The following is a 57,671-nucleotide window of genomic DNA, read 5'->3' on the forward strand; positions in this document are numbered from 1 at the left end:
GCAGTCGGTCAGTGAGTGCCTACGAAAGGACCGACATGAGCGCCGGAGAGAAGGCCAAGGCCAAGACCGAGCAGGTCGTCGGTAAGGCCGTGAGGAAGGCGGCCCACGCGATGGGCAACGAGACCACCGCCGCCAAGGGCGCCGCGCTGGAGGCCCGGGGCAAGGCCCGGGACACCAAGGAGAAGGCGAAGGGCGGCTTCAAGCGCTGATCACCTCGTCGCACGGACGCATCCGTGGGCTGAGCCGGCGCGAGGCTCGGCCGTGGACCGCGTCGGACGGACGGCGCGCACCGGAAACCTCCGGCTGCGCGCCGTCGTCGTCTCCGCGCCCAGCCGCCCGTATGCCGGCCACCTGAGCTCCGATGTCAGGCGCTGCCCGCACACTCGACGGCAGCCGCGCCGGACCCGCGTCACGAGGACACGGTGCACCGATCAGGTGGCCGACAGGAGCGAAGACCCGCGCCGTCTCCAGGGAGACGGCGCGTCTGTGTGCCGGTGGGTCCGCTTCTCAGCGGGCCGGGCTTCTGCCCCACCCCAGGTCTTGATCCATGGGCTTCCCTCGATCCGGTCCTGCGCCGACGCCTTTCGCGTCCTACGGCGCTCAGGAGCACCACGCTCGCAGACCGGGCCCGTGCTCGCCGTCGCTTCGAGGGCCGTCGAATCGATGGCCACGGGGTACTACGTCGACCGCTGCCGAGGAGGCCGCCGTCGCGTCGTGGACTCCGGCTCGGCCGGGCGCTTCACTCGTCCGGCGCAGTATGTGAAAGCGGCGCCGGGGCAGACGCCCCGCTGCCGGGGTGTTTCCTTCCTGCTGCGCCCCGCGGTGGGATGTGCCGCAGTCGATCCCCGAGTCGACTGCGGCACGGACTACCTGAAGTCCATCTCTGTTGGCCACGGCGGTACTTGGCATTGCCGGCGAGGGCCGCGTGACGGCGCGTCCGGTTTGCGTGATCTCGATGGTCCGGAGGCCGCGTGCCGGAGCCGGGCCGGGACCCCCGTGCCCGGCCCGCCCCAGGACGCTCCCGCGCCGCCCCCGCGGTGATCACCAGGATGCCCGGGCAGGGGCCGGCTGTCGTTGGCCGACAGTCCACATCTCCTTGGCACTGCGTCTACTGCTCGGCGTCGGGTCCGCCGCCCTGCCCGGAGGACGCGTGGCGCACCTCGCTCGGCGGGACGCCGTAGGCCGTGCGGAAGGCCCGCGTGAACTCGGCGGCGCGCGGGAAGCCCCAGCGGGCGGCGATGACGTGGATGGGCTCCGTCCGCAGTGCCGGGTCCGTGAGGTCGCGCCGGGCGTTTCGCAACCGCTGCTCGCGGACGTAGCCGGCGACGGTGATGCCCTCGGCCTGGAAGAGGCGGTGCAGATAGCTGCGGGAGATGTGGTGCGCGGCGGCGATCGTGGCGGGTGTCAGTTCCGGGTCCGCCAGATGGCGGCGTACGAACGCCTTGACGCGCAGGGTAAGGGCGCGGCCGTGGGCCTCGGGCGGAAGCCGGACGTCGGACTCCAGCACGTGTGCGGCGACCGCCGTGACGAGATCGGCCGCGACCGTGCCCAGGCGGGGCGCGTCCGCCGGCTGGTAGGAGTCGGTGTCCGAGGCCAACTGGACGAGGAACTGGGCCAGTAGCGCGCCGAAGCCCTCACGGCCCGATATCCGGCGTCCGATGACCTTGTCGGTCTGGTGCGCGGGCAGCGCGATGAGCGATCGCGGGATCTCGACTCCGATGGTGGTGACCGGGTCGGGGCCGGTGAAGATCTCGTACGACCAGGAGGAGCAGTTGACGTGGAAGTCGTCGACGCCGTAGGCGACTTCGCGTCCCGCCCAGGTCGCCGCTCCCTCGCCGCGCTGGAGCAGGGAGAGGTGGAGGACTTCGGGGTCGGACCGGCGGATCAGTTTGGGTGTCCGGCGGAAGACCAGCGGATCGAACGTCGACGGCCACAGGGTCACGTCCCCCAGCTGGATCAGCCGCAGCCGGGCGCGGTAGTCCGCACTGCGGTCGCTGGCCAGCTCCATGGGTGCGTGGGTGCGTCCCAGCCGCTCCGTCCAGGCGTCGAACCGGTCCCCCACCGGGAGGTCGGCGGTCCGGAAGAGCGACTCGTGCAACACGGCCGTAGTCAACCACACGCTCCAGGGCGGGCGGTGGGCACCTGACGCGGGAGCCCGGGTTGCCGGATCCCACGGGTGGGTGCCGCACGACCGGGCCCTCACGCTAGGGTCAGCGGGCGAAAACAGGCCATGGCCGGACGCGAGGGTGACGCTCGGGTCACGCCGTTGTCCGTTGAACGACCGGTGAGGCGGGAACAACTCGCGCGGACGTGCAACTGACGGCGGCCGAAAGTCGTCCTCTGCGACGAGCCGTCGAGGCACACGAAGAACCGGGACAACAGGGGGGACGCATCATGAATATGACGTCGAGGACGAGCCGGCGCAGACCGGGCGCTGTCCGGGCGGCCGTACTGGGAGCCTGCCTGGCGGGGGCGTTGGTCCTCACCGGGTGCAACGGCGACGGCGGCGCGACGGGTTCGGGCGGCGGCACGAGTCCGACGAAGGCGGACGGCAGCGGCGGCAAGGGGAAGGGCACCGGCGCGGCGAGCAAGAAGCCGGGCGCCAAGGCGTCCTCGGGCTCGGGCAGCGCCGCGAAGTCCCCCGGAGCCGCCCCGGCAGCGTCCAAGTCCCCCGCGCCCACGGCGTCGAGTGCCGGTGGCGCCGACGACGACGGCTGCGACCACAAGATGCCGATCTCCCCCGACGAGATCGCGGTCTACCGCTACACCCCGGAAGGCGGATTCCTCAGCCTGATCGTCAAGCACGGCAACTGGGGCTGCGGATCGCCGGACTCCGACGGTGCGCCCTTCGAGACGGTGGGCAAGGAGACCTTCATCCCGATGGACCAGGCCGCGGACGTCACCGTGACCAACCCCATCGTGGAGAGCACCGAGAACCAGCCCATCGGCGTGCAGGAGTTCCTCGACTGGCTGGAGGCGCACCCGAACTCGGGCCTCGTCTTCAAGTACCACCTGGGTGCCGACGGCGCCATCGACCGCCTCGACGAGGTCTTCACCCCGTAGTCACGCCCCTGCGGCAGGGCGCCCGTACGACGCGGCCTCGTCGTCGCGCGGGCGCCCTGCCGCGACATCGCGGCGCCCGCCCCGATCACCTGTCGTGGAGGCGGGCCCGCAGGGACCGGGCCAGGTCATCGGCCAGGTCGTCGGGCACCTGCTCCTGTTCGGGGCGCCGCAGGAGGGCGAAGACACCCGGTCCGCGGTGCTCGGGCGGCAGCTCCGCCCCGCGCGGCACGATGTGGAAGTGCACGTGCGCGAAGCCCTCGGCCTCCGCGAACTGCACGACGTAGGTCTTCACGCAGCCGGTCACGTCACGGAGGGCACGCGACAGCCGGACCTGCCACGTCCCGAGGGCGGCGGCCTCGGCGTCGGTGAGCTGGTGGACAGCCGTGACGTGGCGCCGGGGCAGCAGTACCAGCCACCCGGGCAGCGCGGTGCCGAAGCAGTGGGCCACCCGCCAGTACGCGTCCCCCGCGATGCGCTCCCGCGGGGGCAGTTCCTCGAACCGGGCTTCCTTGCCGCACGCGTAGCACTCGCCGGTCGTCATGCACCGAGAGCGTAGAAGCTCATGCGGCCGGCAGCCGCGTCTTTCGGCCGTCCGGTCACGGGCGCGGCCAGGGGCGTCCGCCCAGCCGCTCGATGTCCGTGTTGAAGCGCCGCAGATAGGCGGCGAACGCGGCCACGTCCTCGTCGGCCCAGTCGGCCATGACCTGGTCGAGCGCGTGGACGATGCCCTCGCGTTCCTCGTCCAGCAGGCGCGCGCCCTCGTCGGTGAGGCGGAACTTGCGGGCCATGCCCCCCTCGGGGTCGGGGATGCGCTCGACGAGACCTTCCCGCATCGCGGCGGCCGTCTGCCGGTTGAGCGTGGAGGCGTCGAGCCCGAAGGCGTCGCTGAGTTCACCGATCGACATCGGTCCCTGCACCCGGATGCGGCTGAGCAGGATGTAGGCACTGCGCTCCAGCAGCGAGCCCTTGCGGCGTCCGCTTCTGTGATGCATGAGTCCGTGGCGGCTCAGCAGCATCTGCTCGTACTCGACTTCGTGCGTGGGCTTGACCACGTGCCTGTGCCTCCTGCGTCCGCCGGGCCGGTGACACGCCACCTCTCGCCGTGCGCGGCCCGGAGCCCATCCTCTCACGGGTGTGTGCGCCGTACATGTGACGTGCTGGATGCACACGACATGTACGATGCACATCCTTGTCCGACAGAGCACCTCAGGAGTCCCGATATGGGCGCCCCCCAGCCGCCGGCCCGAGCAGGAGGCGTGGTCGCCACGCTCGCGTTCGCCGGGATCGTGGCAGCGATCACCCAGACCCTCGTCACCCCGCTCATCGCGGAACTGCCGAAGATCCTGGACACCTCGGCATCGAACTCGGCCTGGGTGATCACCGTCACCCTGCTCGTGGCCGCCGTATGCGTGCCGGTCTCCGGCCGCCTGGGAGATCTGGTCGGCAAGCGCCGGATGCTCCTGGCGTGTTCCATACCGCTCATCGCCGGCTCGGTGGTGTGCGCGCTCGCCTCCTCCGTCGTCCCGATGATCGTCGGCCGGGGTCTGCAGGGCATGGGCATGGGCATGGTGCCCCTGGGCATCGCCCTGCTGCGTGACGTGGTGCCCGCCGAGAAGCTCAGCTCCTCGATCGCCCTGGTCAGCGCCTCGATGGGAATCGGCGGCGGTCTCGGTCTGCCGATCGCCGCGGCGGTGGCGCAGTACGCGAGCTGGCGGGTCCTCTTCTGGGCCTGCGCCGCCCTGGCCATGGTCATCGCCGTGCTGATCTGGTTCCTGATCCCCGACGTGCCCGCGGGCGCCAAGGGGCAGCGCTTCGACGCCCCCGGCGCCGCAGGTCTCGCGGTCGGCCTCGTCTGCCTGCTGCTCGCCGTGTCCAAGGGCGCCGACTGGGGCTGGGGTTCGGCGACCACGCTCGGCCTGTTCGTCGCCGCCGTCGTCGTGCTGGCCGCCTGGGGCGTGTGGGAGCTGCGCACCCGGGACCCGCTGGTCGACCTGCGCACCACCGCTCGGCCCCGGGTGCTGTTCACCAACGTCGCCTCGGTCTTCGTCGGCTTCGGGATGTACGCGAGCATGCTGGTGATTCCGCAGCTGCTGCAGTTCCCCGAGGCCACCGGCTACGGTCTGGGCCAGTCGATGCTCGCGGCGGGCCTGTGGATGGCGCCCGGCGGAGTCATGATGATGTTCGTCTCGCCGCTGGGCGGCAAGCTCACGGACGCCCGGGGTCCCAAGTTCACGCTGATCTGCGGAGTTCTGGTGATCGCGGCCGGGTACGGCCTGTCGCTGGCCCTGATGGGCTCCGCCTGGGGCCTGATGGTGGTGTGCATGGTCATCAACAGCGGCGTCGGCCTCGCCTACGGGTCGATGCCGGCCCTGATCATGAGCTCGGTCCCGCTCTCGGAGACCGCCGCCGCGAACGGCTTCAACACCCTCATGCGCTCACTGGGCACGTCCATCGGCGCGGCCGTGATCGGCGTCGTCCTCGCCCAGTCGACGACCACCATGGGCGGCTACAGCTTCACGTCGGAGAACGGGTTCCGTACCGGTCTGCTGATCGGCGGCGGCGTCGCGCTGGTCGCCGCGGTGATCGCCGCCCTCATCCCGGCCGTCCGCACTTCCGCGGACACCGGGAGCAAGACCGGCTCCTCGGCCGCTCCGCACCAGGCCACCGTCGAGGCCTGACGGCGGCCGGAAGAGGGACTCCGCCGGCCGGTGACGGCCGGCGGAGTCCCGCACGCGGCTGCCCGCTGACGGTGCGCCGCCGATCGGTGGCCGATCAGCCGACGGGGGCCGTGCGGATCGCGGCGATGTCGAACTGCAGGCGCACCTTCTCACTCACCATGGCGCCGCCCTCCGCGAGCCTCGTGTCGTACGTCAGCCCCCAGTCGGAGCGGTTGATGGTGGTGGTGCCGTCGAAGCCGACCCGCTCGTAGCCGAACGGGTCGACGACATTGCCGATGTAGGTGAGTTCGAGCACCACGGGCCGCGTCACGTTCTTGATGGTGAGGTCCCCGGTCATGCGGTAGACGTCGGGGCCCGCCAACTCCACGGACGTACTGGTGAATCCCATACGCGGATAGCTCCTCGCGTCCAGGAAGTCGCGGCCGACCAGGTGCGCGTCGCGCTGCTCCACCCCGGTCTCGACGGACGCGGTGAACAGCACGATCTCGGCGCTGGAGCGCGAGGGGTCGCGGCCGTCGAAGTACAGACGGCTCTGGTACTCGGCGAAGGAGCCCCGCACCGTGGTCACCATGGCGTGGCGGACCGAGAAGCCGATCCTGCTGTGCGCGGGGTCGATGACCCACTCCCCCGTCAGAGCGGCCAGGCGGGGGTCCGGACGGACGGCCGAGGCCACGTCCGGCGAGCCGAACGCGGGCTCGGACACGGTGGGTGAGGTCGTGCGGCGCGACGATGCGCCGCGGGTGAACAGATTCATAAGTCACCTAGTTACTTCACCCGCGGTAATTGCGCAAGCATTCGCCGACGGGTGGAGATTTTCCGGCGCCGCATCCAGCGGCACGCACACCCTTTCCCGGACCGGGATATTCACGCTTTCCACACATCGGTCGTGACATCGGAATCGAGATCGGGGGAACGGCCCGAATCGGCCCGGGCCATGGGGTCAGCACGGGCGCACCTACGTGGCGAGACTTTCGGCCATCCCTCTTTCCCGCAACGGCCTGATTCCGCAGCGACATCCGCCACCTGGCTGAAACGAACAGTCGGGTTTCGTCGCGCGGGAGACTTCACACCGCCTTCGACCACCGAAATGCGCGCCCTTTCCGTTTTCAGCGGGATCAGCCTCTCCCTGTAAAAGAAATGTGCGATCGGGGCATCCAGTGGCCACCCGCACTTTCCGACCCAAGCCGTACCGGATACGACGGGTCGTCACCGTGTGTCACGGAGCAGCGCGTGGGGAGCGAAGGCATTGACGGTCCTGGGGCTCCCGGCGGTCCTGCACTCGGACCGCACCCCGTCCGGTCGTCCGCCCGCGGTTGGGGTCGGACTCAGCGGAGTCCGTGGCGGTCCGCCCACGCGGCGATCGACGCGGCGATCTCCTCAGGTCGGTCCTCCGGGGCGTGGTGCCCGGCCCTGCCGCAGTGGACCGTCTCCAGTGAGGCCATGTGGCGGGCGCACCAGTCGGCCGTCTCCGCGCCGACCAGCAGGGTGGGCGTGCCCTCGAAGGTCATGAGCAGCTTGGGCACGTGCGTGCTGGCCGCGAGCCACGGCTGGTACCCCTCAAGACGGGCCACCAGTTCCGGCGGTTCACCTCCGAGCGGGAGCTGGCGGGCCCAGGCGAGGAGGGGCCGGCGGCTCCCCGGCGTCGGGAACGGCTCCAGGTACGCCTTGAGGTCCTCGTCGCTCACCGGGGTGAGCACGGCTCCGGAGTACGCGGCGCGCACCAGCAGGTCCTGTTCGAGCACCATGTCCTCGCCGGTGCCGGGAGTGCGGATCGACTCGATGCGCTTCCGCGCCTGGGGTGACACGTCGTCCCAGGACAGGGGCTTGATGACGCTCTCCAGGAAGGCGACACCCCGCACTCGCTCCGGGTGACGGGCCGCCCAGTCGAAGGCGAGTGCGCCGCCCCAGTCGTGGCCCACCAGCACGACGCCGTCCAGGCCCAGGGCGTCGAACCAGGCGTCGAGGTAGCGGGCATGGTCGGCGAACAGGTAGGGGATGTCGGGCTTGCCGGAGCGGCCCATGCCGATGAGGTCGGGGGCGAGCAGCCGTCCGGTCCCGAGGCGGGGAAAGACGTTCCGCCAGGTGTGCGAGGAGGCGGGGTTGCCGTGGAGGAGGACCACGGGCGTCCCGCTGCCCAGGTCCTCGTAGTACATGGTCGAGTCGAGTACGTCGATCGTCGGCATGCCGGTGCCCTCTCGTGTGTGCGGTTGGTGCTTCGCGATCTGTCGGTAGTGCGCGTGCGGCGGGTCGGCGCCGCTGTGGGTGCGGGCGCCAGGACGTGCGGGTCGGCGTGCCGCGCCGGCCGGTCGGCAGGACGTGCGGTTCGACCGGGCCGCCGCCCAGCCGTCGACGACGCTCTCCCACTCGCGCTCGGAAACCGGGAGCCGTCGTAACGTTTGAGCAACTAACGTTAGCGCCACGAACGAAAGTATATCGTTAGGGTGACTAACGCAACGGGTAGGCTGGATGGCATGGACAGCGCGGCCGAGAAGGCTCTCCCCATGGACGACGACGGCGGGAACGCGACGCCCGCACGGCTTCGCGGCATGCCCAGCCGGCTCCTCTCGCACGCGGCGCTGCACGCGGAGCGGCTGGTGAACCAGGGGCTGGCGGAGGCGGACGCGCGCAAGTGGCACTACGCCGTGCTCGTGGCCCTGCACGACTCCGGTCCCGCCAGTCAGTCGGTCCTCAGCCGTCGCACCCGCATCTACCGCAGCGACCTGGTCGCCGTGCTCAACGAACTCGCCGAGGGCGGCCACGTCGAGCGCGCTCCCGACCCGGCCGACCGCCGCCGCAACGTCATCACGATCACCGAGTCCGGCCGCCGCCGGCTGGACCGGCTCGACGCGCTGCTCACCGGCATCCAGGACCAGGTCCTCACGCCGCTGACATCGCCGGAGCGCGAACAGCTCGTCCGGCTGCTGACCCGCCTCGTGGACCACCACACGCAGGGGGCGCCGAGCGCCGCCGACCGACCGGCCGGGCCGGCCCAGGAGTAGCGCCGAGCCGCCTGAGAGCCGCCTCCACCCGCGACACCGGCCCGCCTTCGCGCTCCCCCGGGCACCGCACGATGTCCGCCGACGCCAACGGGCCCTGAGTGGAGGGGCGCTTACTCGCCGTCAGCGGGGTACACGGGCTGTGCAGGCAACCGCTGCACCGACCTCGTCACAGGAGGAAAGCCGTGCCAGGCATGATGAACAAGATCAAGGAGTTCGCGAAGAGCCCGCAGGGCCGGCGCACCATCGAGCAGGTCCGCCGCACCTCCGCCGACCCCCGGCGTCGTGCCCAGGCGCAGCGTCTCCTGGGCAAGCTGCGCGGGCGCCACTGACATCGGCCGGAGCGCACGTGCCGCCGGCCGCGACCGGCGGCGGCACGGGAGCAGGACGGGGCCGGGCACGTGCCTGAGCGTGTGCGCGGGACGTGCCGCCCCGCCGGTCGCGCCTCGCCCGTGGATACGGTCGCACAGGCGTCACCCGCTCAGCGTCCCCGCAGTCTCGGCGCCAGATAGCGCGCGGTGGCGCTGCGTTTGACTCCGGCCACCTTGGCAGGTGTTCCGGTGGCCACCACCCGGCCGCCCGCGTCCCCTCCGCCCGGACCGAGGTCGATGACCCAGTCCGCGGTGGCGATCGTGTCCAGGTCGTGCTCGACCAGGACGACCGTGTTGCCCGCGTCGACCAGACGGTGCAACTGCTCCAGGAGCAGCGCGACGTCCGCGGGATGCAGACCCGACGTCGGCTCGTCGAGCAGGTAGAGGGCGTGGCCCCGGCGGGCCCGCTGGAGTTCCGTCGCGAGCTTGATGCGCTGGGCCTCACCGCCGCTCAGCTCCGTCGCCGGCTGGCCGAGCCTCAGGTAGCCGAGCCCCACCTCCCGGAGCGTCTCCAGACTCCGGTGGGCCGCGGGGACGTCGGCGAGGAACCCGGCGGCCTCGTCGACGGGCATCGCCAGGACGTCCGCGACGGTCCTGCCCCGGTAGGTCACCTCCAGCGTCTCGGCGTTGTACCGGGAGCCCCCGCAGTCCGGGCACGGCGCGTACGTCCCCGGCAGGAAGAGCAGTTCGACCGCGACGAAGCCCTCGCCCCGGCAGGTCTCGCACCGCCCCTCCGCGACGTTGAAGGAGAAGCGCCCCGCCGTGTAGCCCCGCGCCCGCGCCTCGTCCGTCGCCGCGTACAGCCTGCGCACCGCGTCGAACATCCCGGTGTACGTCGCCAAATTGGAGCGCGGGGTGCGACCGATCGGCCGCTGGTCCACCCGTACCAGCCGGTCGAAGGACTCGACACCCGAGGCCTCCCGCACCTCGACCTCGACCTCCGTGTCCTCCGGGTCCTCGGGCGTCACGCCGAGATGACCTCGTACGACCTCCGCGAGCACCTGGGTGACCAGTGTCGACTTGCCCGAGCCCGACACCCCGGTGACGGCCGTCAGTACGCACAGGGGCACCTCGACGGACACATCACGCAGGTTGTGACGGGAGATGCCGGCCAGCCGCAGCCAGCCCCCCGGCGTACGCGGACGCCGGTCCGTCCGCTCGGCCCGGCCGAACAGGTGGCGGGCGGTCGCCGACTCCTCCACCGCTTCGAGGCCGGGCACCGGACCGCTGTACAGCACCCGGCCGCCGCCCTCGCCCGCGCCGGGGCCGATGTCGACCACCCAGTCCGCACGGCGTACGACGTCCATGTCGTGCTCCACGACGAACAGTGAGTTGCCCGCCGCCTTCAGGCGATCCAGCACGTCCAGCAGGGGTTCGGCGTCCGCCGGGTGCAGGCCCGCGGACGGCTCGTCGAGCACGTACACGACACCGAAGAGGCCCGACCGCAGCTGGGTGGCGATCCGCAGCCGCTGCGCCTCGCCGGGCGAGAGCGTCGTGGAGCGGCGCCCGAGACCGAGGTATCCCAGGCCGAGGTCGAGCAGGACTTCGAGGCGGGCGACCACGTCGGCGCAGATCCGCACCGCCACTTCGGTCCTCTCCCCCGAACTGGCGGTCTCCGTGGCGGCCTCGGCTTTCCGCAGCCGCGCGACGGGCCGCAGCAGCGCCACGACGGCGGTGAGCGGCAGCGCGTTGAGCTCGGCCAGGGTGTGGCCGGCGAAGGTGACCGCGAGCGCCTCCGGGCGCAGGCCGCTGCCGTCGCACTCGGGACACCGCACGCTGCGGACGAACCGCAGGGCCCGCTCCCGCGACCGCTCGCTGCGGGAGTCGGCGAGGACGTGCATGACGTGTTCGCGAGCGCTCCAGAACTTCCCCTGATAGCCGTAGTCGACGCGGCCGGGTTCCGGCTCGATCAGTACGGAGGGCTGTTCGTCGGTGTAGAGCAGCCAGTCCCGGTCCTTCTTCCTCAGCTTGCGCCACGGCTTGTCGATGTCGATGCCCAGTCCGCTCACGACGCTGCGCAGGTTGGCGCCCTGCCAGGCGCCGGGCCAGGCCGCGATCGCCCCCTCGCGGATGGTCAGCGACGGGTCCGGTACGAGCAGGTCCTCGGCGACGTCGTGCACGGAGCCGAGCCCGTGGCAGCGCGGGCAGGCGCCGGTGGCGGTGTTGGGCGAGAACGCCTCGGCGGGCAGCCTCGGGGCGCCCGGCGGATAGGTGCCGGCGCGCGAGTACAGCATGCGCAGCAGGTTGGACAGCGTGGTGAGGGTGCCGACGGTGGAGCGGGAGCCGGGTGTCCCACGGCGCTGCTGGAGCGCCACGGCAGGCGGCAGCCCGGTGATCTCCTGGACGTGCGGGACGCCGGCTTGCTGGAGCAGTCGGCGGGCGTAGGGCGCGACGGACTCGAAGTAGCGGCGCTGGGCCTCGGCGTAGAGGGTGCCGAACGCGAGGGACGACTTGCCCGAGCCGGATACGCCGGTGAAGGCGACCAGCGCGTCCCGGGGAACGCTGACGTCCACGTTCCGCAGGTTGTGCTCGGACGCGCCCCGTACGTGGACGAAGGAGTCGCTCGTGTCGCTCTTCACCCCTCCTGCCTACCGGATGCGGCCGGAAACCGCGCGAGGGACGGCGTGGCGCGAGGCGGGAGGGGCGGCGAATCCGCACGCCCGGTCCGTTTCGGGGTACCGGCCGACGCCCGGTGGTCCGACCGGTACGGGCGAGGTCAGACCGCGGCCCGGACCGGCCCCGGCTCCGCCCGCTCCTCGGCTCGGTCCTCGGCATCCTCGGCGGCGAGCGCTCCGGCGGCGCCGAGTTCGGCGGCGCGTTCGGCCGTGATGACGAGCCGGCCGAGCACCGCGGGCACGGCGATCGCGGGCAACAGGTGCTCGAACAGCGTCACCACGCGCACTTCGAGGTCCTCGCGCGCGGCGAGGATCTGCGAGTACACCTGCACTCCCGTCCACGCCGCCGAGAACAGCCAGGCACTCTCGGCCGGGTCGACGTGGGGCAGCAACTCGCCCTGCTCCTTGGCCTCCTGGAGCAGCCATCTCGACGCGTCGATCCACTGCGTCAGCGCCGCCGTGCCGAACTGCGCCCGCATGTCCTGCTCCAGCGAGAGCCGGGCCACGGCGCTCACCATCGGGTCACGGCGCATCTGGTAGGCCACCAGCAGGCCCGTGTCCACGAACTCCTGCAGCCGGGAGGCCTGCCGGCCGACCGTCACCGTGGCGAACTGCTGACCCAACACCCCTTCCGCCAACGCCTGTTTGGACGGGAAGTGGAAGTACAGGGCACCCTTCGTCACGCCTGCCCGCGCCAGCACCTCGCCGATCGTGGCGGCCTCGTAGCCGCGCTCGTCGAACACCGCCGCAGCGGCGTTGAGAATCGCCAGCTTCGTACGGACCGCACGCTCCTGACGCGCCACCAGACCTCCCGAAGTTCACGTGCACTCGACCACCCGGGGCGCCGCATCTGGCACGTCCCCGTATGACCACATGGGTGTTCCTTTGCCATCGCCCTCTAGAAACAAAACCAGGTAGTCCGTATTTTCACAAGCCACTACACCATTCAGCACCCGATGGACAGGAACAGAAGGCCCGCCTCCGGACCGCCGGCGGCACCCTCCGCACCCCGGCAGACACGTTGAGCAACCCGTTCCCCATCGTCAGGGAGTCCCGATGCCGCCCACTCTGCTCGTCACCGGACCTCGCGGTTTCATCGGGCGGCACATCACCGCAGCCGCCCGCAGAAAACCGGACGTCCGGCTTCAGCTCCTCACCCGGACCCCCGGCGGTCCGCCCGCCGACGACCGGACCGGCACCGTGACCGCCGATCTGGGCGATCCGCCTTCCCTGCGGGGAGTCTGCGAGGGCGTCGACACGGTCGTGCACTGCGCCTCCGGCATCGGCGCCGAGGAAGCCGCGCTGCACGCCGTCAACGACCTCGGCACCCGGGCCCTCGTCGAGGACGCCCGGCGCCACGGTGTGCGCCGCCTCGTCTACGTCAGCACCGCCGCCGTGTACGGCCACGGCCCCTTCCACCGGGCCGGCGTCGAGGACCTGGTGCCGGCTCCGGAGTCGGCCACCAGCCGCTCCCGCGCGGCCGCGGAGCGCCATGTCCTGGACGCCGGCGGCACCGTCCTGCGCCCCCACCTCGTCTACGGCAGCGGGGACCGCTGGGTCGTGCCGGGCCTGGCCGGGCTACTGCGCCATCTCGGAGCGGGCGTGGACACCCCTGCCCTGCACTCCGCCGTCAACGCCGCCGACCTGGCGCGCCTGGTGCTCGCCGCCGCCCTCACGGAAGGCGATGTCGCGGGCGCGCACCACGCCAACCACCCCGTGCCGCTGGCCGCGGCGGACCTCATCGGTTTGCTCCTCGACCGGCTCGGCACCCCCTCGCGCCCCGCGCTCACGCCGGAGCAGGCTCTCGCCCGGGTACGGGGGAACGCGCAGGCACATCACCACCTGACGATGCTGACCGGCCACCACTGGTTCATCGGCGACGAGCTGTGGCACCGGCTCGGCGTGGACCCGGGCGCGCCGCCCGTCCTCCAGCTTCCCGAGCACGTCCCGGCCGGGGTGGGGCAGCCCGCGGGCCGGTGACCCGTCGGCGCGCGGCTATCCGTGCCGGTCGCCGGTCACCGGGGGCGGGCGGCGGCGCAGCCCACGCAGGTGCGCGCCGCCGGGCGCACCTCGAGCCGCTCGGGCGGGATCGGCGCACCGCACGCGTCGCACCATCCGTAGGTGCCCCGCTCGCGCCGCTCCCGCGCGCTGTCCAGGTCGGTCAGGTGCTCGCGGGCCCGGGCCAGCAGGGCGGCGACGTGCGCGCGCTCGAAGGCCGTGCTCGACCCCTCGGGATCGTGCTCGTCGTCGACCGCCACCAGCGCGTTCGCCTGCACGATGCCCTCGAAGTCGCGCTCCAAGGCCGCGATCTGCTCATAGGTGTCCCGGCGCTCGGCGGCGAGCCGTTCGCGGACCGGGTCCGCGGGCCCGCCGGGGGACGCGGCGCCCTCGGGTGGGGTGCTCATTCCTACCTAAACGGTCGCGGACCCGTACCTATTCCGGTCCCGTGCGGGGTGTCCCGGCGGGGGCGGTCAGTCGTCCGGCAGGACCTTGCCGAGTGCCTCGTCCAACTGCCTGGCGAGCCGGCCGTCGCTCGGCGGGTCGGCCGTGAAGAGTCTGCCGAGCTCGGTGGTGAAGGTCTGCGTGAAGGCGCCGTAGAACGGGGTGCGGGGACGCTGCACGGCCCGCGTGAGCGCCGGCAGCAGGACGGCGCGGGCGTAGGCGGGTCTGCCGTGGTCGTCGCGTGGCATCCGGTCGGCGCTCTCGCCGGACGGCGAACCGGTGGCGTCGGGCGTCTCGGCGGCGGACGGCCCGGCCGAGCGGCACGCCACGGTGTCGTCCTCGTACGCCGACACCCGGGTGGCGGCGAAGCCCGCGTCGAGCAGGCAGCGTTCACTCTCCTCGCTGGTCAGGAACCTGATCAGGTCGGTGGCCGCGTCCCGCTGTCCGGAGGACCGGGTCACGGCGAGGTTCTGGCCGCCCAGCACCGCTCTGCCCGGCAGCGTGGTCACGCCGAGCTGCGACCCGCGCAGGGACTGGTGGAGGCTCTGGTAGGCGTAGGGCCAGTGCCGCAGGAACGCCGTACGGCCGTTCGCGAAGTCGGTGAGTGAGCCGGCCTCGTCGGAACGCAGGGCGTCCTTGAGGAGGTACGAGGCCTGCGTGCGGTTGCGCAGTTCAGCGAGGCCCCTCTCCAGGGCGGCCACCGAAGCGGTGTAGTGGCCGTCCTTGTCGGTGAGGGCGACACCGCCGGGAGCGGACGCGAACGCCTCGATGCCGTTGACCGTACGGCCCTCGTAGGCACCGAACTGCGCGGTCCAGCCCTTCTCGTAGTCGCGGGGCCGGTCCTTTCCGGTCTGCTCGCCGAGGGTCTCCATCAGTTCCTGCAGCTTGCCCCGGTCGAGCCCTTTGCTCAGGTCGGTGTTGCGGACCCCGGCCTTCTTCAGGTAGTCGCGGCGGTAGTAGAGCAGGCCGACATCGCTGTTGAACGGCACGGCGTACACCTCGCCGTCCCAACGGGCCGTGCTGGCTACGGACTTGATGACGTCGTGGTCGTCGACCAGTTCCGCGGGGAGCGGGCGGATCAGCCGCGCTTCGGCGAACTCCGGCACCCAGGTGACGTCGAGGTTGACCACGTCGTACTGCGCGCTGTCGGACTGGAGGGCGCCCAGGAGCTGGCTGCGCTGCTCGTCGGCGGAGCCCGGGAGTTCCACCAGCCGGGCGCGGCGACCGGTGTTCCGGCGGTCCTGCTCCGCGTTCCAGGCGTCGATGAGCCGCTGGCGGATGCCGCCCCGGCCGGTGACGTCCCGCCCGCTGGCCACGACGATGTCGCCCGCGGCGCCCGGGGTGACGGTGGCTCCCGGCTGCCCCGAGGTGCCGCCGCCGGTGCAGGCGGCGCACGCCGTGAGGAGGGCGGCGAGCCAGAGCCGTCCCCCGTACCTGCCCGGTCCTCTCATTCGTCCCCCGTCCCGGTCCGCGCCACCTCGTCGCGCAGGCCCGCGACGAGGTCGGTCCTGGTGTCGAGGCAGCGTCCGCCGCTCGCCTCGGAGATGCGGGCGTCGGGCTTGTCCCGGTCGCAGCCGCCGCCGTCGAGGGCCGCCATCACCACCGGAACACCCCGCTTCTCCGCCGACGCGAGGAGTCCGCCGAGGGCGTCGCCGCCGGTCAGGCGGTTGTTGTCCTCGTCGTCGGTGACGTAGACGATCAGTTGGGGGCGCTCGTCGTCCCTGCCCCGCCCGGCCATGTAGTCCAGGGCCGCGGTGAGCGCGCCGTCCGGGTCTGCCTCGGCGTCCCGGACCACTGCCTTTTGGTCGATGGTCCGCTCCGCGTCGGCGCGCCGGTGGCGGTCGAAGGGCAGCAGGACCTCGTAAGGGCTGCCGTCCCGTGAGGCGACCGCCCAGATGCCGTACTCGTCGCGGTCGCCGAGCCCGCCGAGCGACTGCTTGAGGATGCCCGGGGCGCCGCCCGCCCCCTCCCACAGGTCCCCCATCGAGCCGGAGCTGTCGAGGAGGAACAGGACGCGGCCCGGGCCGTTGGCGTTGCGGTACCGCTCCAGAGCGGTCGTCATCGCGTCGCCCGTGGCGGGGCCCGGGAGGTGGCCGGGGCGGCTCAGCGTGCCGGTGTCGGTCCGCGGTGCGGCGAGGAAGGCGTGGCCCCCGGACACGGCACGGAAGCCGTCCTGCGCGAACACGTCGAGTCCGCCCCGCTCCTCGCCCCCGCCGCTCACCAGCCAGTCGTGGAAGCGCCCGACGGCCTCGTCCCGCGCGTCCCGGTCGCGGTCGGCGCCGTCCCAGCGCACGCGGACGAAGGTGGGGACCAGGGGCGGTACGTCCGTGGGGTACTCGGCGAGCCTCGGCGTGCGGGTCGGGCCGTCGCAGCCGAGCCCGCTGACCATCAGGAACTCGGGGACGAGCGCGGCGGTGCGCTCGTCGATCTCACGGTGGTCCGGCAGGGTGCACAGCAGGTCTGAGCCGGTCAGCGAGGGCGGTCCCGGCTGGGCCACGATCCCCTCGGGCCGGCCGACGCTCGTACCGGAGCCGTAGAGGCCGACGCTGGCCAGCAGCGCGGAGTCCGTGTACTCGGGGTCGGTGCGCCGCACGTCGGCGTCGTCCTGGCGGCGCAGGAGCTTGTCCCGGAGCGTGGCGAAGGTGGAGCCGGTGCGGTGGCGCACCGACTCCTCGGCGAGGTTCTGCGGGACGGACAGCACCATCGGGGAGTACGCGAAGGGGTGGGCGTCCGGTTCCAGCGTCACGTACTTGCGGGGCGGCTCGACCGGCTGGGCCCGCGCCGCGCTCGCGGACGTCGCGGGGATCCAGACGTCGGGCTGGGGACCGATGTCGCGCTGCGGGTCGAGTTCGTCGCTGACCGGGCGCTGCCAGGGGTCGGACCGGTCGTGGAAGCCTGTGACGGCGTCGGCCGCACCCGCGCTGTAGACGGTGATTCCGACGCGCCGGCAGCCGCCGGACGTCGTGTTGGCCGGCGAGGTGAGGAAGGCGTCCTTCGCCTTGCGCACGGTGCTCTCGATGTCGGGGTCGGTGAGCAGGCGCAGTTCGAGGGGCGGACCGCAGGGCGAGGCGTCGGGGCCCGGGCCCCAGGCGGCGTAACCGCCGATGCCCGCGGCGCTCAGGACCGTCACCGCGACCACCGTCCGGCGGGGCCGGGAGCGCAGCCAGTGCAGCGGCCGGCCGACCGCTGCCACCGTCAGCACGGCCCGGACCAGGGAGACGAGCCGTGCCAGGGCGCGCCGCCGCCACCGCGGAGCCTCCCGGGCCTCCCCGTCCCGACGCCGGGTGGACGACCTCGGTGCGGGGCCGTCGTGCGAGCGGCGCCCGTGGGGCTTCCCGTCCGGCGGGGTGACGGCCGTCGGCACGGGTACGACGTCGGGCGGCACGGACGCCGGGGCGGGGCCCGCGAGGACGATGTCGGTGTCGCCCCACCGCTGTGGCTCCCACGGCTCGTTGCGCAGTGTCGTGTAGTGCGCGGACATGTGGGCGGTGAGCGCCTCCGCGAGTTCCTGGAACGTGACCTCGCCGCCGGGCTCGTCGGCACCGCCCTCCAGGAGCCGCACCAGTTCGGCCGTGAACGGGGTCGGGGTCGCGTCGTCGCCCGCGTCGATGCGGTTGTTGGCCTGCGTGCTCATCAGCACGGAGAAGCGCCGCCGGTCCGCGAGCGCCTCGCAGACCTGGGCGGCGTTGCCAGCGTTGCAGCAGTCGAGGACGACGACCACGTGCCGGGCCCGGCTGGTGGCCAGCACGGTCAGCACGCTGGAGAAGGGGTCGGCGCCCGGGAACACGGCCCGGCTGCCCGGCACGACGCGTGCGTTGCGCATCTGCAGCCAGAGCTCGTCGCCCGCGCTGGGCACGGCGCCGTGACCGGCGAAGTAGAAGAGGAGCAGCCCCTCGGCCTCGTCGGCGGCGGTGCGCAGCGCCTCGCTGAACGCGTCCAGGTACGGCGACCCGGACACGGTGATCTCGCCCTTGCGGAACACCTCGCCCCGCAGCAGCGCTCCTTCCAGCAGGGCGAGGTTGTGCTCGACGGCGGCGAGATCGCCGGGGACGCCGTGCGGGTCCTTCGGCCGCGTGGAGTCGTAGGCGGACACACCGACGAGCAGTGCCCGGTTCACCTCTCCGCGCGGGTCGAAGCGGTGCACCTGCCTACCTCTCGTCGAGGTCCACCGGGTCGACGTCGTAGTCGGGCGGATCGCCGCTCTCGACGGAACGGCGGTTCTCGTACCAGGCCTTGACGCCTCTCCTCACCTGCTTGAACACGATGTCGAACGTGGACTGGGCGGCCGCTCCCGCGAGCAGCAGCAGGATCTCGATCCCGGCGCCCATGGGTCTGCCGTGCTCGTCGGTCCCCTGGTCGTCCGTCCCGGCGCGCTCCTGGATCCTGAGATCGCCGTTCCGGGCCAGTTCCTCCAGCGGCTTCTCCCGCTCCAACCACTTCTTGAGCGCGCCGATGTCGCCCTGGCTCGCCGTTCCGTCCAGGCGGACCCGGATCGCACGGGTCGCCACACCCTCCCCGTCAGTCATAACTCATCATGATGGCACGGGTGTTGATGCCGGGCGAGGGTTCTACCCGGACGGTACCCGGCCGGTGGGGCCCGGTCGGCGGTGTCGCGGCCCCCGGGGTAAGCCGCGTGAAGTGCCCGTGTATCACTTGTGCATCCCCCTTCCCAAGCGGAACACGCGGCGTGCGAAGATGCCCTGCCCCGGTAGGCGTCCGGGGTAGAGGGGAAACTCAGTGAAGTCAAGGAAATTGAGCAGAACGCGGCGTCGCGCCACCATAGTGACGGCGGCGGCCGCTTCGGTCGTCGCCGGCGCGGCCATGCTGCCCAACTGGAGTGCCGGCGCGAGCAGCGCCGGAGCCGGTGAGCCCGCGGTGGACGCGGCCACCAAGGCCACCTTCCAGAGGCTGGCGGACGCGGTCTTCACCGACCGCACCGACGCTCTGGTGGACCACAAGCAGAACAAGGGGCGCTCCCCGCTGACGTCCCGCTTCTCCGGCGACGTGGAGCTGTCCTCCTCGCTGGAGAACAAGGAGGACTCCGCACGGTCCTCGCTGCGCGGCCGCAAGTCCCGCCTCGCCGACCTCGGTGAGCGGTACAGCTCGGCCAAGACCAGCGTCACCCTGGACAAGACGCGCGTGCGGGACCGGCACGCCACCGTCCAGGTCACCGAGACCACGACGCTGACGTACGAGAAGGTGCAGGGGGACGAGCCGAAGACCACCGGCTTCCAGGCCCACCACAAGCTGACGTTCACCGCGGACCGGTCGGGTGTCTGGCAGCTGACGAACGTCCGCACCACGGACGACGGCTACCTGGCGGTGAACCAGCCGGCCAAGACGACGTTCACGGCCACGGTCGCCGCCGACGACATGCCCGCCGCCACCCGCTCGGCCACCACCTGGCCCGCACCGGCCAAGGCCAAGAACTTCTCCGCCACCGGCTACGACTACAAGGCCATGGCCGCGTACGCGGAGAAGTACTGGAAGACCTACAACACGGCGTACCCCGACTTCAACGGGGCCGGAGCCGGCGGCGACTGCACGAACTTCGTGAGCCAGTCGCTGAAGGCGGGCGGCTGGAAGCACGTCCCCGGCTACGTCTACGACTACACCAAGTGGTTCGGCAACGCCGACATCCAGTCGGACTCCTTCGTCGGCGTCAACGAGTTCTCCTGGTTCTCGCTGAACTCGAAGCGGGCCACCAGCCTCGCCAACGTCTACCAGATGGACATCGGTGACGTGCTCCAGGTGGACTTCGACAAGGACGGGTCCAAGGACCACACGATGATCGTCTCGTACCGCAGCTCGCAGGGCGTGCCGTACGTGACGTACCACTCCACGAACACCTACCGCAGGTCGGTGGCGAGCATCATCGCCTCGTACCCGAACTCGGCGTTCTACGCGTACCGCACCTGATCCACCGGCTGGGCCCCGCGGCCGGCACCACCGAACGGGATTCTCCGGGCGGGCCGGACGCGGGGCTCTTCCGTTTTCCCGGCGGCGGGGCGACGTGTGGGACGCGGCCCGTGCCCGGGGTCACTGCCGGTCGGCGGCGACCTCCAGGCCGCGGATCACATAGCCCCCTATCTCGTCCTGGAACGAGACCTCGGGCGGCGTGACCATACGGAGGCCCGGCAGTGCGAAGAGGCGACTGAGGAAGACGTCGGTCTCCGTCATCGCGAGATCGGCGCCCGGGCAGCGGTGCGGGCCGTCGCCGAAGGACAGCGCCATCGCCTTGCCGCTCGTCGTGGGGCGCCCCGGGCACACCAGCAGGGGATCGGCGCCCACCTCCTCCCGGTCGGTGTTGGCGTCGTCCACGAAGATGTCGACGCGTTCACCGGCGGGCACGGTGTACGGTCCCTGCTCACCGGGGACTTCGAGGTCGGCGGTGGCCCTGCGGCCGAGGCGGGCGACCACCGGTTCCAGGCGCAGGACCTCGTGGAGCACCGCGAGCCGCTCCTGCCGGTCCCCGGTTCGGAACCGGTCGCGGAGCCCGGCGTCGGTGAACAGGTGCCAGGCCGCGACGCAGATGAACTCGCGGGTGGTGACCATGCCGGCGGCCGCGTAGGTGAGGCACTCCCCCAGGATCTCGGCGTCCTTGCAGCCTTCCGCGATCAGGTGCGAGATGAGGTCGTCGGCGGGCCGCGCGCGGTGGGCGCGGATCGCGGGGCGCACGTCGGCGAGGTAGATGCGCAGCCAGTTGGTGTTCTGGCGGAACAGCCAGTAGATGCCGTGCGGGCTGGTCAGCCCCGGCTTGCCGAACTTCTCGGGGAAGAAGCGCTCCAGCCGCCGCTGGATGCCGGGCCTGCTGCGGGTGAGGCCGATGACGCCGCACGCCACGTCGATTGCGACGCCGAAGCTGAGGTCCTCCAGGCGGGCCGCGCCGGCCGTGCGCAGGGGCGCCAGGTGCTTCTCGGTGACGCGTTCCGCCAGTTCGCGGTAGTGCTCGTCCACCCGTCGGGGCGTGAAATAGCGCGCGGTCTGGCGGCGGTGCTCGCGGTGCTCGGGGCCGTCCCGGTACAGGACGGGACGCCGGATACGGGCGGGCAGCTTCTCGACGGTCTCGACCCCCAGGCCCGCCTGGACGGTGTCGGGGCTGCGCAGCACGGCGCGTGCCGCCGCGTACCCGCGCACCTGCCAGGTTCCGTCGTCGGCACGGTGGACCGGGCAGCTCTGCCGGGGGTCACCTCGGTCGATCTTCCGTGCGTCGTCGTCGGTTCTGCTCATCGGCCGGTGTCCTCCGTCGTCGCCGTCGGCCGCCACCGCGGTGGCCGTCAGTGTGCTCCGACAGACTTCAGGACAGCCGTCCGGTCCACCAGTACCCGTACCGCCGGGGCACGCCGGACCTGCGTACCCCGGCGGTACGCAGGTCCGGCGGAAGCTTGCCGACCGCTTCAGGCCGCCGAGGGCTGCCACGCTTCCTGGAACCGGCGGCGGGCGCGGTGCAGGCGGGAGCGCACCGTCCCGACCGGCAGGGACAGGGTCTTGGCCATCTCCTCCTCGTTGAGTCCGTAGACCCGCAGGGTGAGCACTTCGCGGTGCTGTGTCGACAGGCGTTCCAGGACGTCGTTGATGTGGACGGCGTCCAGGGGGTTGGCCTCGTGCCGGGCCTCGACGGGTGAGCACGTCATCGTGTCGTCGAGGCGTTTGACCGTGCGGACCGCCTCGCGGATGGTGACCGAGCGCACCCATCCGTAGAAGGCGGCGGGTTCCTTGAGGGTGGCCAGGCCCCGGTAGATGGCGAGGAGCGCCTCCTGTGTCGCGTCGGAGCCGTTGTCGTGGGCGATCGAGTAGCAGACCCGGGCGACGTACGGCGTGATGTGGGTGAGCAGGTCGTTCATCGCCTGTTCGTCGCCCGCCTGCGCGCGTGGCAGCAACCGGGCCAGGGGGGTGGGCAGTTCGTGCGCGGTCTTCATCGCGGAGAGGTGCTCCTTGGGGGAAGCCGGTGGGGGCGCTGCGGCGCGGCGGAGGGGGTGACCCTCAGGCCGTGACCGCGGGAAGGGTGGGTGCGTCGCCGGTCGTGGCGAAGGTCAGGAGCGTGGTCCGGACGTCGTCGCGGAAGGCGCGCATGAACGCCGGGGTGAAGCACGCGGTGAAGTGGGGGAACTCGATGCCCAGCCGGCCGTCGAAGGAGACCACGCAGGCCATCACGGGGCTGCGGCCGGCCTGGGGGAAGTACTGCTCGCGGGCGGGCACCAGCCGGACGTCCGTGACCTCGGCGCCCTCGGGGAGCCGGGGGCCGGGTGTGGAGCCCATGTTGGTCACGATGACGGTGCCGGTCTGCAGGGCGGGGTGCCGGGGGAGGTGCGGCATGAGGCGCATGTCCTGGAAGTGGTCGCCCCGTGCGATGGACTCACGCAGGTGGGTACCGATCTCGCGGGCCAGGGACAGCGGTTCGGCGTCCGCGTCGACGGCGAGTGCCTGGAGGTGCATGGTGACGGCGGGGACCATCACCTCGGGCTCCAGCGGCGGCGTCAGGCGGGAGCGCAGGTCGACGGGCGAGAGGCAGCCGAGGACGCGCGGGCCGTCGCCGCCGAGCCGCTTGCGGGCGGCGGTGAGCACCGCGGCGCTGACGAGGCCGTGTACGGACACCCCGGTGTAGCGGGCCAGCCGGCGCAGGCGGGCGGTCTGGTCGGCGTCGAGGAGGAGGCGCCGGATCTCGATGCCGTGGCCGCTCAGGTCCGCGTCCGCCGGCTGCCGCGGGGTGTCGTAGGCGACCAGCTCGACGGGCATGCGTCCGGTCTCGGCGAGGCGGCGCTCCAGGTACCCGGTGGTCTCCGCCTCGTCGCAAGGGGGCAGCAGTGTGCTGACGGGCGCGGGCCAGGCCGGGTCCTCGGCGCCTTCTCCCGTCGGCTGTACGGGAGTCGACGCGGGCTCCTTGCCTTCGACGAGGGCGCGGTAGCGGTCCCACAGGGTGTTGTGGAACGCGATGGCGCTGTGTCCGTCGGTGATGGTGTGGTCCACCGTCAGGACGAGGAGGTGACGGTCCTCGGCGGGTTCCTGGACGAGGACCGCTCGCAGCAGCGGACCGCCCACCGGCAGCGGGGTGTTGAGCTCCTCGGTGTACGCCTCGGCGGTGTCCCCGGTGCGTATCGCGAGCCGTGGGCGCTCGTCCTCACCGAGGAGTCGCAGGGCGTAGCCCGGCCCGTCCTGGACGATACGCGTCCGCAGCGTCGGCTGTTCGGCCGTCAAGGTGTCGAGCGCTCTCGACAGGGCGGCCGTGTCCAGTTGTCCGCGTACGGCGCAGGAAAGCACCGCCCTGCTTCTCTGGGCCACGTAGAGGGTCTCGACGGGACACAGCGCGCGCATGTGTTCAGCCTTTCTCGCCGCCTCCGTTCCGGGCAGGGGGAACGGGCGGTTCGTCGTACAGGGTTTCTGGATTGTTCACGCAGTCGGATCGTGGGGAGCCGGGCAATTCGGCATCACGACAGGAAAACAAAGCAAGAAGGGTTTCCGGTATCCGCCGGAGGCAGAGTCCGGGACCGTGGCCGGCACCTCCGCGGTGCCTGGACGACGTTCCCGATTCACTCTTCGCTTACATGCTGTCCATGGAGGAGGTACTGGCCTCGCCGGACTTTCTCGCACACACCATTGAGCACCTCCCCGAATCGGGCCGAAGGCCGTCGAGTCCGGCGGGCCCCGGGTGGGCGCGGTCCGGCGCGGTGCTCGCGCGGTCCGTGTCCGACGCCGGGAATGGGCCACCGCTCCGCGCCGCGCCGGTGCCGTGGAGGCGCCGGCTCCTCGAAGGCCTTCGCATGCGTCCGTGGCGACCGCGGCCTCGCACTGGCGCTCGACCGTGCCGCCCCAACGGAGCGGAGTCTTCCACAGACCCTTCACGAATGAGCCGCCGGATTCGCGAAGTTGGCCGATTTACCCCCTCGACAACACGCCACCGCCCTCGCGGAACGAGATGTTCCGTCCGGTCCGAGGGGCTCGCGCCCCACCCGTCATGACAACGCGGTCCTGTCCGCGGAGCCCGCGAGAGCGGCTCCGGAACGGTCACGCCGACCACGATCGATCAAACCGGGCGACGCTCACCGTGCCCGTTTCGCGGCCCACGGGGTGGCCTCCGTGCCCGTTCGGGCACACCCGAGGACTCGGCGGGCGGCCTTTCGCCGCCCTGCGCAACAGGGTCCTCCGAAAGGATGACCGAAATGCAGCCGCCGCCCCGGAGAGTGCTTTCGTGAGCACCCCTGGTATTCACCGGTAATTCCCCTGAAGCAATTCCCCTCCGCCCGACCGGTCTTGACTCCCGACAAGGCGTCATGCAAGGTGTTGCGGCGGCAGGTGATCGCACCCGACCACGCGATTCCTGCACCTGAGCGTGCGACCCAGTCCCCCGTCGTATTCGCCCCCGCTTTCAGTGGCGCCCGTTGCGTCGGCTGGCCGGGACGACGGGCGGCGGTGGCACCCTTTGCGGCTCGCCCGGCCATGCCGGGCTTCTCCTTACATTCGACTGAAGACAACTCGCCACGAGGGTTGGTGCCATGTCAGTCCATGAGGACGACCGTCGACCGCTGTCCGGAGCACAGGAGGGCCTCTGGTTCGCCCAGCGCCTCGCTCCCGGAAGTGCCGCCTACAACACCGGCGAGTACGTGGAGATCCACGGGCCGCTCGACACCCGCCTGTTCGAGACCGCGCTGCGCCGGACCGTCGCAGAGGCCGACACGTTCGCACTGCGTTTCCCGGACACCCCCGACGGCCCCAGGTGCGTGACCGCGGAGGCACCCGACGCCTGGCCGCTGCACCGCGTCGACGTGAGCGGAGCCGCCGACCCCGCCGCCGCGGCGGAGGAGTGGATCCGGCGCGACCTCGCCACCCCGGTGGACATCGAGGCGGGCCCGCTGTTCTCCCACGCCCTGCTCACCCTCGCCCCCGACCGGCACTACTGGTTCCTGCGCGCCCACCACATCCTGCTCGACGGCTACAGCTACAAGCTCGTCGCGCGCCGCCTCGCCGACACCTACACCGCGCTGGCCGCCGGCGAGGAGCCCGGCCCCACCAGCTTCGAATCCTTCGCACGCCTGCGCACCGAGGAGGAGGCCTACCTCGCCTCCGACCGCCACACACGCGACCGCGAGCACTGGGCGAAGCGGCTGGCCGGACTGCCCGAGCCCGTGCGGCTCACCCCGCGCACCGCCGCCCCCACCGCCCCCTTCCTGCGCCGCACTGCCGACCTCACGCCCGCCGAGACTCAGGACCTCACCACCGCCGCGTCCCGGCTGGGCGTCTCCCGCACCGACCTGCTGGTCGCGGCGGTCGCCGCCTACCTGCACCGCATGACCGGCGCGGACGACCTGGTCCTCGGCCTGGCCACCATGAGCCGGCTCGGCAGCGCGGCACTGCGCACCCCGGGAACGGCCTCCGACATCCTGCCGCTGCGCGTCCCCGCCGCCCCGGACACCCCGGCCGGCGAGTTCGTGCGGGCCGTCGCCGGTGAACTGCGGACGCTGCGCCGCCACCAGCAGTACCGCGGGGAGTCCGTCCGCCGCGATCTGGGACTGCTGGGCAGCGACCGGCGCGTGCACGGACCCGTGGTGAACATCGTCCCCTTCACCGAGGACCTGGTGTTCGCCGGCAGCCCCTCCACCTCCCACCACCTGTCCGGCGGCGCCGTCGAGGACCTTCAGATCTCCGTGCGCCCCGGAGCCGACCCCCGCGGGCTGTGGCTCGCTTTCGACGCCAATCCCGCCCTGTACGACGAGCGCGAACTCGGCCTCCACCTGGAGCGGTTCCTCCTCGTGCTGCGGCAACTCGCGGGCGCGGACGCGGATATGCCGCTCTCGGAGACCTCGATCCTCCTCCCCGGCGAGCATCCGCGGGACAGCGCCGCCCCCGAGCACACGGTCACCACGACCCTCACCCGCTGCTTCGAGGCACAGGCGGCCCGCGTCCCCGACCGGACGGCCGTCTCCTGCGGGGGCGCCTCGCTCAGCTACGCCCAGCTGAACGAGGACGCCAACCGGCTGGCGCGCCTGCTCCTGGAGCGCGGCGCCGGGCCCGGCCGCGTCGTGGCGCTGGCCCTCCCCCGCGGACTGCGGCTCGTCTCGGCCCTGATCGCCGTACTCAAGACGGGCGCCGCCTACCTGCCGCTCGACACCGGACATCCCGCCGAACGGCTGCGGCTGGTCATGGAGGACGTCGGTCCCGCCGTCCTGGTCACGGACGACACGCACGCCCCGCAGCTGCCCGCCTCGGCCACGCCGTCCGTCGTCCTGGGCGAACCGGACCTCGAGAAGGATCTGGCCTCCCGCCCGAGCGACAACCTCACGGCGGCCGAACTCACCACGGAGACCGGCCCCTCGGACATCGCGTACATCATCCACACCTCGGGCTCCACGGGACGGCCCAAGGGCGTGCCCGTGCCCCATGCCAACGTTGTCCGGCTCTTCGAGGCCGCCTCCGAGCACTTCGACTTCGGTGAGGACGACGTGTGGACCCTGTTCCACTCGTACGCCTTCGACTTCTCCGTGTGGGAGATCTGGGGCCCCCTGCTGCACGGCGGGCGGCTCGTCGTGGTGCCGTACGCCGTGAGCCGCTCGCCTCGGGACTTCCTGCGGTTGCTGCACACCGAGGGCGTCACCGTCCTCAACCAGACACCGTCGGCCTTCGAACAGCTGATACAGGCCGACTCCGAGGCCGCGCCGGCGCCGACGGCGGGCGCGCTCCGCTACGTGATCTTCGGCGGGGAGGCCCTGCGCGCGGAGCGGCTGCGGCCGTGGGCCGACCGCCACGGGCTGGACTCGCCAGAGCTGGTCAACATGTACGGGATCACCGAGACCACCGTGCACGTCACCCATCACCGCGTCACCCGGGCGGACCTGGACGACCCCCGCCGGGCCAGCGTCATCGGCCGGCCGCTCGCCGACCTGCGCGTGCACGTCCTCGACGCGGCGCTGCGGCCGGTGCCGCCCGGCGTGACCGGCGAGATGTACGTCTCCGGACCGGGCGTCGCCCCCGGCTACCTGAACCGCCCCGAGCTCACCGAGGAGCGCTTCGTGCGCGACCCGTTCGGCCGGCCCGGTTCACGCATGTACCGCACCGGTGACCTGGCCCTGCGCCGCGCCGACGGCACCCTGGAGTACCTGGGCCGGGCCGACCAGCAGGTCAAGATCCGCGGTTTCCGTATCGAGCCCGCCGAGATCGAGGCGGTGCTGGCCCGGCACCCCGGTGTCGCCCGGGCGGCCGTCGTGGCCCGCGGCACCGACGGCACGGACCCCCGCAGCAGCGGTGACGCACGGCTCGTCGCCTACGCCGTCCCCGCCAGCGGCACCCGCCCCGACCCCGCCGAACTGCGCCGCCACGTCGCCGAGCAGCTGCCCGAGCACATGGTCCCTGCGGCCTGCGTACTCGTCGACGAGCTGCCCCTCACCGCCAACGGGAAGCTCGACACCAAGGCGCTGCCCGCACCGGACTTCGCCGCGTCCGCCGGTGGCGCCCGCCCCACCACACCCCAACAGGCCCTCACCTGTCGCCTGTTCGAGGACGTCCTGCGCCTCGACGGGGACACCGTCGGACCGGACGACAACTTCTTCGACCTCGGCGGGCACTCCCTCCTCGCCACCCGACTGCTGGGACGGCTGCGTTCCGAAACGGGCGTCGACATCCCCATCACCGTCCTCTTCGACACCCCGACACCGGGCGCCCTGGCGGCCCGGCTCGCCGACGGACACCAGGGGCCGCGGCTGCCCGAACTCCGCGCCGGCGTACGCCCCGAACGCGTACCGCTCTCCTTCGCCCAGGAACGCATGTGGTTCCTCGACCGGCTGGGCGAGACGTCCGCGACCTACAACATCCCGCTGGTGGTCCCGCTGCGGCAGCCGCTCGACACGTCGGCGCTGCGCGCCGCCCTCGACGACGTCGCGGAGCGGCACGAGAGCCTGCGCACGGTCTTCGCGCAGGACGGTGACACCACGTACCAGCGGATCCTCCCGCCCGGTGGACTGCGGCCCGCCCTGCGGCTCGTGGACTGCCCCGCCGAGGAAGTGGCCGCCCACGTCGCCACGGCACTGCGCCACCGCTTCGACCTGACCCGCGAAAGCGCCCTGCGCGCCGACGTGTTCGGCACCGGGACCGACCGCACGCTGCTTCTGCTCCTGCACCACAGCGCGGCCGACGGCTGGTCGCTGCGCCCCCTCGCCGACGACCTGGGCCGCGCCTACCGGGCACGGCTCGCGAGCCAGGCACCGGGCTGGGAGCCACTGCCGGTTCAGTACGCGGACCACGCCCTGTGGCAGCGGCGGCTGCTGACGCCCGCGCCCGAGGGGCCGGGCCGGCTCGAACAGCTCACGGGCTTCTGGCGTGCGGCACTGGCCGGGCTGCCCGCGGAGAGCTCGCCGCCCTCCGACCGGCCGCGGCCGGAAACCTCCGGCGGCGAGGGCGCGAGCGTGACGGCCACCGTCGACGCGGACCTGCACCGCAGGCTGCTGCGACTGGCGGACAGCCGGGACGTCAGCCTGTTCATGGTGCTCCACACCGCGCTGGCCGCCCTGCTCACCCGCTGGGGCGCCGGTGAGGACGTGGCCGTCGGCACGCCGGTCGCCGGCCGCTCCGACCCCGCGCTCGACGACGTGATCGGCCTGCTCACCAACACACTGGTCCTGCGCACCGACACCTCCGGCAACCCCCGTTTCAGCGAACTGCTGGCGTCGGTACGGGAGTTCGACCTGAAGGCGCTGGACCACCAGGAGCTGCCCGTGGACCGCCTGGTGGACGAGCTCAACCCGCCGCGCCATCCCGCGCGCCACCCGCTGTTCCAGGTGATGCTGGCCCTGCAGAACAACGAACGGGCCGTGCTGCGGCTCGGGGACGACCACGTACCGCTGCGGCCCACCGCGACCGGCACCGCCAAGTTCGACCTGTTCGTAGACGTCCTCGAACGCCACGACGCACAGGACGCGCCCGACGGGCTTGAGCTGCACGTCGAGTACGCCACGGACCTCTACGAGGCGGGCACCGCAGAGGCGTTCGCCCACGACCTGCGGGCGTTCCTGGACGCCGTGTGCGCCGACCCGGACGTCCGCGTCGCGGAACTCCCCGCGCCGTCCCGCCGTGCCGCCCGGCCGGACGGCACGGACCTGTCGGCGTCCACCGCGGCGGCACTCGAACGAGAGGCGCTGTCCGTCGCCGGTGTCCGCGACGCGGTGGTGCTGTCCGAGCCGGACGGAATGCCGCCCACGGCCTACGTGGTGCCGCACCGGGCAGGCGCCGCCGACCGGGTGGAGCAGACCCTCGACGGCGCCGCCGAGGTCCGGGTCACCGCGGTGAGCGACCTGCCGCGCACCGGCGACGGCGACCTGGACACCGACGCCCTGCGCGCCCTGGCCCCGATCGACCGGCACACCGCGCGATCCTGGCGCCGCCGGCTCGCGGACGTCCCCGGCGTCCTGCGGGCGGACGTCGCCGTCGAGGACGTCCCCGAGGAACTCGACCGCCGCCACGCCGGTGCCGGACGCGCCCCGGCCGCGTGCTCGCCCGCGACGCACGGCGCGGACCCGCGGACCTCCGCCGTGCCCGCGCTCAGCGAGGGCCCGGACCTGCCGGAACCGTCGGTGTCCGACTGGGCCGCCGCCCTCACCCGTGCGGCCGGCCGGCCGCACGGCGAGATCGTCCACGTGCAAGCCGACGGCCGCGAGGTCCGGCGCAGCTACGCCTCGCTCGTCGAGGACGCCTCCCGCGTCCTGGCCGGGCTGCGCCGGGCCGGGCTGCGGCCGGGCGACCGGGTGATCCTGCAGTGCGGTGACAGCGAGGACTTCGTCGCGGTGCTGTGGGGCTGCATCCTCGGCGGTTTCGTCGCGGTGCCCCTGACCGTGCCGCCCTCCTACGCCACCGCGTCGGCCGCGGTCACCAAGCTGGAGGGCATCTGGCGGATGCTGGACCGTCCCTGGATCGTGGCCTCGCCGGGCAGCGAGGCCGGCCTGCGGGACCTCGCGGCGCGTCAGCAGTGGCCCGGCCTGCGCCTGACCACGGCCGACGTGCTGAGGGACGCCCCGGAGGACCGCGACTGGCACGCCGCGCGGCCGGACGACCTGATCCTGATGCTGATGACGTCCGGCAGCACCGGCCTGCCGAAGGCCGTGTGCCTCACGCACCGCAACGTGCTGACCCGCTCCGCGGCCACTGAGGCCATGAACTCCCTCGGCGAGCAGGACGTCACCCTCAACTGGATCCCGCTGGACCACGTCACCGGCGTGGTGATGTTCCACCTGAGGGATGTCTACCTGGGGTGCCGCCAGGTCCACGCGCCGACACCCTGGATCCTGGAGGACCCGACGCGCTGGGCCGACCTCGCCCACCGCCACCGCGTCACCGTCACGTGGGCGCCCAACTTCGCCTTCGGGCTCCTCGCCGAACAGGAGCACCGCTTCGCCGACCGCGACTGGGACCTGTCCCCTATGCGGCTGGTGATGAACGCGGGCGAGGTCGTGGTGGCGTCGGCGGCCCGGCGGTTCCTGCACGCGCTGCGGCCCTTCGGTCTGCCGCAGGACGTCATGCACCCCGGCTGGGGCATGTCCGAGACCTGTTCGGTGGTCACCGACTGCGTACTGCCGGGTGAACCGCCCGCTCACGACGAGCCGTTCGTCAGCTGCGGCCTGCCCTACCCCGGGTTCGCCATGCGGATCGTCGACGACCAGGAGCGCCTGCTCAGCGAGGGCGATGTCGGCCGGCTCCAGGTGCGGGGCACCTCCGTGACCCGGGGCTACCACGACAACGCGCGCGCGAACGCCCAGTCGTTCACCGACGACGGCTGGTTCGACACCGGCGACCTGGCGTTCCTGCGGGCCGGCGAGCTGTACATCACCGGGCGCGCGAAGGACGTCATCATCGTCAACGGCGTCAACCACTACAGCCACGAGATCGAGGCGTGCGTCGAGGAACTGCCCTCCGTCGTACGGAGTTTCACCGCCGCCTGCGCCGTGCGCTCCGACCCCGACGCCACCACCGACGAACTGGCCCTGTTCTTCCACCTCGCCCCCGGACAGGACCCGGCGGCCGCGCTGCGGGAGATCGGCGGCAAGGTGACCCGTGAGATCGGCGTCAGTCCCGCCTTCCTCGTCCCCGTCCCGGCCGAGGCGATACCCAAGACGGAGATCGGCAAAATCCAGCGCACGAAGCTGCGCAAGAGCTTCGAGGCCGGGGAGTTCGACGAGGCCGTACGCGAGTCCCAACTGCTGCTCGGGACGGCCGAGACACTGCCCGACTGGTTCCTGCGCCCGGTGTGGCAGCGGGCCCGGTCACCGCGCCCGGTGTCCCGCCCAGCCGGACACCACACCCTCGTCCTGGCGGGCGGCGACGCGCGCGCCCTCGCCACGGCCGACCTCGTCGCGGCCCGGCTGCGCGCCGAGGCCGGACTGTGCACGGTGGTCACGCACGGGCAGGCGTACGAGCGGCTGGACGCCGCCCGCTACCGCGTCCGCCCCGGAGACGAGGGCGACCACGCGGCGCTGCTGGCCGGCCTCGACGCGGACGGACGCGCCGTGGACACCGTCCTGCACCTGGAAGCCCTCCACGACGCCGGTCACGAGGCTGGGCCGCTCGACGGACTGGACGGGGCCGAGTCCCTGCTGGTGCTGGCCCGCGCCCTCGCGGAACGGCCGCGTCCGCGCCCGCTGGACCTTCTGTTCGTGACCGCCTCGGCCCAGGCCGTCACGGCCGGCGAGCTCCCCTCGCCCGCCCACGCCACCGCGGCGGCCCTGCTCAAGTCCCTGCGGGAGGAACTCGCCTGGCTGCGGGGCGTCCACCTCGACCTGGCGTCCGCCGACGAGGAGGAGACGGCCGCCGCCGTCCTCGCCGAGGCCGGGAGCCACTCCGCCGACGCCGAGGTGGCCTGGCGCGACGGGCACCGCCACGTCCGCCGGCTGGCTCCCCTGCCCGATCCGCTCCCCCGTACGGCCCCGCCCGGGAACGACGGCTTCCATCTCGTCAGCGGAGGACTCGGCGGAGTGGGCGCCGAGATCGCCGCCCACCTGCTCAGGACACCGGGCACCCGGGTACTGCTCCTCGGCCGCACCCGGCTGCCCGACGAGTCGGCCTGGCAGCGGCACCTCGACGAAGCGGGACCCGCCGCCGGCCGGGTCGAGGCGCTCCAGCGGCTGCGCCGGCTCGGCGAGGTCCGCTACGCCTGCGCGGACGTCACCGACGCCGGGCAGGTGCGGCGAGCGGTCCGTGACGCCGAGGAGGCGTGGGGCACCCCGCTGACCTCGGTGCTGCACCTGGCCGGGACCTTCGACGAACGGCCGCTGCGGGACCTGACACCCGACGGCTGGCGGGAGGTCCTGCACGCGAAGGTGCGGGGCGCCTGGACGCTGCACGAGGTCGCCGCCGAGCACCCGGTCACGTCCTTCGTCACCTTCTCGTCCGTCAACGGCTGGTTCGGCGGGGCGATGAACGCCGCCTACTCCGCCGCCAACGCCTTCCTCGACGGCCTGGCCGGGTACCGGCGCGGACTGAGCCTGCCCGGGCAGAGCCTGGCGTGGAGCATGTGGCGCGAGCGCGGGATGAGCCTCGGCTACCAGCTGGTCTCGCTCACCGAGGCGCGTGGATACCGCGTCCTGGACGCCGCCGCCGCGCTGCGTTCCTTCGACCTCGCCCGCACCGTCGACGCCCCGCACGTCCTCATCGGCGCCGACCGCACCGCGCCCTGGGTCCGCGCTCATGTCCTGGCCCCCGTAAGGCAGTTGCGGCGGCTGGGCGCACGGGTCGCCCTCGACGACGGCACCGACCTGGGCGCCCTGCACGCCGCCGCGTCGGGCGCCGCCGAAGCGAGCGGCATCGGTGACGCCTGGGTGCTGCGTACGGCCGGCACCATCGCGCAGCCGGCGGACGGCGACGCGGGTTCCGGAGAGGAACTGCGCCGGCTGGAGAGCGAACTGGCCGCGCTCTGGTCGTCGGTCCTCGGCCGCGACCGGGTCGCCCGCGACGAGAACTTCTTCGACCTCGGCGGCAACTCCCTGCTCCTGGTCACCGCCCAGACCACCCTCAACAAGGCACTGGGCTGCGATCTGAGCGTCGTCGACCTGTTCGCGCACCCCACCGTGCGGGCCCTGGCGCGCCACCTGAACAAACGCGGCGTCACCGCCTCCTCGGCACCGGACCCGGCTCAGCGGCCGGCGCCCACGCCGCCCCCATCCGCTCCGGCAGGCCTGGAGCGCGCCAAGGAACTCGCACAACGGCAGCGCGCCGCCCGCACGGCACGCCGCTCCGCACGGGAACGGAAGGACCGAGGCCATGCATGAGACGACCAGCCCGCGGGACGGTGACGCCGGGACGACGGACCCGCACGAGGACGCCCCGCCCGCCGTCGCCGTGATCGGCATGGCGGCCCGCTTCCCCGGCGCCGACGACGTGGACGCCTTCTGGGACAACCTCGCCAACGGCCGCGAGTCCATACGCCCGGTGAGCGACGAGGAGTTCCTTGCCGCGGGCGGCGACCCCCGCGACCTCGACGACCACACCCTCGTCCGCATGGCGTCGGTCGTGGACGGCATCGACCTCTTCGACTCCGGCTTCTTCGGCTACAGCCCGGCGGAGGCCGCCGTCGTCGACCCGCAGCAGCGGCTCCTGCTGGAGACGGCGTACCACGCCCTGGAGGACGCGGGCTGTCCCCCGGGGACGGACTCGGGGACGACGGGTGTGTACGCGGGCGGCGGTGACAGCCGCTACTACCCCGCACACGTGTACCCGCAGTTCGCCGGGCAGCCCGGCACGGTGGACCTCGTGCACGCGGCCACCGCGAACTCGCTGGGCACGCTCGCCACCCGGATCTCCTACGAGTTGGGGCTGACCGGCCCGAGCGTGTCCCTGCAGACCGCGTGCTCCACCGCGCTCGTCGCGCTGCACACCGCCTGCCAGGACCTGATCGAGTACCGCTGCGACACCGCTCTCGCGGGCGCCGTCTCCCTCAACCCCTCGGCGCTCCTCGGCTACCGGCACGTCCCCGACGGGCCGTTCTCGCCCGACGGGCACTGCCGGGCCTTCGCTGCCGACGCGCGCGGCACCTCCTCCGGCGACGGCGTGGGGGTGGTGGTCCTCAAGCGGTTGGAGGACGCCCTCGCCGACGGCGACCGCATCCGCGCGGTCATCCGTGGGACGGCCGTCAACAACGACGGCCGCCGCAAGGTCGGCTTCACCGCCCCGAGCACCGCGGGACAGACCGAGGTCGTCCTCGCGGCGCAGGCCCAGGCCGAGGTCGACGCGGACACCATCGGGCTCGTCGAGGCCCACGGCACCGCCACCCGCATCGGCGACCCCATCGAAGTGGCCGCGCTCACCGAGGCGTTCCGGCAGAGCACCGACCGGCGCGGGTTCTGCGCCCTCGGGTCGGTGAAGACCAACATCGGCCACCTCGGCGCCGCCGCCGGGATGGCCGGGCTGATCAAGGCGGTCCTCGCACTGGAGCACCGCAGCATCCCGCCGAACCTGCACTTCGACCGGCCCAACCCGCTCATCGACTTCGCCTCCGGGCCGTTCCGGGTGCCCACCACGCTGGAGGACTGGCCTGCCGACGGCCACCCGCGGCGGGCCGCGGTCAGCGCACTCGGCGTGGGCGGCACCAACGCCCACGTCATCCTGGAGGAGGCTCCCGCCACCGGACAGGACTCGCCGCGGGCGCCTGAGGACGGCCGCCGGCACGTCCTGCCGCTGTCGGCGCGCACCCCCGGCGCGTTGCGCGGCCAGGCCGAGGCCCTCGCCAGGCATCTGCGGACCCGGCCGGAGCTGCGCCTGGACGACGTCGCCCACTCCCTGCGCGCCCACCGTCCCGTCCTGCGCCACCGGCTGACCGTCACCGCCGCGTCCGTCGAGGAGGCCGTCGCCGCGCTGGAGGCCGCCCCTCCGGCCGGCCCGCCGGTACCGGACGAGGCTCCGAAGGTCGCGTTCCTCATGCCGGGCGGCGGCACGCAGTACGTGGGGATGGGCAGGGAGCTCTACCGCGACAACGCCGTCTACCGCGACGTCGTCGACCACTGCGCCGGGATCCTGCGCCGGGTGACCGGGGAGGACCTGCGCACGGCGCTGTTCGACCGTGCCGAGCCCGGCAGCGCGTCCGCGCTCCTGTCCCTCGTCGTGACCGAGTACGCCCTCGCCCGCACCCTGATGGAGTCGGGCGTGCGCCCCGACGCGCTCATCGGGCATTCGCTCGGCGAGTACACCGCGGCCTGTCTCGCCGGGGTCATGGACCTGGAGGAGATGCTCCCGCTGGTCGAGGAGCGCATCCGCCTCATCACCTCGGCGGGCGGCGCGACGGTCGGCGTGGCGGCGTCCGCCGAGACGCTGCTGCCGTTGCTCGGCGACGACCTGTCCCTCGCCGCGGTCAACGGGCCCGCCGCCTGCACCGTCGCGGGGCGGACCGACGCGGTGGCCCGGCTGGAGGCCGAACTGACGCGCCGCGAGGTGCCGTTCCGCCGGCTGCGGGTGCCCGCCGCCGCCCACTCCCACGTCCTGGACCCGATCCTGGAGACTTTCGCGGGCCACCTGCGCTCCCTGACCCTGCGCCCGCCCCGCATCCCGTACGTCACCAACGTCACGGGCGACTGGGCCACCGACGCGCAGGCCACCGACGTCGGGCACTGGATCGACCACACCCGGCGCACGGTGCGCTTCGCGGACGGCATCACCGCGCTGTGGCGGCGCCACCGTCCCGTCCTGGTCGAGATCGGCCCCGGTGACGCCCTCTCCAAACTGGCCCGCGCCCAGCTCGCCGAGGACGACCCGGTCACGGTCACGACGATGCGGCACGCCAAGGCCGACAGCCCCGACGGGTTCGTCCTCGCCGAGGCCCTGGGCCGGCTGTGGAGCGCCGGCATCGACGCGGCGCTGCCCGACAGCACCGGCCCCGACGGCCCGCCCCGGCGCGTCCCGCTGCCGGGTTACGCCTTCGAGCGGCACCGGCACTGGATCGACGCGCCCGGCGCCCGCACCGGCGACCGGCCGGACGCCACGGACGGCGCCGCCACGGACCCCGGCACGTCCCTGGCCCCCCGTCCCCGGCTCACCACCGAGTACGTCGCTCCCCGCACCGAACGCGAACGCGCGGTGACCCGGCTGTGGGAGGAGACGCTTGGCATCGGCGGCGTCGGGGTGCACGACAACCTCTTCGATCTCGGCGGCGACTCCATGCGCGCCGTGCTGCTCGCGGGCCGGCTGCGTGCCGCCGGGGTACTGGACGTGCCCGCCGCCTCGCTGCTGGCCACCCCCACCGTCGCCGGACTGCTCGCAGCCGCCGAAGACGCCACCTCCTCCGACCCGATGCGGCCTCTGCTCCCGCTGCGCGCCGACGGCACCCGCACGCCGCTGTTCTGCGTGCACCCCGGCGCGGGCGTCTCCTGGCGGTACACCGGGCTGCTGCCCCATCTGGGCGCGGACCAGCCGGTGTTCGGCATCCAGGCCGCCGGGCTGGACGGGAAGCGGCCGCCCGCCCCGGACGCCGCGTCCATGGTGGCCTCGTACCTGGACCTGGTCCGCGAGGTGCAGCCCCACGGCCCGTACCGGCTCCTCGGCTGGTCCTACGGCGGTTTCGTGGCGCACGCCATGGCCTGCGCGCTCCAGGAGCGGGGCGAGGAGGTCGAGCTGCTCGCCCTGCTGGACGCGCCCCTGCCCGCGGGCGTCCACTACACCCCCGAGGCCGCCGAACGGCAGGTGGCCGGCCTGCTGATGCGGGTGGCCGGTCTGCCCGTCGACCCGCGGGGTGACATACCGGACGTCGAGTCCGTCCTGGACCTCATCGGCGCGGGTGCGGCCCCCGGGACGGCGGACACCGGGCAGGCGACGGTTCCGGTGACCCGTGAGGAGGCCGCCGCGATCGCCGCCGTCATGCGCAACAACCTGCGGATCGCACCGGAGTTCACCCCCGGCGTGTTCCACGGGGACGTGCTGTTCTTCAGCGCGCTGGAGGATCCGTCCGCGGCGCCGTCCGAGGCCGACCTCGCCCTCGCCCCCGGGAAGGCGGACCAGTGGCGCCCGCACGTCGACGGACGGCTCGACGACCACGCCGTGCCGTGCGGTCACTACGAGATGACCGAACCCGAACCGATCGCCCGGATCGGCGCGGTCGTCGCCAAGGCGCTCCGCCCGGTGTCCGACTGAAGCACCGCACTCCCCCCTCCCCCACCCCGGCCGCCGGACGCACCCCCGGCGGCCGGCCGGTCCCACGACCGGTGACGACCCCACCGCTCAGGAGATCACCCGTGCCCCAGGACCTCTACGAACTCGGAGACGCACCCGAGCTCGGCACCGCGCCGAGACGGATGTACGCCTCACTCATCCGGCGTGAGCGCTACGGACAGCCGCGCGACGCCTTCCGCACCGAGGTGGTGGACGTGCCGCCCGTCCGCCGCGGCCAGGTCCTCGTCAAGGTGATGGCGGCGGGCGTCAACTACAACAACGTCTGGGCCGCGCTCGGTTCACCGCTGGACGTGATCGCCGCGCGGCAGAAGGCGGGCGCCACGGAGGACTTCCACATCGGCGGCTCCGACCTGTCGGGAATCGTCTGGGCCGTCGGCGAGGACGTACGCGGTGTGCGGCCGGGTGACGAGGTGGTCGTGCTGGCCAGCCGGTGGGACGAGTCGGCGCAGGACATCCGGCTGGGCCGCGACCCCGCCGCGTCCACCTCGCAGCGCGTATGGGGCTACGAGGAGAACTACGGCTCCTTCGCCCAGTTCGCGGTCGTCGACGACTACATGTGCCATCCCAAGCCGGCCCGGCTCTCCTGGGCGGAGGCCGCCTGTTACATGGCGACGGCGGCCACCGCCTACCGGCAGTTGTTCGGCTGGCCCCCGCACACCGTCAGGCCCGGCGACCCGGTGCTGGTCTGGGGCGGGGCGGGCGGCCTGGGCTGCATCGCCATCCAGCTCGTCCGGCACGTAGGCGGTATCCCGGTCGCCGTGGTCTCCAGCGAGGAGCGCGGCGAGTTCTGCGTGAAGCTGGGCGCCGAGGGGTACATCGACCGGCGCGAGTTCGACCACTGGGGGCGCCTGCCGGACGCCACGGACGAGGCCGCCATGGGGCGCTGGCTGGCCGGGGCGCGTGCCTTCGGGCGGCGTTTCTGGGAGGTGCTCGGGGAGCGCCGGGCACCCCGGATCGTGCTGGAGCACTCGGGCACGGACACCATCCCGACCTCGATGTACCTGTGCGACAACGCGGGCATGGTCGTCATCTGCGGCGGCACGACCGGCTACAACGGGGACGTGGACCTGCGCTTCCTGTGGATGCGGCAGAAGCGCCTCCAGGGTTCGCACGTCGCCGACGCCCGCGAGGCACGTGAGGTGACCCGGCTGATCGACCAGGGCGTCATCGACCCCTGCCTGTCGCGGACCTTCGGCTTCGAGGAGATCGGCCTGGCCCACCAGCTCATCCACGACAACCGGCACCCCGCCGGGAACATGGCGGTACTGGTGAACGCGAGCGAGTGAAGCGGGAGTCGGATCACGCCGAGGGGCCGGTGACGTGAAGTCACCGGCCCCTCGGCGTGATCCGGACGTCCGCCCCCAGGCGGGGGACGACGTCAGACGCACACCCAGCTGAACACGCCCGCCCCCAGGGCGTGGACGCGGACCTCGACGGCGTCGCGGGAGGAGCTTCGGACCCGCACCGAGAAGCCGGCCGGGGCGGGTACGGCGCGCAGATCACGCAGGGTTCCCGCGGAAGGTGCCGTGCGGGCCTCGGAGTCCGCCGCGCGGTGCGGCGGGGCACCGTGGAACGCCTTCCAGGCGGCCTCCTTGGCGGAGAAGAGGGCGAGCATCCGGGCGGACACGTGGTCCGGGCCCGCCGCGTGCAGCCAGTCCTCCTCGTCCGCACGCAGCACGAACCGCTCGGCCCCCGGAGGGAGGGGGCCCAGCTCCAGGTCGCAGCCGGGCACACCGGAGTGCCCGGGCGCGCGGGCCACGGACACCGCGACGCCGGCACTGTGCGTGATCGACGCCGCCTGGCCGGGCGGGAAGACGGGCAGCCGCCCGGCCCGGGGGATGTCGCCGCACCGCAGTCCCACCGCACGCAGGGCCCGCCGGGCGGCGAGCCGCCCGGCGAGGAACTCCCGTCTGCGGCTCGGGATCATCGCCGCGGCGGCTGCCGCCTCGGCGCGTCCGGCGGGACGCGCCCGCGCCTCCGATTCCAGCGCAACGCCCAGGCCCAGCCCGGCGGCGGCGAGCGGCGCCCGCAACAGTTCCAACTCGGCTGTCACGTCCGGCGATTGCACCGCACCGGCCGGTGTCCGCGGGCACGCGTGCACGGCGTCAGTCCCGCAGCAGTTTCTTGATGATCTTCCCGGCCGGGTTGCGCGGCACCTGCTCGATGAACTCGATCCACCGGGGCCGCTTGTAGGGCGCGAGGTTCTCCGCGACGTGCCGCAGCAGGGCGGGCGCGGTCGTGCCCTCCTCGGCGACGACGTACGCCAGCGGCATCTCGCCGTAGTCCTCGTCGGGGACGCCGACGACCGCCGCGTCCCGGACGCCGGGGTGCGTCATGAGCACGCGCTCGATCTCCGACGGGTACACGTTCTGGCCGGCCCGGATGATCACGTCCTTGCTGCGGTCGACGAGGTGGATGCGTCCGCGCTCGTCCATGTAGCCGAGGTCGCCCGTGAGGACCCAGCCGTCCCGGGTGACCTCGCGGGTGGCCTCGGGGTCGTTCCAGTAGCCCTGCATGACGCCCGGGCCGCGGACGACGATCTCGCCCATCTCCCCGCGCGGGACCTCCCGGCCCCGCTCGTCCACCGCGCGCGCCGACATGCCGGGGATGACGCGTCCGCACGGGATGCGGGCGCTCACGTCACCGGGTCCGGGGTGCTCGTCGGGGCCGAGGGTGACGAAGGGGCCGCCCACCTCCGTCATGCCGTACACCTGGCGGAAGCCGCAGCCCAGGCGCTCCACGGCGTCGGCGTACACGTCGAGAGGCATCGGGGCGGCGCCGTAGAGGATCTCGCGCAGGGAGGACAGGTCGGTGCGGTGCGAGGCCTTCGCCTGGAGCATGAAGCGCAGCATCTGCGGGACCAGCCACATGTGCGTGGCCCGGTGCCGTTCGACGGCGGCCAGGGCGCGCTGGGGGGTGAAGCCGGGCATCAGCACGACGGTGGCGCCCGCGGCCAGGTAGGTGAGGGACACCACCATGCTGCCGTGGTACAGCGGGCAGCAGTTGACCATCACGATGTCGTCGGTGGGGCGGGCCGACACCAGCCAGCCGAGGGCGATGGCGCGGAACGATGCCTCGTCCACGGTGACACCCTTGGCCTGGCCCGTGGTCGCCGAGGTGTGCAGCACGGCGATCGGGGCGGTGTCGGGAACGTCGGGCAGGTCCCTCTCGTCGGCCATGGTGCCGAGGGCCTCGAAGGCGGGTTTGTCGAACGCCATCCGGATCCGCACCGTCGTCGGCAGGGAGGCGTGCCGGTCCAGCAGATCGGACTCACCGAGCACCGCGCCCGCGCCGACCCGTTCGATGATGCCGGCCACCTCCGGCACGGCCAGACTGTGGTTCAGCGGCACGAACAGCGCGCCGAGCCGGGCGAGCGCGAAGTAGCTCTCCAGCACCTCGATCCGGTCCTGGGAGAGCACCGCGACGCGGTCACCGGCCTCGATGCCCAACTCGGCCAGGCCGCGCGCGAGTTCGGCCGTACGGTCGTCGAACTGCGCCCAGGTGACACTGCGGTGCTCATCGACGAGCGCGGTGCGGTCGGGGAAGCACTGGCGGTTGCGTTCCACCAGCTGCGTCAGCCACATCACGCACCGCCGGGGGTTCCGGCGACGGCGTGCTCGGCGACGAAGCGTTCGTAGTCGGCGATCGTGTGCAGCTTCTCCATGTCCTCCGCGGTGATCTCCACGCCCGTCCGCTGTTCGACGAGCAGGACCAGGCGCACCAGGTCACCGGAGTCGATGCCACTGCCGGCGAGGTCGACGTCGTCACCGATGGCGTCGGCGTACTCGGCCGTGCCGGTGAGTTCGACCAGCAACGTCCTGATGGTGCTCATGGCGTCCCCTTCTCGCTGTGCCGCGGCCGGCCGCCGTCGCGGCCGCGCCCCTGTGTCGCAAGAAGAAGAGGCGTCGGGGCCCGCGAGCACTCCCCTCGCTCCCGGGTGACGTTCGTCACGCGCGCGGGCGCGACGGCCGGGGATAGCGCGGCTGCCGTCCGTCCTCTCTTGTCGGTGAAAGGTTCCGCTCGGGCCATGAGGCACGCAGCGGGCGGGTGATCGCGGTCGAGGGAGTGATGCCGATGCCTAGGGAGTGTGTGCGGGTCGGTGCGGTGAGCGGGACCGGACCCGCTCACCGGAGCGGCACCGCGACCCGGACCACCGGCGGGCGTGGCACCGCGACCCGGACCACGGACCGTGGTGTGCGCACCCACGCGGGCGCCACCGCGGACGGCGTCGCGCTCACGCGCCCGGCCGGCTCCGCGACACCCACCGGAGCGACGGACGCCGGCAGCACCGGGGACGGGCCGACATGAGCACGGCACCCGGCGCGGCGGACACGGCAGTCCCCACCACGGAGGCGGAACTCACCGCGCACTTCGAGGCGTTGCTGGACGCCGGTCAGACGGTGGAGCCCCGGGACTGGATGCCCGACGGCTACCGCCGGATGCTGATCCGGCAGATCGCCCAGCACGCCCACTCCGAGATCATCGGCATGCAGCCCGAGGGCGCCTGGCTGACCCGCGCGCCCTCCCTGCACCGCAAGTCGGTGCTGATCGCGAAGGTCCAGGACGAGGCCGGCCACGGCATGTACCTGTACTCGGCCGCCGAGACCCTCGGGGTGGACCGCGACGACCTGCTCGACGCCCTGCACCGCGGGCAGCAGCGCTACGCGGCCACCTTCAACCATCCGGCTCTCACCTGGGCCGACACCGGGGCCATCGCCTGGCTCACGGACGGCGCCGCGGTGATCAACCAGGCGCCGCTGTGCCACACGTCGTACGGGCCCTACGCGCGGGCGATGCGCCGGGTCTGCCAGGAGGAGGCGTTCCACGTGCGGCAGGGCTACGACCTGCTGCGGTCGCTGTGCGAGGGCACGCCCGCGCAGCGGGAGATGGCCCAGGACGCCGTGAACCGCTGGTGGCTGCCGGCCGTGGCCCTCATGTTCGGGCCGCCCGACACCGTCGCCGGGGGTGCCGACGAGCGCACGGCGGCGCTGGGCGCGGCGGTGTCGCGGCGGGCCATCGCCTGGGGCATCAAGCGGCACACCAACGACGAGCTGCGTCAGCGCTTCGTCGACCACTGCGTGCCGCAGGCCGAGCGCCTGGGTCTGACCCTCCCCGACCCGAACATCCGCTGGAACGAGGAGCGCGGGCACTACGACTTCGGGCCGATCGACTGGGAGGTGTACCGCAGCGCACTCGGCGACGACTCGCACTGCGCCCGTCGGCGGCTGGCGCACCGCGTCGCGGCCCACGAGGACGGTGCCTGGGTCCGGGAGGCGGTCGCCGCGTACGCGGCCCGCGAGCACGCGGACGTGGCGGACACCGCGCACGAGGTGCCCGGGCGGGCCCCGGATGCCGTACGGGAGAAGGAGCCGGTCGCATGAGTGCCGCACGCAACGAGACGACGGCGTCCTGGGAGGTCTTCCTGCGCCCGCGCCGCGGACTGTCGCACCAGCACGTGGGGTCGGTGCGGGCGGGCGACCCGGACGCGGCCCTCGCCCACGCCCGGGATCTCTACACCCGGCGAGGCGATCCGCTGTCCCTCTGGGTGGTCCGCTCGGACGCGGTGCACGCCGTCTCCCCCGACGAGCACGACCCGTTCTTCAGCAACGCCCGGCACAAGCCCTACCGGTACCCCGAGCAATTCGCCCCGGCGGCGGAGGGAGGCGACCACGATGACTGACACCTGCGAGACCACCGTCCCGGCAGCGCGCGGCGCGGGCACGGCGGACGGGGACCTCGCCCGGTTCACCCTGGCCCTCGGCGACGACGCGCTGGTGCTCGGACAGCGGCTGTGCGAGTGGATCACGCGGGCGCCGACGATCGAGGAGGACCTGGCGCTGTCCAACATCGCCCTCGACCTGGTCGGCCACGCCCGCACCCTGCTGGCCTGGAGCGGCCGGATGGACGGCAGCGGCCGGTCGGACGACGATCTCGCCTTCGGGCGCACGGAGCGGCAGTTCCGCAACGCGCTGCTCCCCGAGCTGCCGAACGGCGACTTCGCCGCGACCGTCGCACGCCAACTGGCGTACACCCACTACGCCGTACTGCTCTACGAGGCGCTGGCCGGCTCCGCCGAACGGGAGTTGGCCGCCTTCGCGGTGCGGGCCGCGAAGGAGACGGCCTTCCACCGCCGGCACGCGGACAACTGGACGGTGCGGCTGGGCCTCGGCACGGCGGAGAGCGCGCGCCGTATGCAGGCGGGGCTGGCCCGGGTCTGGCCGTACGTCGCCGAGCTGTTCGACGAGGACGACGCGACGCGCCGGCTCGTCGAGGCCGGGGTCGTGCCGTCCTCCGCACTGCTCCGCCCTTCCTGGCAGGAGAGCGTGACCGCCGTCGTGGCGCGGGCCGGGCTGACCGTGCCCGCACCCACGTGGACGGCACGGGGCGGACGAGAGGGCCTGCACACCGAGGACTTCGCCCCGCTGATCGCCGAGATGCAGTCCGTGCACCGGCAGTTCCCCGGAGGCACCTGGTGACCGCGCACCGCCCGCCCACGGCCACCGAGCCGCTCCCGGCCCGGCAGTCCGTGCCGGGCCCCGTCCCCGCGACCGAGCGCCGGGCCGCCCCGGCTCCGCGCCGGGACATCACCGAGGTGCGCTCGCGGGTGGAGGCCCTTCCGGACCCCGAGCTGCCGATGATCAGCCTGGGCGAACTGGGCGTGATCCACGCCGTCGCCCCGGCGGCCGACGGCGTCCTGGAGGTCGAGCTCCTGCCGACGTTCCTCGGCTGCCCGGCGCTGCCGGCCATGGTCTCCGCCGTCGAGGACGTCCTCAGGGACTGCGGCCATCCGGACGGCCGGGTGCGCCACGTCCTGGCGCCCGCCTGGACCACCGACCGCGTCACCCGCTCGGGTCGCGACAAGCTCGCCGCGCACGGCATCGCGCCGCCCGTGCCCCGGGGCGCGCCCCGGCCGGTGCGCCTCGGCCTCGGCGTGTCCTGCCCGCACTGCGGTTCGCGGGCCACCAGGCCGCACAGTCCCTTCGGTCCGGCGCGCTGCCAGTCCATGCTGCGCTGCACGGCCTGCCGGGAGACCTTTCCGTACCTGACGGCGATGTGAGACGCCCATGACCACAGCTCCCGCGGCACAGCACGCAGGGCCGCACGACACGCGCCCGACGGCGGCCCGGCGCACCGGGTGGTTCCGGCTGCCGGTCTCCCGCCTCGACCGCCTGGCCTCCGGCACGGTGGCCATCACCCTGGACGTCCCGGAGACCCTGGCCGGCACCTTCGCCCACCGGCCGGGCCAGCACGTCGTCGTACGCCACCGGCGCGAGGGCACGGAACTGCGGCGCAGCTACTCTGTCTGCCCGCCGCCCGACGCCCCGGCCGCCCTGCGCCTGGTCGTGCAGCGCAACACACCCGACGGGTTCGGCGAGCACGCGCTGTCCGCCCTGAAGGAGGGAGACCTTCTCGAACTCTCCCCGCCGGACGGCCGGTTCGGGCTCCCGGACGTCACCGGCGGGCACCACGTCCTGATCGCCGGCGGCTGCGGCATCACACCCCTCGCCCCCATGGCCGCCTCGGCACTGCGCGCGGACCCCGGCTGCCGGGTCTCGCTGATCCACTCGGTCCGCACCGTCGGCGACGCGCTTTTGGCCGACGAACTCGCCGCCCTCAAGGACGCGTTCGTCGACCGGTTCACCGTGCTGTACGTCCTCACCCGCGAGCGGCGTGAGAGCGAGCTGTTCAGCGGGCGCCTCGACACGCCGAAGCTGCTGCGCCTGCTCCGGCTGCTCGACGCACGTCCCGGCCCCGGCACGGATTTCGCCCTGTGCGGGCCGTACGGGCTGCTGCGGACCGTGGCGGCGACGCTCGACGCGTGGGGCGCGGCCCCGGACAGCGTGCGCTCGGAACTGTTCTCCGGCGCCGGGACCCCGCCCGGACCGGCCTCCGAGGTTGCCGCGATCCCGGGGGGCCGGATCACGACGGTGCTCGCCGGCCGCACCAGCGTCGTCACCGTGCTGCCGCAGGACGAGGTGATCCTCGACGCCGTTCTGCGTCACCGCCCCGAGGCGCCGTACGCCTGCCGCGACGGCGTGTGCGGCAGCTGCAGGGCGAAGGTGGTGCGGGGAGCGGTGACGCTCGGGCCCCAGCACGCCCTGGACGCCGACGACCTGGCGGCCGGCTACACGCTCGCCTGCCGCGCCCGCCCCCGTGGCGAGGACCTCACGCTCGACTTCGACGCCTGACCCGCGACCCGCGGCTGACCCCCGGTCCCCCTCACCTCGACCCCCCACCCCCACCCTCACCCCGTTCCAGTGAAGGAGAGCACGTTGTCCACCACCCTGCGGCACGAAGGCAGGACCGCCCTGGTGACCGGCGGCAGCCGAGGCATCGGCAAGGGCATCAGCCGACGGCTGGCGCGCGAAGGCGCCCTGGTCGCCGTGCACTACGGCCACCGGCACGACGCGGCCGAGCAGACCGTCAAGGAGATCGAGGCCGAGGGCGGGCAGGCGTTCCTCGTCCACGCCGAACTCGGTGTCCCCGGCGACGCCGAGACCCTCTGGACGGAGTTCGACCGCCAGATGGCCGCCCGGGGCGCCGAACCCCGCCTGGACATCCTCGTGAACAACGCCGGTATCACCCTCCCCCGGACCATCGCGGACGTCACGGAGGAGGACTACGACCTGCTGTTCGCCATCAACACCCGGGCACCGTTCTTCGTGATCCAGCGCGCCCTGCCCCGCCTGCGGGACGGTGGCCGGATCGTCAACATCTCGTCGGTGGCCTCCCGGGTCGCTTTCCCGGCGATCATCGCGTACACGATGACCAAGGGAGCCCTGGACGCCCTCACCCTCTCCCTCGCCAAGGAGACCGGGCCGCGCGGCATCACCGTGAACACCGTCGCGCCCGGCTTCACCGAGACGGAGATCAACCCCACCCTCAAGAACCCGCAGATCCGGCAGGCCTACTCGGCGGCGTCCGTCTTCGACCGCCTCGGCACCCCCACCGACATCGCCGACATCGTGTCGTTCGTCGCGAGCGACGACGCCCGCTGGATGACCGGTCAGTGGATCGACGCCAGTGGCGGCGTCCAGCTCTGACCCCCGTCGAGCCGGTCCGGCACCGGCAGCGCACGCAGGCGCACCCACCCCGCTCGTCTCCCGGCCGCCCGCGGCCTTCTAGGAGTCCTGATGCAAGACGGCACATCCGTACTCGCGGATCTGTCCACGGACGATCCGCTCACCCAGCCCTTCCCGGGGGCGACTCCCTATGACGACTACGTCCACGCGTCGGTCCTCAACTCGCTCCAGCGACCGCTCACCGAGGCCGCCGACGAGATGGGCTTCCTCATCACCACCCAGGTGATGGAACTGTGGTTCACGCTGATCGTGCACGAGTGGCGCACGGCCCGGGACGCCTTCGTGAAGGACGACCTGGACGAGGCCGTGGACGCGCTGGTGCGCAGTCGCCGCGCGCTGCGCGCCCTCGTCGCCTCCTGGCAGCCCATCGCCGCGCTGACGCCCGCTCAGTTCAACGGATTCCGGGCCGCGTTCGGCCGGGCGTCCGGGTTCCAGTCGGCGATGTACCGGCACATGGAGTTCCTGCTCGGCGAGAAGTCCGAGGCGCTGGTGCGTGCCCACCGGGGCGACCCGAACGTCCACGAGGCGCTGCGTGACGCGCACCGGGAACCGTCCCTCTACGACGAGGTCTTGTTGTTCCTGCACCGGCGCGGCCTGCCGGTGCCGCGGCACGTCCGCGAGCGCGACGTCGCCGAGCCCTACGTCCCGGACCCCGGAGTGGTCGAGGTGTGGCGGCACGTGTACGCCGGTCCGCAGCACGATCCGCTGCTGGCACTGGGCGAGTTGCTCACCGACCTCGCCGAACTGGTGGCGCGCTGGCGGTTCGACCACGTGATGGTCGTGCGGCGGGCGATGGGCACCAAGTCGGGCAGCGCCGGTTCCCCGGGCCTGGCCTGGCTGGAGCAGCGCGCCGCCCGCACCGTCTTCCCCGAGCTGTGGGCGGTGCGCGGTGACGTCTAGGGTCGTCTCCGCGTTCGGCGCGGAGGAGGAGCGGCGGGTGCTGAGCCTGAAGCCCGTCCTGGCACCCCGGCACGGGTCGTACGGGGAGCACCCCCACCAGGTCTACGACGCCTGGCCGGCCGAGGACCCGGACGCCCCGCTGGTGGTCCTGCTGCACGGCGGCTACTGGCGCTACGACCGCATGCATCTGACCCCGTTCGCCGCCTATCTCTCCCGGCAGGGGTTCTCCGTGCTGCTGCCGGGATTCCGCCGGTCGGGTGGCGCAGGCGGCTTCCCGGAGACCTTCGACGACGTCGCGCGGCTCGTGGACACCCTTCCCGGGGGACGGCCGTACGTCCTGGCCGGTCACTGCTCGGGCGGCCATCTCGCCCTGTGGTGCGCGGCTCGCGGGCTGCTGCCGCCGTCCTCGCCCTGGTACACGACCCGCCTGCCGGACGCCGTGCTCGCGCTCGCCCCGCTCACCGACCTGGCCGCGACCCGTCGCGACGACCTGAGCAACGGGGCGGCGCTGCAACTCCTCGGCGGTGAGGAGAAGTTCGAGGAGCGGCTGCCTCTGGTGGATCCGCTGGAGCTGCTCAAGGGCGCCGGTTCCACCCGCGTACGGACGGTGTTGCTGCACGGCGCCGCCGACGAGGAGGTGCCGCTGTCGCAGTTCGCCGACTACGCGTCCGTCCACCACGATCTGGAGACCGTCGTCCTGCCGGGGACGGGCCACTACACGCTGATCGAGCCGGGTGCGGCGGGCGCGCAGGCCGTCGCGGACACCCTGCGGCGGCTCGCCGGCGAGTGGTCGGGCGCGAGCGCCGCACGGACGGGAGGCCAGCCGTGACGACCGCCGCCCGCACCCTGGACGAACAGGCCGCGGCACTCGACGCCGAGGACGTCCTGGCCCCGGTCCGGGAACGCTTCCTGATCCCCGACGGGCTCGTCTACCTGGACGGCAACTCGCTCGGGCCGCTGCCTGCGGCGGTGCCGCCCGTCCTCACCGACGTCGTCCACCGGCAGTGGGGCACCGACCTGATCCGCTCGTGGAACTCGAACGACTGGTGGCAGGCCCCGCTCCGCGTGGGTGACGCCGTCGGGCGTCTCGTCGGCGCCGCGCCGGGGCAGACCGTGGTGGGCGACTCCACGAGCGTGCAGCTCTACACCGCGCTCAGTGCCGCCGCCGGGCTGCTCCCCGGCCGGCGCCTGCTGGTCACCGACCCTGGGCACTTCCCCACCGACCGGTACCTCGCGGAGTCGGTGGCCCGGCTGCACGGGCTGCGCGTACGCCCGGTCCCGCCCGGCGAACTGGAGCGCTGCCTCGCCGCGGAAGGCGACGACGTCTGCGTGGTCAGCTACTCCCCCGTCGACTACCGGACGGGCGAGCTGTACGACATGCGGGCGCTGACCGCGGCCACGCACCGGGCCGGCGCGCTCTCCCTGTGGGACCTGTGCCATGCGGCCGGTGCGCTGCCGGTGCACCTCGACGACCTGGGCGTCGACTTCGCGGTCGGCTGCGGTTACAAGTTCCTCTCGGGTGGCCCGGGCGCCCCCGCGTTCCTCTACGCCGCCCGCCGCCACCACGAGGACTGGCGGACACCGCTGAACGGCTGGACGGGACACGCGGACCCCTTCGGTCTCCAGCCGGACTACACCCCCGCGCCGGGCGTGGCCCGGGCCCGTATCGGTACGCCGCCGATCCTCTCCCTGCTCGCACTGGAAGCCGCGCTGACGGCCTTCGAGGGCATCGACATGGCACAGGTCCGCGCCAAGAGCCTCTCCCTGACCGGGTTCTTCCTGAGCTGCGCCGAGGAGATGCTGACCGGACTGGGCTTCGAGGCGGTCACCCCGGCCGAGCCGGCTCGCCGCGCCAGCCAGGTGTCCCTGCGCCATCCGCACGCCTACGGCCTGATCCGGTCGCTGGCGGACCAGGGCGTCGTGGCCGACATGCGCGCACCCGACCTCCTGCGGTTCGGCGTCAACGCCCTCTACACCTCTCACCAGGACGTTCTCACCGCCGTCGGACGCCTCCGGCGGACGGCGGCGAGCGGCGCCTACGATCCGTCGCCGCAGCAGGCCGGCACGGTGACCTGACGTCGCCTCGGATGTCGTGACCCGCTCACCCGCGGGTCGCACATGACCTGCTGCCGTCGGGACCCCGTCCCACGGCGGCCGGTCCACGGCTCCCTTCCGAACCGTGCCGGCGCGGGTCATCCGAAGCGGGTCCAGGTCAGCGGGCGGCTACGGCGGACAGAGAGAATTCCGTGTCTCCGCACCGCGAACCGGGCTGTGTCGCGCCCCTGTTCGGCGGGCCGCACGGCATCTCTGTGAGTGGACGAACGGTACCGGACGGGCATCGACAGGTCCCTATGCTGACCGCATGACCGATCCGCCGCTCCCCGGCCCGGAAGCAGCTACCGCCCCTCAAAACGACGGCAGGTCCACTCCGGTTCCGCGGAGCGACGCCGGCGAGAGCGACCCGACTCAGGGCATGGACACCTGGACCGTCGAACGCCTGGAGGCGTTCACCGCGCGGACGCGAGGCCCGCACCTCGAAGCGGTGCGCGTCCTGGCGCAGGCGCACGCGTACAGCGACGACGAACCCCGGGAAGCCCGCCTGCGCTGGGCCCGGCTGGCGCTGCTGGCCAACGAGCGCCTGGACGGCGACGGTCCGTGGGACGAGGCCCGCACCGCACAACAGGACTTCATGCTCCGCATGTGGGTGATCGACGAGCTGGGGCCCGGCGACGGCGTCTGGAGTCCCGAGGGGCTGGCGGCCGACACCGACGGCGCACTACCTCCGTCTCCCGTCGAGGCCCGCGCCCTCGCCGCGCACTGGCGTGATCTCCCCGTCGAGCGGATCGGGGAGCTGCGGCGGCTGAAGAACCTGACCGCGCATCTGCCCCGGCTGCTGCCCCATCTGCACCCCGGCCCCGTGCGCGACCGCCTCCTCGCCTGGGCAGGGGCCCGCCGCCACCTCCCCTGACCCGGGACGCGGTGGGCAGGGGCCGACGGGCCAGGGTGAGCCGCCCGGCTGCGGACCGCGTACGCGGGCGGCGCGTCCCGCCGGCTCAGCCGGCCAACGAGCACGACCGGGAGTGCTCCCAGTACCGGCGGGTCTCCCGGCTGTCCTCGTCGGCCCCTTCCGGCGCGCCACACGTGCACTGCCCGGCGCTGGGGTCGATGAGGTCGGCGGCCTCGCGATGTCCCGCCTCACGGAGCCGGCCGGCGAGCTGGTGCGCGTAGTCCTCCACGAGGAGCGCGGCTTCCTTGCCCGTACGGCCGGTGCCGTCACGGCGAAGCTCCTGGACGAGTCTGGCGCGCGCCATCATGCGGGTCGGGCTCCTTCTGCTGTGGGCCGCCGGTGCCTGCGCGGTCTCCGTCAACCTAACAAACGGCGGGGTCACGGCTTCCGCGCCCGGCACCGGCGGCCGGATCAGGCCTCGGCGAGCCAGAGGTCCGGGCCGAAGACCTCGTAGTGCACGGCGGAGGCGGGCACGCCCCGCTCCAGGAGCTGGGTGCGGACGGCGCGCATGAACGGCAGCGGCCCGCACAGGTAGACCTGCACGCCCTCTGGCAGTGGCGGCAGCTGTGCCAGGTCGACCAGCCCAAGGCGGTCACCCTCCTCCGGGTCCTCCTCGTACCAGAAGTGGACCGTGGCCCCGGGCAGCTTCCCGGCGAGGGCGCGGTGGTCGGCGCGCAGCGCGTGCGCCTGCGGGAAGCGGTCGCCGTGCACGACGGTGACGGGTGCCTCGTACCGGGTGTCGGCCAGGTGGTGCAGCATGGCCAGCATCGGCGTGCACCCGATACCGGCGGAGACCAGCAGCAGCGGTGCGTCGGTGTGGTCGAGGACGAGATCGCCGTAGGGGGCGGAGAGTTCGATGCGGTCGCCCACGCGCACGTGGTCGTGCAGGTGCCCGGAGACCTCGTTCACCCGCTTCACCGTGATGGAACGCGTGGGGTCGGCGGGTGCGCCGGACAGGCTGTACTGGCGTATCTGCCGTGCCCCGTCGGCCAGTTCGACGCGGACGGAGACGTACTGGCCCGGCGCGCACGAGGGTGCCTCGCGTCCGTCGGCCGGGCGGAGCCGGAAGGTGACGACGTCGTCGGTCTCCGCGACGCGTTCGAGGACCTCCCAGGGGCGCCAGGTGTCGCCGAGCAGTACTCCCCGCTCGGCGTACAGGCGGCGCTCGATGGCGATCAGCGCGTTCGCCATGAGCCAGTACACCTCGTCCCACGCGGTGGCGACCTCGGGGGTCACGGCGTCGCCGAGCACCTCGGCGATCGCGGCGAAGAGGTGGGTGTGGACCACCTGGTACTGGCCCGCGCTGATGCCGAGCGAGGCGTGCTTGTGGGCGATGCGGTCCAGCATGGCGTCCGGTCGGACCTGGGGGTGCTCGACGAGTGCGGTGGCGAAGGCGGCGATGGAGCCGGCCAGCGCCTGGCGCTGCGTCCCGTCGGCCTGGTTGCCCCTGTTGAACAGGTTCCGGAGCAGCTCGGGGTGGGCGGTGAACAGCCGCTCGTAGAAGCGCTCGGAGATACGCGGCAGCGCCGCCCCCACCGCGGGCAGTGTGGCGCGGACAGTCGCTGCGGACGTGTGAGAGAGCACGGCAACCCCTAATACGAATGCTGGATGCTTATTTACGGGTGTGGCATCGCGCGCGGACACCCGGTGGGACCGGGAGGCACCGCGCACTGCGCTTACGGCGTCAGAGCCGCATGTCGCGTCCCCGGCCGATGAGTCCGATCAGCACCGGACCGGTCGGTGGCGCGGTGAGATCCTCGACGGTCAGCGGGTCGAGGGAGGCGTAGAAGGCTTCCTGCGCCTGCCGCAGCGCGCCGCGGAGCCGGCAGGCACCCGCGAGCGGGCACGCCTCGTCCCCCTCGCAGTCCACGACGTCACCGGTCCCCTCCAGTTCGCGGACCAGCCAGCCGATGGACAACGTCCGCCCGCCAGGCGTCAGTTCGAGTCCGCCGCCGCGCCCGCGCCGGGACTCGACGACACCGAGGTGCTGCAGCCGGGCCGCGACCTTCGCCAGGTGCGAGTACGGGACGCGCACGACCGCCGCGACGTCACGCGCCGTCGACGGACCGTCAGCCGTGGCCAGGGCCATGACCGCACGGAGTGCGAGGTCGGTGGACTTCGTCAAGCGCATGGCGGGAGCGTAGATAATGCGAATCTCGGATGCAAATTATCCGCCGCCGAGTCACCGACTCGTCCGATTCACCCCCATTTCGCTCGACCCGCTGCCCGGAGACAGCCCGAAGCCGGACGTCCGACGGGACGGCGAGTGGCCGGTCCCGGCGGCCGTGGCCGCCGGGACCCGTAGGGACCGACCGCTCAGTCCCGCTGCCAGTCGCTGTACCGGATCCGCGCGAGGTCCTTGATCTCGCCCATCGCCCCCCACTCGTTCTTGCCGAGGCGGGACAGCGGCTTCAGCAGGCCGATCTCCGGATGCCCGTCCACCACCGTGTCCGCGCGCACGGCGGCGTGCACCACCCGGCCGAACACCACGGTGGAGTTCCCGAGGCACAGGGTCGCGTGGAGCCGGCACTCCAGCGCCACCGGCGAGGCGGCCACCCGGGGCGGCTTCACCCTCAGCGAGGGTTCCTTGTCGATGCCGACCGCGTCGAACTCGCCCTCCTCGCTGGGGAAGTCGGTCGCGGTCGCGTTGATCTGCTCGAAGAGGGGCTCGGGCGCGAAGTTCACGACGAACTCCCCGGTCTCCTCCACGTTGCGCAGGGAGTCCTTCCGGCCGACCGAGGTGAACTGCACGATGGGCGGGTCGGTGCAGGCGACGGTGAAGAACGAGTGCGGTGCCAGGTTGGCGGTCGTGCCGTCTGCCGTGAGGGTCGACACCCACGCGATGGGGCGGGGTACGACCACCGCGGTGAGGAGCTTGTAGAACGCACCCTTGTCCATGGACTCGGGTGAATAGTCGATACGCATGTCAGGCAGTATCGCTGGCCCCGACGACGCCGGCGCTCCCGCACCCGGCACACCGGCGGCTCCCGCGTCCGTCCGTCCACCACCCGTCGTCCCGGTGTCCGCGACAGGTCCCGCCGCCGGTCGCCGCCGCACCGGCGGCTCGCCCCGGCACCGGTCCACCCCGTCCGCCGGAGGACGGATTGAGCCAGGCCGCGTCCCTCACCCGTCCGTGCGCGAGGACCGTCCTCCCGGCCGCCTCACCGCAGGCCCGAGGCCGCCTTCGCGAGGCTCCGGAACGTCTGTCCCCCGGGCCTCGCGGCGGGCTTTCCGCGGCCTGCAGACCGGCTGGATTTCGCTGACCGCCGATGATCTACGCCGTGTACAGTCTCCGCCGTTGGCGTGCGGATGCTTCCGGGACGGACCCCGGGAAGCCGGGTACGGGGGAGGCACGCGGACCGGGTCCATCGCCCTGCGCACAGCGTCGTGCGCGGGCGTCGCCGCCTCCCTTCCGGCCGACCGAAGGTGCCCCGTCCCTCATCCGTCTTGACGGCCGTTCGGCTCTCCCGATCGTCGGTGATCGGCGGTGGGCGGCGGCCACGAATGAGCGATGAATGAGCGGGGGGTTGATTCATGCGCGCGGCAGAACACGGCGGCGTCGCCTTGGTCCAGGAGACCGGGGCGGCCGAGGACAGCGGGACGATCGACGGAGCGCGGGAGATCGTCGACGAGGCCGAGGGGATCATCGACGGGGTCGCCAGGGGCGCCGAGGAGGGCGGTACGCCGGCGCCCGCCGCGGCCCCGCGCGGGGAGGTGTGGTCGGACAGCCGGGTGGCGCACATGCTGGAGCGCCTGACCTCGGACTTCGTCCTGGACAACACCTATCGCGAGCAGCACCTGAGCCTGACGGCCAGCGAGAACTACCCGAGCAAGCTGGTGCGGATGCTCGGCGGCGGACTGCAGGGCGGCTTCTACGAGTTCGCCCCGCCCTACGCGTCCGAGCCCGGCGAGTGGTCGTTCCCGGACTCCGGCGCGAACGCGTCGCTGGTGGCGAAGCTGACCGGCATCGGGCGCCAGCTCTTCGAGGCCGCCACCTTCGACTGGCGGCCCAACGGCGGATCGGTCGCGGAGCAGGCCGTACTGCTCGGCACCTGCGGCCGGGGCGACGGCTTCGTGCACTTCGCGCACAAGGACGGCGGCCACTTCGCACTGGAGTCACTGGCGGCCGCGGCCGGGGTGAACACCTACCACCTGCCGATGGTGGACCGGACCCTGCTCGTCGACGTGGAGCGGCTGGCCACCCTGGTGAGCGAGCACCCGGAGATCAAACTGGTCATCCTCGACCAGTCGTTCAAGCTGCGCTGGCAGCCGCTGGCGCAGATCCGGGCCGCCCTGCCCGAGGGCGTCTTCCTGGCCTACGACGCCAGCCACGACGGTGCCCTGATCGCCGGCGGGGTCCTGCCCCAGCCCACCCTGCTCGGCGCGGACGCCGTGCACGGAAACACGCACAAGACCATCGCGGGGCCGCAGAAGGCGTACGTCGCCTTCCGGGACGCCGACCACCCGAAGCTGAGGCAGGTCTCGGACTGGGTCTGCCCGCAGATGCAGAGCAACTCGCACGCCGAGCTGATCGCGCCCATGTACGTGGCGCTGTCGGAGGTCGCGCTCTACGGCCACGACTACGCCCGGCAGATCGTCGCCAACGCCAAGGCGCTGGCGGGCGCCCTGCACGAGGAGGGTGTGCGGGTCTCCGGGGAGTCCTTCGGGTTCACCGAGACCCACCAGGTGCACGTGATCACCGGATCGGCGGCCGACGCGCTGCGCCTGGCCCTGGGCGACCTGGCACGCGCCGGGATCCGCACCACCAACATCGAGGTCCCCGGCAGCAACGGGCTGCACGGTCTGCGGCTCGGTGTCCAGGCGATGACCCGGCGCGGGCTGCGCGAGGCTGAGATGCGCGAGGTCGGCCGGCTGGTGGCGCGGGTGGTGCTGCGCCGCGCCGAGCCCGCGGCGGTACGCGCCGAAGTGGCCGATCTGCTGCAGCACTTCGGCCTCGACCGGCTCGCCTACTCCTTCGACGAGTACGTCGACTCGCCGGCGGCGGCCCGGCTGCTCGGCGAGGTGTTCCGGTGAGCGCGGTTCCGGTCGCGGTCCCGCTGCCGGGGCGGGCTGCGGGCGGGCCGGTCGTACGGCGTCCGGCCGACACACCGCACGCGGTGATCAGCGCCGAGGTCTGGAACACGGAGTGGGCGCGAACGCTCCTCGAGCCGCTCGCCCTGCGGACCGTCATCACGGACGAACGGCTCACGTCCGAGCGGGTCCTGGACACCCTGGCCGCCCAGTCGGTGGCGTTCGTGTGCGAGGAGCTGCCGGTCAGCGGCCTGGCCGCGCTGTCCTGGGTGGCGGAGCGGACCCGGGCGCTGCGGCGCGACGACCCGCTGCTCGGGGTGGTCTTCGTGGTCGAGGACCACAACGCCCTGGATCCGCGGGCCCTCGGACCGCTCGTGCGCACCCTGTCCCCCGGTGACACCGACCTGGCGGAGTTCCTCGACCGCGTGCGGCACGTCAGGCGCGAGGTCCACTGGGAACTGCGCAACAGGCGGCCGGGCCCGCCGTCCGGGGCGCCCGCCGGGACACCGCCCGCACGCTGGACGGGCACCGTGCCCAACTTCAACGTGAAGCATCCGTCGATGCTGCTGCCCTACGCCCTGCTCTCGGCGCGGACGCGGCGCGACGTGTACTGCGAGATCTCGCCGCAGGAGGCGCTGCTGTTCGTCGCCGACGGCGCGGGCGGGGAGCCGGCCGCCACCGTCGCCGGGGTCTTCCGCACCCTCCAGCAGGACGTGGACCGGCTCAACGCCACGCTGGGCTCGCGGCTGCGGCTGCACCTCGACCACGCCGACGACTACGAGGTGGTCCGCGCCGCCTGCGAGGCGGGCTTCGACTCGGTCATGGTCGACGGCTCCGGCCGGGCCCTCCACCAGAACGTCCTGTTCACCAACGCCGCGACGGAACTGGCACGCCGCTACGACGTGCTCGTCGAGGGCGAGATCGGCTGCATCGACGGCGCCGGGCTGCGCAAGTGGGCCAGGACGACCACGGACGACTTCGTGCGCTTCGTCGGGGACACGGACCTGGACTTCGTCGGGGCGCACGTGGGCCAGTTCCACAGCTTCGACTACGGGTTCGCCGCCACCCGCCGCTCGCTGGCGGAGGTCGGGCTGCTGGACGACGGCGCCACCGGGGACGACCTGCACGCCTTCGCCGAGGCGTGCGCGCGGGTCGAGAGGTCCCTGACGGAGGCCGGACTGCCCGCCTACTCGGCCGAGCACCGGCTGATCGCCTCCACGGCCCGGCGGGCCATGGAGGGAGAGGGACCGGACGCCGGGCAGCGGCTGGACGCGGTGCTGCGTGAGGCACGGGCCGGTGTCCCGGTCTTCCAGCGTCCGCTGCTGGACACGCTGGAGCGGGAGTGGCTGGAGCGCCGGCTCGCGAAGGCCCGGCGCAAGTCCGAGCTGTGGGACGAGGTGTTCGCGACGGAACCCGCGCGGGAGCACCGGTACGCGGCGATCGACCACGGACTGGTCCGCGAGCTCACCGGTGTCCTCGCGGACTCCGGTCGCCGACTGGTCGTGCACGGCGGCAGTTCGCTGTCCCGGGTCGACCTCGCGTCCCTGCCCTCGCACGGCGTCGCGCGCGTGAACTTCGGCAGCGGGGTGTTCGCGGACTACCTGGAGGCGCTGCGCGCGCACCTTCCCGTCGACCTCGGTTCCCGTACGGGTGACGGGACTTGGAAGCACCTGCGGCGGATGTCGTACCTTGCCGAGGTGACCCGTGACTGGCGGTCCTGGACCGAGGCGCCGCCGTCCTTCATCGACACCTTCGTCAGCCGGCTGGAGCGGCGCTACGCCGCCCCGCTCCGCGGCCGTACGCACGCACAGCCCGTAGGAGGCCTCCGTTGAGTCCCTTTGAGCAGATCATCGATCTCCTCGACCGAGAGAAGGCCGCGTACCGCGTGGTGGAGCACGCGGCCGAGGGGCGTTCCGAAGAGGTGTCGGCGGTGCGCGGCACCACGGTGTCGCAGGGTGCCAAGGCCCTCGTGTGCCGGGTGAAGGGCATCGACTCCCCCGCGGTGCTCGCCGTGCTGGCGGGCGACCGGCGGGCGGACCTGAAGAGGGTCGTCGCCTCGGTCGAGGGCCGCAAGGGCGGCTTCGCGCCGTCGGAGCTGGCCGAGCAGCTGACCGGGTGCGTCGTCGGGGCGATCCCGCCGCTGTGGCTCTCGGGCGGTCTGCCGGTGGTGGTGGACGCCGAGTTCCTGGCCTCCCACGAGGAGATCGCCTTCAACGCGGGCCGGCTCGACCGGTCCGTCGTCATGGCCACGCGGGACTACGTGCGGATCGTGGCGCCGACCGTGGCACCGATCGCCGCGGACCGGAACTAGGAGCCGGTCGCGGCGGCCTCCGGGCCCGCGGGCCCGGAGGCCGCCGCGGC

The 57,671-nt window shown here is 73.0% G+C and carries 44 protein-coding genes; 23 read left to right on the plus strand and 21 right to left on the minus strand.

Annotation, left to right across the window (positions count from 1 at the left end):
• Positions 1-35: 35 nt before the first annotated feature.
• Positions 36-209 (plus strand): hypothetical protein, encoded by a 174-nt coding sequence (locus ACZ4VA_RS20725; protein ID WP_355789438.1) that lies wholly within the window; start codon positions 36-38, stop codon positions 207-209.
• A gap of 899 nt (positions 210-1,108) precedes the next feature.
• On the opposite strand, the gene ACZ4VA_RS20730 is transcribed toward ACZ4VA_RS20725, so the two are convergent.
• Positions 1,109-2,101, minus strand: a complete 993-nt coding sequence (locus ACZ4VA_RS20730; protein WP_468082331.1) for an AraC family transcriptional regulator — start codon at positions 2,099-2,101, stop codon at positions 1,109-1,111.
• Positions 2,102-2,394: 293 nt separating this feature from the next.
• Between ACZ4VA_RS20730 and ACZ4VA_RS20735 the strand changes: the two genes are divergently transcribed.
• Complete coding sequence (locus tag ACZ4VA_RS20735) at positions 2,395-3,063, plus strand: hypothetical protein (protein WP_355791602.1); 669 nt, start codon at positions 2,395-2,397, stop codon at positions 3,061-3,063.
• Positions 3,064-3,148: 85 nt separating this feature from the next.
• Here ACZ4VA_RS20735 and ACZ4VA_RS20740 read toward each other — a convergent pair whose 3' ends face one another.
• Positions 3,149-3,604, minus strand: coding sequence for an HIT family protein (locus ACZ4VA_RS20740; protein WP_355791605.1), 456 nt, complete (start codon positions 3,602-3,604; stop codon positions 3,149-3,151).
• A 55-nt stretch (positions 3,605-3,659) separates the two neighbouring features.
• Positions 3,660-4,079, minus strand: coding sequence for a MarR family winged helix-turn-helix transcriptional regulator (locus ACZ4VA_RS20745; RefSeq protein ID WP_388904982.1), 420 nt, complete (start codon positions 4,077-4,079; stop codon positions 3,660-3,662).
• 204 nt (positions 4,080-4,283) lie between these two features.
• On the opposite strand from ACZ4VA_RS20745, the gene ACZ4VA_RS20750 reads away from it, so the two are divergent.
• Positions 4,284-5,741, plus strand: a complete 1,458-nt coding sequence (locus ACZ4VA_RS20750; RefSeq protein WP_468082332.1) for an MFS transporter — start codon at positions 4,284-4,286, stop codon at positions 5,739-5,741.
• A gap of 94 nt (positions 5,742-5,835) precedes the next feature.
• Here the strand turns inward: ACZ4VA_RS20750 and ACZ4VA_RS20755 are convergent, their stop codons facing one another.
• Both ACZ4VA_RS20755 and ACZ4VA_RS20760 read right to left on the minus strand, forming a co-directional pair.
• The gene (locus tag ACZ4VA_RS20755; protein ID WP_468082333.1) at positions 5,836-6,495 is read right to left on the minus strand and encodes a YceI family protein; all 660 of its coding nucleotides are present in this window, start codon (positions 6,493-6,495) and stop codon (positions 5,836-5,838) included.
• Positions 6,496-7,066: 571 nt separating this feature from the next.
• Entirely contained in the window at positions 7,067-7,924 is an 858-nt protein-coding gene (locus ACZ4VA_RS20760; protein WP_355789197.1) for a haloalkane dehalogenase, read from the minus strand.
• 288 nt (positions 7,925-8,212) lie between these two features.
• On the opposite strand from ACZ4VA_RS20760, the gene ACZ4VA_RS20765 reads away from it, so the two are divergent.
• The gene (locus ACZ4VA_RS20765) at positions 8,213-8,740 is read left to right on the plus strand and encodes a MarR family winged helix-turn-helix transcriptional regulator (protein ID WP_355789194.1); all 528 of its coding nucleotides are present in this window, start codon (positions 8,213-8,215) and stop codon (positions 8,738-8,740) included.
• A 182-nt stretch (positions 8,741-8,922) separates the two neighbouring features.
• Positions 8,923-9,069, plus strand: coding sequence for a hypothetical protein (locus ACZ4VA_RS20770; protein WP_355789191.1), 147 nt, complete (start codon positions 8,923-8,925; stop codon positions 9,067-9,069).
• 149 nt (positions 9,070-9,218) lie between these two features.
• Here ACZ4VA_RS20770 and uvrA read toward each other — a convergent pair whose 3' ends face one another.
• A complete protein-coding gene (gene uvrA / locus ACZ4VA_RS20775; protein WP_356169799.1) occupies positions 9,219-11,687 on the minus strand; it encodes an excinuclease ABC subunit UvrA in 2,469 nt (822 codons plus the stop codon).
• Between the two features lie 137 nt (positions 11,688-11,824).
• On the minus strand, positions 11,825-12,526 hold the full coding sequence (locus tag ACZ4VA_RS20780) for a ScbR family autoregulator-binding transcription factor (protein ID WP_355781581.1): 702 nt from the start codon (positions 12,524-12,526) through the stop codon (positions 11,825-11,827).
• Between the two features lie 253 nt (positions 12,527-12,779).
• Between ACZ4VA_RS20780 and ACZ4VA_RS20785 the strand changes: the two genes are divergently transcribed.
• Positions 12,780-13,703 (plus strand): NAD-dependent epimerase/dehydratase family protein, encoded by a 924-nt coding sequence (locus tag ACZ4VA_RS20785; RefSeq protein WP_468082334.1) that lies wholly within the window; start codon positions 12,780-12,782, stop codon positions 13,701-13,703.
• A gap of 35 nt (positions 13,704-13,738) precedes the next feature.
• Here ACZ4VA_RS20785 and ACZ4VA_RS20790 read toward each other — a convergent pair whose 3' ends face one another.
• From ACZ4VA_RS20790 to ACZ4VA_RS20805, 4 genes are all read right to left on the minus strand, one after another.
• Positions 13,739-14,128: a TraR/DksA family transcriptional regulator gene (locus ACZ4VA_RS20790; RefSeq protein ID WP_356169793.1), complete on the minus strand. Its 390-nt coding sequence runs from the start codon at positions 14,126-14,128 to the stop codon at positions 13,739-13,741.
• A 66-nt stretch (positions 14,129-14,194) separates the two neighbouring features.
• The gene (locus ACZ4VA_RS20795; protein WP_356169790.1) at positions 14,195-15,616 is read right to left on the minus strand and encodes an extracellular solute-binding protein; all 1,422 of its coding nucleotides are present in this window, start codon (positions 15,614-15,616) and stop codon (positions 14,195-14,197) included.
• Positions 15,613-18,309: a vWA domain-containing protein gene (locus tag ACZ4VA_RS20800; protein ID WP_356169788.1), complete on the minus strand. Its 2,697-nt coding sequence runs from the start codon at positions 18,307-18,309 to the stop codon at positions 15,613-15,615. Before ACZ4VA_RS20800 ends, ACZ4VA_RS20795 begins: the two co-directional genes overlap by 4 nt.
• Before the next feature lie 4 nt (positions 18,310-18,313).
• Entirely contained in the window at positions 18,314-18,691 is a 378-nt protein-coding gene (locus tag ACZ4VA_RS20805) for a hypothetical protein (protein WP_355786398.1), read from the minus strand.
• Between the two features lie 211 nt (positions 18,692-18,902).
• Here ACZ4VA_RS20805 and ACZ4VA_RS20810 point away from each other — a divergent pair, with 211 nt between their 5' ends.
• Positions 18,903-20,084 carry an amidase domain-containing protein gene (locus tag ACZ4VA_RS20810; RefSeq protein WP_468082335.1) on the plus strand — a complete coding sequence of 394 codons (1,182 nt, stop codon included), beginning with the start codon at positions 18,903-18,905 and terminating at the stop codon, positions 20,082-20,084.
• Between the two features lie 120 nt (positions 20,085-20,204).
• Here ACZ4VA_RS20810 and ACZ4VA_RS20815 read toward each other — a convergent pair whose 3' ends face one another.
• The 3 genes from ACZ4VA_RS20815 to ACZ4VA_RS20825 all read right to left on the minus strand — a co-directional run bounded on the left by ACZ4VA_RS20815 (position 20,205) and on the right by ACZ4VA_RS20825 (position 23,477).
• Positions 20,205-21,395, minus strand: a complete 1,191-nt coding sequence (locus tag ACZ4VA_RS20815) for a cytochrome P450 (RefSeq protein ID WP_389391565.1) — start codon at positions 21,393-21,395, stop codon at positions 20,205-20,207.
• Between the two features lie 167 nt (positions 21,396-21,562).
• On the minus strand, positions 21,563-22,084 hold the full coding sequence (locus ACZ4VA_RS20820; RefSeq protein ID WP_356169781.1) for an RNA polymerase sigma factor: 522 nt from the start codon (positions 22,082-22,084) through the stop codon (positions 21,563-21,565).
• Positions 22,085-22,148: 64 nt separating this feature from the next.
• Positions 22,149-23,477 (minus strand): phthiocerol/phthiodiolone dimycocerosyl transferase family protein, encoded by a 1,329-nt coding sequence (locus ACZ4VA_RS20825; RefSeq protein ID WP_468082336.1) that lies wholly within the window; start codon positions 23,475-23,477, stop codon positions 22,149-22,151.
• A gap of 1,178 nt (positions 23,478-24,655) precedes the next feature.
• Between ACZ4VA_RS20825 and ACZ4VA_RS20830 the strand changes: the two genes are divergently transcribed.
• From ACZ4VA_RS20830 to ccrA, 3 genes are all read left to right on the plus strand, one after another.
• Positions 24,656-33,403: an amino acid adenylation domain-containing protein gene (locus ACZ4VA_RS20830; RefSeq protein ID WP_468082337.1), complete on the plus strand. Its 8,748-nt coding sequence runs from the start codon at positions 24,656-24,658 to the stop codon at positions 33,401-33,403.
• Positions 33,396-37,250 (plus strand): type I polyketide synthase, encoded by a 3,855-nt coding sequence (locus tag ACZ4VA_RS20835; RefSeq protein ID WP_356169772.1) that lies wholly within the window; start codon positions 33,396-33,398, stop codon positions 37,248-37,250. Before ACZ4VA_RS20830 ends, ACZ4VA_RS20835 begins: the two co-directional genes overlap by 8 nt.
• 161 nt (positions 37,251-37,411) lie before the next feature.
• The gene (gene ccrA / locus ACZ4VA_RS20840; RefSeq protein ID WP_356169967.1) at positions 37,412-38,575 is read left to right on the plus strand and encodes a crotonyl-CoA carboxylase/reductase; all 1,164 of its coding nucleotides are present in this window, start codon (positions 37,412-37,414) and stop codon (positions 38,573-38,575) included.
• A 92-nt stretch (positions 38,576-38,667) separates the two neighbouring features.
• Here ccrA and ACZ4VA_RS20845 read toward each other — a convergent pair whose 3' ends face one another.
• From ACZ4VA_RS20845 to ACZ4VA_RS20855, 3 genes are read right to left on the minus strand one after another with little or no spacing between them, the layout of a single operon-like run.
• Entirely contained in the window at positions 38,668-39,342 is a 675-nt protein-coding gene (locus ACZ4VA_RS20845; RefSeq protein ID WP_356169769.1) for an enterobactin synthetase, read from the minus strand.
• 52 nt (positions 39,343-39,394) lie between these two features.
• Positions 39,395-40,873 carry a class I adenylate-forming enzyme family protein gene (locus ACZ4VA_RS20850; RefSeq protein WP_468082338.1) on the minus strand — a complete coding sequence of 493 codons (1,479 nt, stop codon included), beginning with the start codon at positions 40,871-40,873 and terminating at the stop codon, positions 39,395-39,397.
• Positions 40,873-41,121: an acyl carrier protein gene (locus tag ACZ4VA_RS20855; protein ID WP_355794249.1), complete on the minus strand. Its 249-nt coding sequence runs from the start codon at positions 41,119-41,121 to the stop codon at positions 40,873-40,875. Before ACZ4VA_RS20855 ends, ACZ4VA_RS20850 begins: the two co-directional genes overlap by 1 nt.
• A 472-nt stretch (positions 41,122-41,593) precedes the next feature.
• Here ACZ4VA_RS20855 and paaA point away from each other — a divergent pair, with 472 nt between their 5' ends.
• The 10 genes from paaA (at position 41,594) to ACZ4VA_RS20905 (ending at position 50,240) form a co-directional block, all read left to right on the plus strand.
• A complete protein-coding gene (gene paaA, locus ACZ4VA_RS20860; protein ID WP_356169765.1) occupies positions 41,594-42,670 on the plus strand; it encodes a 1,2-phenylacetyl-CoA epoxidase subunit PaaA in 1,077 nt (358 codons plus the stop codon).
• Complete coding sequence (gene paaB, locus ACZ4VA_RS20865; RefSeq protein WP_355795314.1) at positions 42,667-42,969, plus strand: 1,2-phenylacetyl-CoA epoxidase subunit PaaB; 303 nt, start codon at positions 42,667-42,669, stop codon at positions 42,967-42,969. Before paaA ends, paaB begins: the two co-directional genes overlap by 4 nt.
• Positions 42,962-43,765 (plus strand): 1,2-phenylacetyl-CoA epoxidase subunit PaaC, encoded by an 804-nt coding sequence (paaC, locus tag ACZ4VA_RS20870; RefSeq protein WP_355795313.1) that lies wholly within the window; start codon positions 42,962-42,964, stop codon positions 43,763-43,765. The genes paaB and paaC overlap by 8 nt, the downstream gene beginning before the upstream one ends.
• A 50-nt stretch (positions 43,766-43,815) precedes the next feature.
• On the plus strand, positions 43,816-44,346 hold the full coding sequence (gene paaD, locus ACZ4VA_RS20875; protein WP_388904980.1) for a 1,2-phenylacetyl-CoA epoxidase subunit PaaD: 531 nt from the start codon (positions 43,816-43,818) through the stop codon (positions 44,344-44,346).
• Between the two features lie 7 nt (positions 44,347-44,353).
• Positions 44,354-45,478 (plus strand): 2Fe-2S iron-sulfur cluster-binding protein, encoded by a 1,125-nt coding sequence (locus tag ACZ4VA_RS20880; RefSeq protein WP_356169761.1) that lies wholly within the window; start codon positions 44,354-44,356, stop codon positions 45,476-45,478.
• Positions 45,479-45,562: 84 nt separating this feature from the next.
• Positions 45,563-46,333: an SDR family oxidoreductase gene (locus tag ACZ4VA_RS20885; RefSeq protein WP_355787816.1), complete on the plus strand. Its 771-nt coding sequence runs from the start codon at positions 45,563-45,565 to the stop codon at positions 46,331-46,333.
• A 90-nt stretch (positions 46,334-46,423) separates the two neighbouring features.
• A complete protein-coding gene (locus ACZ4VA_RS20890; RefSeq protein WP_355787813.1) occupies positions 46,424-47,272 on the plus strand; it encodes a tryptophan 2,3-dioxygenase in 849 nt (282 codons plus the stop codon).
• Positions 47,262-48,101, plus strand: a complete 840-nt coding sequence (locus ACZ4VA_RS20895; RefSeq protein WP_355787810.1) for an alpha/beta hydrolase family protein — start codon at positions 47,262-47,264, stop codon at positions 48,099-48,101. The genes ACZ4VA_RS20890 and ACZ4VA_RS20895 overlap by 11 nt, the downstream gene beginning before the upstream one ends.
• Positions 48,098-49,348: a kynureninase gene (gene kynU / locus ACZ4VA_RS20900; protein ID WP_356169757.1), complete on the plus strand. Its 1,251-nt coding sequence runs from the start codon at positions 48,098-48,100 to the stop codon at positions 49,346-49,348. Before ACZ4VA_RS20895 ends, kynU begins: the two co-directional genes overlap by 4 nt.
• Before the next feature lie 397 nt (positions 49,349-49,745).
• Positions 49,746-50,240 (plus strand): hypothetical protein, encoded by a 495-nt coding sequence (locus ACZ4VA_RS20905; RefSeq protein ID WP_468082339.1) that lies wholly within the window; start codon positions 49,746-49,748, stop codon positions 50,238-50,240.
• A gap of 85 nt (positions 50,241-50,325) precedes the next feature.
• Here ACZ4VA_RS20905 and ACZ4VA_RS20910 read toward each other — a convergent pair whose 3' ends face one another.
• The 4 genes from ACZ4VA_RS20910 to ACZ4VA_RS20925 all read right to left on the minus strand — a co-directional run bounded on the left by ACZ4VA_RS20910 (position 50,326) and on the right by ACZ4VA_RS20925 (position 53,204).
• On the minus strand, positions 50,326-50,586 hold the full coding sequence (locus tag ACZ4VA_RS20910) for a hypothetical protein (RefSeq protein ID WP_356169752.1): 261 nt from the start codon (positions 50,584-50,586) through the stop codon (positions 50,326-50,328).
• A 104-nt stretch (positions 50,587-50,690) separates the two neighbouring features.
• Positions 50,691-51,863: a globin domain-containing protein gene (locus tag ACZ4VA_RS20915; RefSeq protein WP_468082340.1), complete on the minus strand. Its 1,173-nt coding sequence runs from the start codon at positions 51,861-51,863 to the stop codon at positions 50,691-50,693.
• Positions 51,864-51,963: 100 nt separating this feature from the next.
• Positions 51,964-52,410: an RrF2 family transcriptional regulator gene (locus ACZ4VA_RS20920; protein ID WP_402373988.1), complete on the minus strand. Its 447-nt coding sequence runs from the start codon at positions 52,408-52,410 to the stop codon at positions 51,964-51,966.
• 185 nt (positions 52,411-52,595) lie between these two features.
• Positions 52,596-53,204 (minus strand): flavin reductase family protein, encoded by a 609-nt coding sequence (locus ACZ4VA_RS20925; RefSeq protein WP_356169743.1) that lies wholly within the window; start codon positions 53,202-53,204, stop codon positions 52,596-52,598.
• Positions 53,205-53,813: 609 nt separating this feature from the next.
• On the opposite strand from ACZ4VA_RS20925, the gene ACZ4VA_RS20930 reads away from it, so the two are divergent.
• Genes ACZ4VA_RS20930 through ACZ4VA_RS20940 form a run of 3 tightly spaced genes read left to right on the plus strand, consistent with a single transcriptional unit; the run spans position 53,814 to position 57,621 of the window.
• Positions 53,814-55,313, plus strand: coding sequence for a PLP-dependent aminotransferase family protein (locus ACZ4VA_RS20930; RefSeq protein WP_355787089.1), 1,500 nt, complete (start codon positions 53,814-53,816; stop codon positions 55,311-55,313).
• The gene (locus tag ACZ4VA_RS20935) at positions 55,310-57,142 is read left to right on the plus strand and encodes a class II fructose-bisphosphate aldolase (protein ID WP_468082341.1); all 1,833 of its coding nucleotides are present in this window, start codon (positions 55,310-55,312) and stop codon (positions 57,140-57,142) included. The genes ACZ4VA_RS20930 and ACZ4VA_RS20935 overlap by 4 nt, the downstream gene beginning before the upstream one ends.
• Positions 57,139-57,621, plus strand: a complete 483-nt coding sequence (locus ACZ4VA_RS20940; RefSeq protein WP_356169738.1) for a YbaK/EbsC family protein — start codon at positions 57,139-57,141, stop codon at positions 57,619-57,621. The genes ACZ4VA_RS20935 and ACZ4VA_RS20940 overlap by 4 nt, the downstream gene beginning before the upstream one ends.
• The last annotated feature ends 50 nt before the right edge of the window (positions 57,622-57,671 follow it).

It is taken from the genome of Streptomyces sp. NPDC028308 (assembly GCF_055565855.1).

Bases quoted from the DNA above. Each gene is read 5' to 3' on its own strand.
- ACZ4VA_RS20755 (WP_468082333.1), bottom strand. From the start codon at position 6,495: ATGAATCTGTTCACCCGCGGCGCATCGTCGCGCCGCACGACCTCACCC.
- ACZ4VA_RS20820 (WP_356169781.1), bottom strand. From the start codon at position 22,084: ATGAAGACCGCGCACGAACTGCCCACCCCCCTGGCCCGGTTGCTGCCA.
- ACZ4VA_RS20855 (WP_355794249.1), bottom strand. From the start codon at position 41,121: ATGAGCACCATCAGGACGTTGCTGGTCGAACTCACCGGCACGGCCGAG.
- ACZ4VA_RS20850 (WP_468082338.1), bottom strand. From the start codon at position 40,873: ATGTGGCTGACGCAGCTGGTGGAACGCAACCGCCAGTGCTTCCCCGAC.
- ACZ4VA_RS20765 (WP_355789194.1), top strand. From the start codon at position 8,213: ATGGACAGCGCGGCCGAGAAGGCTCTCCCCATGGACGACGACGGCGGG.
- paaC (WP_355795313.1), top strand. From the start codon at position 42,962: ATGACTGACACCTGCGAGACCACCGTCCCGGCAGCGCGCGGCGCGGGC.
- ACZ4VA_RS20905 (WP_468082339.1), top strand. From the start codon at position 49,746: ATGGACACCTGGACCGTCGAACGCCTGGAGGCGTTCACCGCGCGGACG.
- paaB (WP_355795314.1), top strand. From the start codon at position 42,667: ATGAGTGCCGCACGCAACGAGACGACGGCGTCCTGGGAGGTCTTCCTG.
- ACZ4VA_RS20735 (WP_355791602.1), top strand. From the start codon at position 2,395: ATGAATATGACGTCGAGGACGAGCCGGCGCAGACCGGGCGCTGTCCGG.
- ACZ4VA_RS20880 (WP_356169761.1), top strand. From the start codon at position 44,354: ATGACCACAGCTCCCGCGGCACAGCACGCAGGGCCGCACGACACGCGC.
- ACZ4VA_RS20750 (WP_468082332.1), top strand. From the start codon at position 4,284: ATGGGCGCCCCCCAGCCGCCGGCCCGAGCAGGAGGCGTGGTCGCCACG.
- ACZ4VA_RS20825 (WP_468082336.1), bottom strand. From the start codon at position 23,477: ATGCGCGCGCTGTGTCCCGTCGAGACCCTCTACGTGGCCCAGAGAAGC.
- ACZ4VA_RS20910 (WP_356169752.1), bottom strand. From the start codon at position 50,586: ATGATGGCGCGCGCCAGACTCGTCCAGGAGCTTCGCCGTGACGGCACC.
- ACZ4VA_RS20740 (WP_355791605.1), bottom strand. From the start codon at position 3,604: ATGACGACCGGCGAGTGCTACGCGTGCGGCAAGGAAGCCCGGTTCGAG.
- ACZ4VA_RS20815 (WP_389391565.1), bottom strand. From the start codon at position 21,395: ATGAGCAGAACCGACGACGACGCACGGAAGATCGACCGAGGTGACCCC.
- ACZ4VA_RS20785 (WP_468082334.1), top strand. From the start codon at position 12,780: ATGCCGCCCACTCTGCTCGTCACCGGACCTCGCGGTTTCATCGGGCGG.
- ACZ4VA_RS20760 (WP_355789197.1), bottom strand. From the start codon at position 7,924: ATGCCGACGATCGACGTACTCGACTCGACCATGTACTACGAGGACCTG.
- ACZ4VA_RS20795 (WP_356169790.1), bottom strand. From the start codon at position 15,616: ATGAGAGGACCGGGCAGGTACGGGGGACGGCTCTGGCTCGCCGCCCTC.
- ACZ4VA_RS20745 (WP_388904982.1), bottom strand. From the start codon at position 4,079: ATGCTGCTGAGCCGCCACGGACTCATGCATCACAGAAGCGGACGCCGC.
- ACZ4VA_RS20925 (WP_356169743.1), bottom strand. From the start codon at position 53,204: ATGCGTATCGACTATTCACCCGAGTCCATGGACAAGGGTGCGTTCTAC.
- ccrA (WP_356169967.1), top strand. From the start codon at position 37,412: ATGTACGCCTCACTCATCCGGCGTGAGCGCTACGGACAGCCGCGCGAC.
- ACZ4VA_RS20725 (WP_355789438.1), top strand. From the start codon at position 36: ATGAGCGCCGGAGAGAAGGCCAAGGCCAAGACCGAGCAGGTCGTCGGT.
- ACZ4VA_RS20790 (WP_356169793.1), bottom strand. From the start codon at position 14,128: ATGAGCACCCCACCCGAGGGCGCCGCGTCCCCCGGCGGGCCCGCGGAC.
- ACZ4VA_RS20835 (WP_356169772.1), top strand. From the start codon at position 33,396: ATGCATGAGACGACCAGCCCGCGGGACGGTGACGCCGGGACGACGGAC.
- paaA (WP_356169765.1), top strand. From the start codon at position 41,594: ATGAGCACGGCACCCGGCGCGGCGGACACGGCAGTCCCCACCACGGAG.
- ACZ4VA_RS20930 (WP_355787089.1), top strand. From the start codon at position 53,814: ATGCGCGCGGCAGAACACGGCGGCGTCGCCTTGGTCCAGGAGACCGGG.
- ACZ4VA_RS20920 (WP_402373988.1), bottom strand. From the start codon at position 52,410: ATGCGCTTGACGAAGTCCACCGACCTCGCACTCCGTGCGGTCATGGCC.
- ACZ4VA_RS20805 (WP_355786398.1), bottom strand. From the start codon at position 18,691: ATGACTGACGGGGAGGGTGTGGCGACCCGTGCGATCCGGGTCCGCCTG.
- ACZ4VA_RS20830 (WP_468082337.1), top strand. From the start codon at position 24,656: ATGTCAGTCCATGAGGACGACCGTCGACCGCTGTCCGGAGCACAGGAG.
- ACZ4VA_RS20890 (WP_355787813.1), top strand. From the start codon at position 46,424: ATGCAAGACGGCACATCCGTACTCGCGGATCTGTCCACGGACGATCCG.